This is a genomic window from Aquimarina discodermiae (assembly GCF_040786235.1).
GTDB lineage: Bacteria > Bacteroidota > Bacteroidia > Flavobacteriales > Flavobacteriaceae > Aquimarina.
In genome coordinates, this window is record NZ_JBFMKP010000040.1 from 1 (window position 1) to 43,122 (window position 43,122).

Annotated in this window: 39 protein-coding genes and 1 pseudogene; 28 read left to right on the plus strand and 12 right to left on the minus strand. The window is 33.9% G+C overall.

Going from position 1 to position 43,122, the window contains the following annotated elements; all coding sequences use genetic code 11:
• Positions 1-198 precede the first annotated feature (198 nt).
• Positions 199-3,009 carry a T9SS type A sorting domain-containing protein gene (locus ABW636_RS20165; protein ID WP_367591893.1) on the plus strand — a complete coding sequence of 937 codons (2,811 nt, stop codon included), beginning with the start codon at positions 199-201 and terminating at the stop codon, positions 3,007-3,009.
• 79 nt (positions 3,010-3,088) lie between these two features.
• Here the strand turns inward: ABW636_RS20165 and ABW636_RS20170 are convergent, their stop codons facing one another.
• Positions 3,089-5,824, minus strand: coding sequence for a TonB-dependent receptor (locus ABW636_RS20170; RefSeq protein WP_367591894.1), 2,736 nt, complete (start codon positions 5,822-5,824; stop codon positions 3,089-3,091).
• Positions 5,825-6,131: 307 nt separating this feature from the next.
• Here ABW636_RS20170 and aspS point away from each other — a divergent pair, with 307 nt between their 5' ends.
• The 4 genes from aspS (at position 6,132) to ABW636_RS20190 (ending at position 10,534) form a co-directional block, all read left to right on the plus strand.
• Positions 6,132-7,880: an aspartate--tRNA ligase gene (aspS, locus tag ABW636_RS20175; RefSeq protein ID WP_367591895.1), complete on the plus strand. Its 1,749-nt coding sequence runs from the start codon at positions 6,132-6,134 to the stop codon at positions 7,878-7,880.
• Between the two features lie 179 nt (positions 7,881-8,059).
• Positions 8,060-9,844, plus strand: coding sequence for a chloride channel protein (locus ABW636_RS20180; RefSeq protein ID WP_367591896.1), 1,785 nt, complete (start codon positions 8,060-8,062; stop codon positions 9,842-9,844).
• Positions 9,845-9,998: 154 nt separating this feature from the next.
• Positions 9,999-10,256: a hypothetical protein gene (locus tag ABW636_RS20185; RefSeq protein WP_367591897.1), complete on the plus strand. Its 258-nt coding sequence runs from the start codon at positions 9,999-10,001 to the stop codon at positions 10,254-10,256.
• An 83-nt stretch (positions 10,257-10,339) separates the two neighbouring features.
• Positions 10,340-10,534 (plus strand): cold-shock protein, encoded by a 195-nt coding sequence (locus tag ABW636_RS20190; protein WP_367591898.1) that lies wholly within the window; start codon positions 10,340-10,342, stop codon positions 10,532-10,534.
• Positions 10,535-10,618: 84 nt separating this feature from the next.
• Here ABW636_RS20190 and ABW636_RS20195 read toward each other — a convergent pair whose 3' ends face one another.
• Positions 10,619-11,104 carry a GyrI-like domain-containing protein gene (locus tag ABW636_RS20195; protein WP_367591899.1) on the minus strand — a complete coding sequence of 162 codons (486 nt, stop codon included), beginning with the start codon at positions 11,102-11,104 and terminating at the stop codon, positions 10,619-10,621.
• A 68-nt stretch (positions 11,105-11,172) separates the two neighbouring features.
• Positions 11,173-11,622: a nucleoside deaminase gene (locus ABW636_RS20200; protein WP_367591900.1), complete on the minus strand. Its 450-nt coding sequence runs from the start codon at positions 11,620-11,622 to the stop codon at positions 11,173-11,175.
• Between the two features lie 86 nt (positions 11,623-11,708).
• On the opposite strand from ABW636_RS20200, the gene ABW636_RS20205 reads away from it, so the two are divergent.
• The 4 genes from ABW636_RS20205 to ABW636_RS20220 all read left to right on the plus strand — a co-directional run bounded on the left by ABW636_RS20205 (position 11,709) and on the right by ABW636_RS20220 (position 15,764).
• Positions 11,709-13,475, plus strand: a complete 1,767-nt coding sequence (locus tag ABW636_RS20205) for a 1-deoxy-D-xylulose-5-phosphate synthase (RefSeq protein WP_367591901.1) — start codon at positions 11,709-11,711, stop codon at positions 13,473-13,475.
• 116 nt (positions 13,476-13,591) lie between these two features.
• Entirely contained in the window at positions 13,592-14,506 is a 915-nt protein-coding gene (locus ABW636_RS20210; RefSeq protein WP_367591902.1) for a lipocalin-like domain-containing protein, read from the plus strand.
• A gap of 87 nt (positions 14,507-14,593) precedes the next feature.
• Entirely contained in the window at positions 14,594-14,995 is a 402-nt protein-coding gene (locus tag ABW636_RS20215) for a lipocalin-like domain-containing protein (protein WP_367591903.1), read from the plus strand.
• Positions 14,996-15,281: 286 nt separating this feature from the next.
• Complete coding sequence (locus tag ABW636_RS20220) at positions 15,282-15,764, plus strand: lipocalin-like domain-containing protein (RefSeq protein WP_367591904.1); 483 nt, start codon at positions 15,282-15,284, stop codon at positions 15,762-15,764.
• Between the two features lie 46 nt (positions 15,765-15,810).
• Here ABW636_RS20220 and dgt read toward each other — a convergent pair whose 3' ends face one another.
• The 4 genes from dgt to ABW636_RS20240 form a co-directional block, all read right to left on the minus strand.
• Positions 15,811-17,154, minus strand: a complete 1,344-nt coding sequence (gene dgt, locus ABW636_RS20225; protein WP_367591931.1) for a dGTP triphosphohydrolase — start codon at positions 17,152-17,154, stop codon at positions 15,811-15,813.
• Positions 17,155-17,480: 326 nt separating this feature from the next.
• On the minus strand, positions 17,481-19,949 hold the full coding sequence (locus ABW636_RS20230) for a ribonucleoside-diphosphate reductase subunit alpha (protein WP_367591905.1): 2,469 nt from the start codon (positions 19,947-19,949) through the stop codon (positions 17,481-17,483).
• A gap of 385 nt (positions 19,950-20,334) precedes the next feature.
• Positions 20,335-21,312 carry a ribonucleotide-diphosphate reductase subunit beta gene (locus tag ABW636_RS20235; RefSeq protein WP_367591906.1) on the minus strand — a complete coding sequence of 326 codons (978 nt, stop codon included), beginning with the start codon at positions 21,310-21,312 and terminating at the stop codon, positions 20,335-20,337.
• 855 nt (positions 21,313-22,167) lie between these two features.
• Positions 22,168-22,737, minus strand: coding sequence for a DUF3109 family protein (locus tag ABW636_RS20240; protein WP_367591907.1), 570 nt, complete (start codon positions 22,735-22,737; stop codon positions 22,168-22,170).
• A gap of 113 nt (positions 22,738-22,850) precedes the next feature.
• Between ABW636_RS20240 and ABW636_RS20245 the strand changes: the two genes are divergently transcribed.
• Positions 22,851-23,423 carry a MarC family protein gene (locus ABW636_RS20245; protein WP_367591908.1) on the plus strand — a complete coding sequence of 191 codons (573 nt, stop codon included), beginning with the start codon at positions 22,851-22,853 and terminating at the stop codon, positions 23,421-23,423.
• Between the two features lie 257 nt (positions 23,424-23,680).
• Here ABW636_RS20245 and ABW636_RS20250 read toward each other — a convergent pair whose 3' ends face one another.
• The 4 genes from ABW636_RS20250 to ABW636_RS20265 all read right to left on the minus strand — a co-directional run bounded on the left by ABW636_RS20250 (position 23,681) and on the right by ABW636_RS20265 (position 26,694).
• A complete protein-coding gene (locus ABW636_RS20250; RefSeq protein ID WP_367591909.1) occupies positions 23,681-23,986 on the minus strand; it encodes a hypothetical protein in 306 nt (101 codons plus the stop codon).
• Positions 23,987-24,007: 21 nt separating this feature from the next.
• Positions 24,008-25,594: a S41 family peptidase gene (locus ABW636_RS20255; protein WP_367591910.1), complete on the minus strand. Its 1,587-nt coding sequence runs from the start codon at positions 25,592-25,594 to the stop codon at positions 24,008-24,010.
• Entirely contained in the window at positions 25,595-26,026 is a 432-nt protein-coding gene (locus ABW636_RS20260; protein ID WP_367591911.1) for a deoxycytidylate deaminase, read from the minus strand.
• A gap of 89 nt (positions 26,027-26,115) precedes the next feature.
• A complete protein-coding gene (locus tag ABW636_RS20265) occupies positions 26,116-26,694 on the minus strand; it encodes a HupE/UreJ family protein (protein ID WP_367591912.1) in 579 nt (192 codons plus the stop codon).
• Between the two features lie 223 nt (positions 26,695-26,917).
• On the opposite strand from ABW636_RS20265, the gene ABW636_RS20270 reads away from it, so the two are divergent.
• The 18 genes from ABW636_RS20270 (at position 26,918) to ABW636_RS20355 (ending at position 43,043) form a co-directional block, all read left to right on the plus strand.
• Positions 26,918-27,304, plus strand: coding sequence for a coiled-coil domain-containing protein (locus ABW636_RS20270; RefSeq protein ID WP_367591913.1), 387 nt, complete (start codon positions 26,918-26,920; stop codon positions 27,302-27,304).
• Between the two features lie 58 nt (positions 27,305-27,362).
• Positions 27,363-27,905 carry a hypothetical protein gene (locus ABW636_RS20275; RefSeq protein ID WP_367591914.1) on the plus strand — a complete coding sequence of 181 codons (543 nt, stop codon included), beginning with the start codon at positions 27,363-27,365 and terminating at the stop codon, positions 27,903-27,905.
• Between the two features lie 659 nt (positions 27,906-28,564).
• Positions 28,565-29,020, plus strand: a complete 456-nt coding sequence (locus ABW636_RS20280; protein WP_367591915.1) for a prepilin-type N-terminal cleavage/methylation domain-containing protein — start codon at positions 28,565-28,567, stop codon at positions 29,018-29,020.
• 3 nt (positions 29,021-29,023) lie between these two features.
• Positions 29,024-29,509: a hypothetical protein gene (locus ABW636_RS20285; RefSeq protein WP_367591916.1), complete on the plus strand. Its 486-nt coding sequence runs from the start codon at positions 29,024-29,026 to the stop codon at positions 29,507-29,509.
• Positions 29,506-30,924 (plus strand): GspE/PulE family protein, encoded by a 1,419-nt coding sequence (locus tag ABW636_RS20290; RefSeq protein WP_367591917.1) that lies wholly within the window; start codon positions 29,506-29,508, stop codon positions 30,922-30,924. Before ABW636_RS20285 ends, ABW636_RS20290 begins: the two co-directional genes overlap by 4 nt.
• Before the next feature lie 108 nt (positions 30,925-31,032).
• A complete protein-coding gene (locus ABW636_RS20295) occupies positions 31,033-33,228 on the plus strand; it encodes a type II secretion system protein GspD (protein ID WP_367591918.1) in 2,196 nt (731 codons plus the stop codon).
• Positions 33,228-34,439 (plus strand): PilN domain-containing protein, encoded by a 1,212-nt coding sequence (locus ABW636_RS20300; RefSeq protein WP_367591919.1) that lies wholly within the window; start codon positions 33,228-33,230, stop codon positions 34,437-34,439. The genes ABW636_RS20295 and ABW636_RS20300 overlap by 1 nt, the downstream gene beginning before the upstream one ends.
• Positions 34,423-34,941, plus strand: coding sequence for a hypothetical protein (locus tag ABW636_RS20305; protein WP_367591920.1), 519 nt, complete (start codon positions 34,423-34,425; stop codon positions 34,939-34,941). Before ABW636_RS20300 ends, ABW636_RS20305 begins: the two co-directional genes overlap by 17 nt.
• Before the next feature lie 15 nt (positions 34,942-34,956).
• Entirely contained in the window at positions 34,957-35,715 is a 759-nt protein-coding gene (locus tag ABW636_RS20310; protein ID WP_367591921.1) for a hypothetical protein, read from the plus strand.
• A 2-nt stretch (positions 35,716-35,717) separates the two neighbouring features.
• Positions 35,718-36,650, plus strand: a complete 933-nt coding sequence (locus tag ABW636_RS20315) for a hypothetical protein (protein WP_367591922.1) — start codon at positions 35,718-35,720, stop codon at positions 36,648-36,650.
• A gap of 2 nt (positions 36,651-36,652) precedes the next feature.
• Positions 36,653-37,129 (plus strand): hypothetical protein, encoded by a 477-nt coding sequence (locus ABW636_RS20320; RefSeq protein ID WP_367591923.1) that lies wholly within the window; start codon positions 36,653-36,655, stop codon positions 37,127-37,129.
• Positions 37,126-38,394 carry a hypothetical protein gene (locus tag ABW636_RS20325; protein WP_367591924.1) on the plus strand — a complete coding sequence of 423 codons (1,269 nt, stop codon included), beginning with the start codon at positions 37,126-37,128 and terminating at the stop codon, positions 38,392-38,394. The genes ABW636_RS20320 and ABW636_RS20325 overlap by 4 nt, the downstream gene beginning before the upstream one ends.
• The gene (locus ABW636_RS20330; protein ID WP_367591925.1) at positions 38,382-38,696 is read left to right on the plus strand and encodes a hypothetical protein; all 315 of its coding nucleotides are present in this window, start codon (positions 38,382-38,384) and stop codon (positions 38,694-38,696) included. Before ABW636_RS20325 ends, ABW636_RS20330 begins: the two co-directional genes overlap by 13 nt.
• Complete coding sequence (locus ABW636_RS20335; protein ID WP_367591926.1) at positions 38,693-39,157, plus strand: PulJ/GspJ family protein; 465 nt, start codon at positions 38,693-38,695, stop codon at positions 39,155-39,157. Before ABW636_RS20330 ends, ABW636_RS20335 begins: the two co-directional genes overlap by 4 nt.
• A 5-nt stretch (positions 39,158-39,162) precedes the next feature.
• The gene (locus ABW636_RS20340) at positions 39,163-40,293 is read left to right on the plus strand and encodes a type II secretion system F family protein (protein WP_367591927.1); all 1,131 of its coding nucleotides are present in this window, start codon (positions 39,163-39,165) and stop codon (positions 40,291-40,293) included.
• 572 nt (positions 40,294-40,865) lie between these two features.
• Positions 40,866-41,306, plus strand: a complete 441-nt coding sequence (locus ABW636_RS20345) for a hypothetical protein (RefSeq protein ID WP_367591928.1) — start codon at positions 40,866-40,868, stop codon at positions 41,304-41,306.
• Between the two features lie 258 nt (positions 41,307-41,564).
• Positions 41,565-42,404 (plus strand): class D beta-lactamase, encoded by an 840-nt coding sequence (blaOXA, locus tag ABW636_RS20350; RefSeq protein WP_367591929.1) that lies wholly within the window; start codon positions 41,565-41,567, stop codon positions 42,402-42,404.
• A 216-nt stretch (positions 42,405-42,620) separates the two neighbouring features.
• Positions 42,621-43,043 (plus strand): type 1 glutamine amidotransferase family protein, encoded by a 423-nt coding sequence (locus tag ABW636_RS20355; protein ID WP_367591930.1) that lies wholly within the window; start codon positions 42,621-42,623, stop codon positions 43,041-43,043.
• Here the strand turns inward: ABW636_RS20355 and ABW636_RS22595 are convergent.
• A pseudogene (locus tag ABW636_RS22595) lies at positions 43,021-43,122 on the minus strand (IS982 family transposase); the annotation flags it as partial. The gene ABW636_RS20355 and the pseudogene ABW636_RS22595 sit on opposite strands and share 23 nt — an antisense overlap.

Genomic DNA, 43,122 nt, shown 5'->3' on the forward strand with positions numbered 1-43,122 from the left:
AAAAAATCAAAAATGATACAAATAGAATGGCTACAGTGGCTACTATTGCTTTTGCTTCCAATACAGTATGGAACGAATTTAAAAATATAGCGCTAAATCATATCCTTTTTAGAACTTAGCCTAAAATAATTAACATATATTTGCTAATTAACTCTTAATCAAATCATAAGGCAAAAAACAAAAAAGTAGCGCATGAGAATGAAGAAGATTTTAATTTTATTATGTTTTTTTAGTTTAGCATCATTTGTCGCCAATGGTCAGTATCAATATATTTTAGATTCTGATCGTTCTACAATAAGTTGTCCTGGAGGGAATGGAGTAGGCTCAACAACAATATCAATAACATTAACGGATAATTCAGTACATTCATTAACAACTTCTCCTATTCAAGAGTTTCCAAAGAAAATTTCTAAAGTAACTGTTAGGCAAAGGTATATTTCATTTATTAATTGTGTTATTCCTAATTGTGATAAAACTATAGAGACAATTATAGATGATAATAATTGCCTGACAAAAATTCAAACTCCGGGATGCTCTGGTTTCATTGTCTCTAAACTTGATCTTTATAAAGTAGAAAATTTATTAAGTTTAAATCCTATACCAAGAGAAATATGTGATGACAAAGAAGTAACGTTAAATGTTTTTTCTTGTTCCAATCCTTACCCATATTCTATCGAATATATGTACAATGGGATTGGATGGACTCCTTTAGTTGGATTAGGGAACCATGGAAGAAAATATATTATAAAGTACCAAGATATTCCTAATTTATCAGGAAAACCTAATGTAAACTTTAGAATCAAGTACCATACTGGTGCCTCTTCGAAATCTATAACATATGAAGTTTTAAACTGTTCTCCAGAATTAGACGGTCCTATTGTAGATATTCAGCCTTCTTGTACCAATAGCCTCAATGTTGCAGATAACGATAACGGGAGTTTTACCGTTACTTTTGATCGAGAACTGGATGATACCCGACAAGAAAAAATGAAAATCGAAGTATGGGATCTCGTAAACGGAGTTTGGGATGGTTTTGAACCTAAAGTGATCGAAAAAATTGATTTTAACGGTCGTTCGTATACCTGGAATCCCAGAAATTTACCCGGCGGAACTTATAAGCTATTCTGGCAAACCAAAAGCAACAATGATCCTTTTGATAATGCAAACAGTACTCCTGATAAATTTGGTGAAAGTCCCTCGTTTGTATTAACCACTCCTCCCGTATTGTCTGTGAACGGTATCCCTACCGATGTACAATGTGTTGGAGGAAACGATGGAAGTATAACGGTAACCGGTAACGGTGGAACTCCAGGAAATTCTCCTACCTATGAATATTCTATTGACAATGGGGTAAATTGGCAAACTTCTACACTTTTTGATGGACTCACAAAAGGAGATTATTTGGTTATCATACGTGATGGAAATAGTTGTGAAGTAGTAAGTTCGACTATTACTGTTAATGAACGTTTCCCTAATTTACCCGACATTAATGGTTTAATAATAACAGATCCCACATTAATTGATGGCAATAATGGTAGTATACTCATTACTGTATCGAGTGGATCTGGTAACTATACGAATTATGTGTGGACCAAAGATGGTAACCCTTTTACTCCTCCTGCAGGGTCTACCAACACCAGTATCGTTGATCTATACGAAGGAGTATATACGGTTATAGTAACTGATTCTAATGGGTGTAATTCTGAGATCGAAACCTTTACATTGACCGATCCAGAGCCGATAGACATTACCATCAATATGACACCAGATACACTAGATTGTTCAGACACCTTAGTCAATTTGATTGCTGTTGCTACAGGAGGACATCTCGATCCTGATGGAGAATATTCATATCTATGGAACGAGGGGACAACAAATCCTTCATTAAATAATGTGGGAATAGGCACCTACCAGGTAACAGTTACCGATAATGGAGGAAATAGCCAAGTGCAAGAAATTAACGTTGAAGGACCTAACCTAATCACTGTAACTCCTATTGATAAAAACGAACTATCCTGTAGAGATGGTAGTGATGCAGGTATACAACTCGATATACAAGGAGGAACAGGAGATTATGTGATCACCTGGGAAAAGATAGCAGCACCTGATTTTAGTGCGTTTGGTACTACCCTACAAAATATAGGTCATGGAGCGTATATATACCGGGTAGTCGATGAAAATGGATGTATGGTGACCAATGCCAGTCAGCCTATAGAATTTACAAACCCTCCTTTGTTCACTATTGACCTGGGTGAAGATCCTTTCTTTTGTGAAGGGCAAACAGTCACTATTTCTGCTGCGATATCAGATCCACAAGCAACCTATAACTGGACATCTACTACTGGATTTACCAGTACCAATCCCGAAATTACTGTAGATCAAGAAGGAGCCTATACTGCTATAGTAACCAGTGGGAAAGGGTGTATTGCAGAAGACACCATCAATGTTATAGAAAACATCAAAGAAATTACAGCAGAGTTTTTATACACCAGCCAGGTATTTACCAATGAGAAAATGGTAATGATCGACGTAACCTATCCTGTACCCACTGAAGTCGAATGGATCATACCCGATGCTGCAGAAGTTATATCACAAAATCAAGATCTTGCAGAACTATCTTTTGACACTCCCGGAGAATATGAAATCACATTAATTTCTAAACTGGGAGATTGCCAGGATACTTATACCCAAAAAGTATTGGTATTACAAGGAGAAGCTATAGAAGAAACTATCGATACGCAAATACAGCAGCTAGGAAATATACAGGAGTTTAAAGCATATCCTAACCCATCAGATGGGCAATTTGCTATAAAAGTAATGCTGAAAGAAGAAAAAGAAATTAGTATTAAGGTATTTAACCTAACAGACAATACACTTTTAAAACACATTTCAACAACAGGAAAAAAAGAATACGATATCCCATTTACCCTACAGATAGCCACTGGAGTATATGCAATTGTACTCGAAACACCTTATGGAAATGCTATTAGAAAATTGATTATTAAGTAATACCTCATCGTCAATTTGATAACAAAATTAACCACTATAAACGTTACAGGCCTTGAAACGTTTATAGGGTATTTTATTTTTAAAATTTAAAATCTAACCCTGCCTGAAGAATAGTTCCCGTAAATCCAAATTGATTTACCTCCCAGGGATATTGAAACCTTCCTCCTAAATCCGTTCCGAAATCTCCAAAAGTTTCAATTTCATCAGGGTATACATTTAGTACATTATTGGCTGTAGCTTTTGCCGTTACCCAATCGGCAAATCTATAAGAAACAGAGATATCGGTAAGTACTTTACCTGCAAATGTCTGATCAAAAGCAGGGTTTGCCGGATGCTGCCAGGTCACGTCTCCAAAATAAGTATTATTAAGAACAAATGTAAACTTATTAAGGTCATAACTTAACCCTAACACTCCCTTTAGATTAGGTCGTGCAGTTGTTATCCTGGATTGCTCTTCTCTATTAAATAAATCTGTATATCCTGCCTCTAAAATCTTTTGTGGGACACTAATCGTACCATCGATATCGGTTTCGTTCCAGTTAAAAGCAGCATTGATATCTAATTTTCCGTCTCCCAGCTCGAATCCTTTATAGTCAACAACAATATCAAGACCTTGTGTCTTTGTATCCACCGCATTTACAAAAAACACAATATTACCTACACCATTATCTAACAAAATTTGTTCTACAGCATTTACAGTAGTATCATCTCCATCGGCTCCTAATCTATTTGTAAATAACACTCTATTATCGACTTTTATATTATAGTAATCTAGTGCTACAGAAAAATTAGGAGCAAACCTATACGTAACTCCTCCTGCAATATTAAACGACTCTTCTACGTCTAAAGGAGGAACTCCAAGTCCATTTACAGGATCTGCTATTACAGGATCATTATTAGTTAATGTTCCTTGATTACCTATTTCTCCATTTTCAAGTTGTAACGTTTGCGTAGTACTTAAAAAAAACTGATGTAAAGATGGTGCCCTAAAACCGGTGTTAACAGAAGCCCGTATAGCTCCCTTATTATCTTCCAAAAGATATCTTGCAGCTACTTTCCAGGAAACATTTTCTCCAAAATCACTATACTCCTCATATCGTCCTGCACTACTAATTAAAAAAGCTTCGGTAATATCCCAATCTATTCCACCATAAACACCGATATTAGAACGTGTTTCTTTCAAAGCATTCTGTGGTCGTAATCCGGGAAAAGATTGCACCCCTGATCCAGCATAAGAAGCCGCTTCTCCTTCTTTGGTAACAAAACGTTCTTCTCTCCATTCTGATCCTAAAGAAATAGTAACCGAACCAAAACTTTTTGCGATATCCAAATTTCCTATGTGATTACTAAAACTATATCCTCCAGGCCTAAAACTAGTAGGGCTACTTGCCCCTAAATCCAAATTTATAGAATTATTTACTTCATAATCTACTGCGCTTCTCCCAAAAGTATAGCTTATATCAAAATTCCAATCCGTAAATAGTTGCCATTTATTACCCAGTGTAAAACTATTATCTCTAATATCTGTTTCGAATGTAGGTTGAAATCCTTGATATGTTGTACCTGGTTCATGTAATAAATTGAATTCATCTGGAATCCAATAAGGTGCTCTATATACCGCAAAACTTTTTCCTACCCGCTTCTGAAAATTTCCAAAAGTATATAGCTCTGCGGTATCATCGGCATATGGAAACCCTGCATTAACTGCAATTCCTAATCGATCATATTTTGGTTGTCCTATATTCATTCCTAAGTCTGGGTTATCCTGAATCCATGGGTGAGATCCATCCAATAATGTATTTGCAAACGCCTGTTGCTCATCAAACTGGGCCTGTGTAATTTCTCCATTATCCACATCTTCTTGGTTGGGTTGAAATACATTTCCAAAAAGCAAATCCCTTCCTGGCGATGCTGCTCTATTGGTTTCTTCCTGATGATAAAAATCGGTTGTGAAATTTATGTATCCTCCAAAATCTGGGGTAATTGAAGTATTTAAGCTTCCACTATAGGTAAAACCATCACCCTCTGTGGTAACGCCAGTTGCTAAACTCACCGAGGTTTTTTCTACATTTTCTTTTAAGATAATATTAATCACCCCTGCTATTGCATCAGAACCATATTGCGCAGAAGCTCCATCTCTTAATACCTCTACTCTTTCTATAGCCGCAGCCGGAATACTCTTCATATCTACTCCAACTTCTCCCCTCCCGGCAGTTTCCTGGACGTATACCAAGGCGCTTTGATTTTTTCGTTTTCCATTCACCAAGACCAATGTTCTACTGGGCCCCAAATTTCTAAGTTCTGAAGGATCGAAATGCGCAGTTGCATCAGAAATTGTCTGTTGTGTAGAATTGTATGAAGGCACTCTAAAAGCAATCATTTTATCTAATTCTGGCTGAGCACTTACTGCTAATTCTTTGGATGAGATATTATCAATAGCCACCGGGGACTCTAAAATTGTTCTTGGTTTGGCCCTGTTACCTACAATTACAATTTCATCTAACGTCGCCCCTTCCTGAAGATTAACAGTGATAGCAGTATTGTTAGATACTTCGAGTTCTTGTGTAGTAAACCCTACTACAGAAAAAATCAGTGTTGTGGGTAACGATGCCACTTGTATCGAAAAATTACCGTCAAAATCTGTGGTAGTACCGTTCGATGTTCCTTTTTCGAGAACATTTACAATAGGAATTGCCTGATTAGTTGATTGATTCAATACTTTTCCTGTAAGCGTTTCTTGAGAAAACACAGTAGTCTGAGTAAAAATTAAACACAGAAAAAGCATCATTTTAACAAAATGAGTTGTTTTTTTCATAATGATTTGTTTAGAAGTTATTCTAAATATATCAAATTATCTTCCTAAAAAAATGTTAAGCAAACCCATATCAGATGTTAAGCGATTTCACCTTGTTTTATATTTCATCCATATTATTTCTAAAAAATTAACAATCTAATGCAACCTATCTTTTCTCTAACTTAGTTGTTGTATTCAAAAAACACTCATTGATACAGTCAAACTTTCCTCTACAATCTCATTCTACATTAACCGACAAACAAACCCTGCTGATTCATCAACTAATCCATAAATCTTCTTATTTTTGCAGCCATAATATAAACTAACTATGTACAGAAGTCATTCTTGTGGTGAGTTACGCACCTCAGATATCAATTCAAAAGTCACCTTATCAGGATGGGTGCAAAAGACAAGAGATAAAGGATTTATGATATGGGTAGACCTTAGAGATCGCTATGGGATTACTCAATTGATCTTTGATGAAGAGCGTACCCCTTCAGATGTGATAGAAAAAGCTAAAACGCTAGGTAGAGAATTTGTAATTCAAATTAAGGGTACTGTTATAGAACGTGAGTCTAAAAATAAGAACATTGCAACAGGAGATATTGAAATTCTAGTAAATGAACTTAACATACTTAACGAAGCTATAGTTCCTCCTTTTACTATAGAGGATCAAACAGATGGAGGTGAAGATATTCGAATGAAATATCGCTATTTAGATATTCGACGTAATCCTGTAAAAAATAGTTTGATGTTTCGCCATCAAGTAGGGATGTTGGTAAGAAACTACCTTTCTAAAGAGAATTTTATAGAAGTAGAAACCCCATACTTAATCAAATCTACTCCAGAAGGAGCTCGTGATTTTGTAGTACCTTCACGTATGAACGAAGGGCAATTTTATGCCTTACCGCAATCGCCACAAACATTTAAGCAATTGTTGATGGTAGGTGGCATGGACAAATATTTTCAGATTGTAAAGTGTTTTAGAGATGAAGATTTAAGAGCCGACAGGCAACCCGAATTTACACAGATAGATTGTGAAATGGCTTTCGTAGAGCAAGAAGATATTTTAAATATTTTTGAAGGGTTAACACGTCATCTAATTTCTGAAGTCAAAGGAATTGATATCGAAAATTTCCCCAGAATGACCTATGATGAGGCAATGCGTACTTATGGTAACGATAAGCCTGATGTTCGATTTGGGATGAAGTTTGGAGAGCTTAATAATGTTGCTCAACATAAAGAATTTAAAGTTTTTAATGATGCTGAATTAGTAGTAGGTATCGCTGTTCCTGGTGGCGCTTCATATACCCGTAAAGAGATTGACAAATTAATCGATTGGGTAAAACGTCCACAGGTAGGAGCTTTTGGAATGGTTTATGTAAAATGTAACGAAGACGGAACCTATAAGTCTTCTGTAGATAAATTTTATGACCAAGAAGACCTGGCCAAATGGGCAGAAGTTACTGGTGCAAAAGCAGGAGATTTGATTTGTGTACTTTCTGGGCAAACAAATAAAGTTAGAGGTCAGTTAAGTGCCTTGCGTATGGAATTGGCAGAAAGACTTGGACTACGAAACCCAGAAGAATTTGCACCGTTATGGGTTGTAGATTTTCCATTACTTGAGTGGGATGAAGAAACCGAACGTTACCATGCGATGCACCATCCTTTTACTTCTCCTAAGCCTGAAGACATCGCACTGTTAGACACAAAACCGGGAGAGGTTCGTGCCAATGCATACGACTTGGTCCTAAACGGAAATGAAATAGGAGGTGGTTCTATTCGTATACACGATAAAGAAACACAAGCTTTAATGTTTGATCATCTTGGATTTACACCAGAAGAAGCCAAAGCACAGTTTGGATTTCTGATGGATGCTTTTCAATACGGAGCTCCACCACACGGAGGGATTGCTTTTGGTTTTGATCGATTGGTTGCTATCCTTGGTGGTCAAGAGACTATTCGTGACTTTATTGCTTTCCCAAAAAACAATAGTGGTCGCGATATTATGATCGATGCACCTTCTAATATTGATCAGGAACAATTAAAAGAACTAAACATACAACTTGATTTATAACACAAAACCCCACAAAAGTGGGGTTTCTTTTTAATTTATCCCTTGAATTTATTACCCTAAGCTTTATTGAGTTTTTAATATAGTATTGGCACTCTATTCTAAAAAATTGTTGTACATATCAGTACACTTAAAGAAGTTATAGAAAACACTTAATTTTAGGTTATTAATTTTTCATTTACATGTCTCCCAAAAAAAAGACAATACTACATCGATTTTTGATATGGCGATATCGTCATATTTCTAATAAGAATTTTATTCTTATCCTAAGTGTATTGGTTGGTTTTCTGGCAGGAATTGTATCTGTTCTACTAAAAAACATTACGCACCTTATTCAGCTTTTTATAGAAAGTGGTATTATTTCATGGCAAACCTCTTTTTACTTTATTCTTCCTGTAATAGGTCTTTTGGTGGTGTATATATTTACAAAATTTATCTTTAAGAAAGCTCCGCAATCTGCAATCCCGATGATCTTATATTCTTTATCAAAAAGAAATGGAATCATCAAAAATTTACAAGCATACATCCCTTTACTCCTAGCTCCCATAACTGTTGGATTTGGTGGTTCTGTCGGTCTTTTAGGACCTGCTGTAGGTTCGGGGTCAGCATTAAGTTCTTCTATAAGCACACTTTTTCATGTTCCTAATAAAACCAGAATTTTACTTATAGGTTGTGCCGCAGCCGGAGCTATTTCTGCAGTATTCAAATCTCCTCTTGCAGGCCTTGTCTTTGCCGTAGAGATTTTTAGTCTTGACCTTACTATCGTATCCTTATTGCCATTATTATTGGCTTCGGTTTCATCTATTATTACCTCTTATTTGTTTTTGGGAGATGAAGTCCTTTTTAGATTCGAAGTGTCTGAAAAATTCAATATCAATGACATCCCATTTTTTATTATACTTGGTATCGGCACAGCATTTGCATCTATCTACTTTACCAAAATGTATTTTGTTATTCTTAAATTCTTCGGTCAATTCTCTAAAAGGATTTATAAATTGTTGTTTGGTGGTTTGACAATAGGAGTTATGCTTTATTTTATTCCGCCTCTATATGGTGAAGGATTGGGTTTTATAAATGATTTATTAAATGGAGACCATTTAAAGGCATTAGGTAAAACACCATTCGATGATTTAACTCATAATATATGGGTAGTGATTGCTCTATTAGTAGGTATTACCATTTTTAAAGCGATTGCAATGACCGCTACTTTTGGTGCAGGAGGTTCTGGCGGAGTATTTATCCCCACCATGGTAATGGGTAGTGCGTTGGGAAATGTTGTTGCAAAAGTGATTAATAATCTGGGAGTTGGTTTTAACGTATCTGAAGCTAATTTTACCTTATTAGGAATGGCTGGACTAATTGCAGGGGTGCTTCATGCACCACTTACCTCTATATTTTTAATTGCAGAAATTACAGCCAGTTATGAATTATTTATCCCTTTGATGATTACAACCTCTATATCATTTATTATTTCAAAAAATCGATTAGAGCATAATATATATACCCGTGAACTGGCCAAACAAGGGCATTTACTTACACATGATAAAGATCAAACCGTACTTACACTACTTAATTTAGAGAATTGTATAGAAACCAAATTTATTACCGTAAAGCCTACAGATAGTCTAAAACAATTGTTAAGTGAAGCCGTTGCTAAATCAAATAGAAATTTGTTTCCGGTCATCGACGATACAAATACGCTTGTTGGAGTTGTATCACTTGATAATATTAGAGACATTATGTTTGATAACACTTTGTATCATACTACTACGGTAGCAATGTTAATGTCTCCTGTAACTACTGCGATCCTCTATGAGAAAGATAATGCAAAAACTGCCATGCGAAAATTTCAAGACTCCGGTGCCTGGAATCTTCCTGTGACAAAAGAAGGAAAATACCTTGGCTTTATATCAAAATCAAAACTTCTTACTGCATATAGAAGAAAGTTGATTAATTTTACTCGTTAATTAGTCTTACTTTGTCATCTTTAGTCCATAGAGTTAAATTCAATACTTATTAAATGAACTACAATTTACATCCCTCTAAATCTCCCTTCAAAGGGAGACTTAAAACCCCTTCCTTTGAAGGAAGGTTGGGATGGATGTTTTAAAAAACCAACCTATGAAACATTTCATCAAGATACTTTTTATGATAGTCGTTGTTTTAATATCTATTGGATATTATTTCAAAAATACTGGTGATCATTCTCTGGGGGATAAACTGGTAGGAATCGGAATTTTGACTGCATCCTTTATTTTAATGCCATTTTTCATCTATTATCGATGGAAAAACAAAAATGTAAAAGACTATATGCTTACAGAAGAGAACCTTAGTAAAATGAGGGATTATGAAAAGAGTAAAGAAAAAAATAACGTTTAAATTAAAAATATTCACATCTAAATGATGATTGGTATTAAATTTAAAATTACCTTTAGTACTCAAATATTTATTTTTTTATTACAATGGAAGGAACAGTTAAATTTTTTAATGAATCAAAAGGTTACGGATTTATTACCAACGACGAAACAGGAAAAGACATTTTTGTACACGCTTCGGGAATCGACGGCGAAGCATTAAACGAAGGTGACAAAGTAGAGTATCAAGAAGAAGAAGGAAGAAAGGGGCTTACAGCTGCCAAAGTGCGCTTAATCCACTAATACGGTATATATTCTAAGTTTCAAAAGCACTGCAATTGCAGTGCTTTTTTAGTATATACTATATCTTTTAATTTGTGAATATCTTCAACCTGCTTTTTTCTTTACAGGTATCCAAATTTGTTCTTCAGAATCAGGGTGATTATTTTTATACTTTTCTCCTAATATTTCAAAATGTGGTCTATTATCCAGCTCATACTCAGAATTGGGAAGCCACTTTGTGAAGATATAATAAAAGATACCTGGGTCATTACCAGCACCTTTATAATCAAAAACAGCATATTCTCCACTTATTAAGATAAAAGATTCTAATTCTTTGGGTACGTTCTCTAAATCAGCTACTTCTACAACTGCCCATTTTTCGAAAATGGTATTTGGATTAAAATTTTGGTAATACATTGGGTCATAGACTTGCATCGAGATCTTGTCATCGTTAAGTCTATTGATTATTTTCTTAATCTTTGGCACAAAACCACCCCAAAGTTCTTGGGTTCTATTATTTGCCACACTCATTTTTAATCGGGCACCAACAAGCTTTCTTTCTTTGGCAATTTCAATTCTTGGTTGTAACATGTGTATTTTATCGTCTATAACTTTAAGTTTTTTTAACTTCTTTTAAAAACAAAAACACCACTATCAAATTAATTCAGATTACGTTTTTCTATAAAAAAACGAGTAAGCAACTCACTACATTCTTGTTCTAAAACACCGCCCTTAATTTTTGTTTTTGGATGTAACTTAGTTCCCATTGCGGCACATCCTCGTTTTTCATCTATTGCTCCATACACTATTTTTCCTATTTGACTCCAGTATAATGCCCCTGCACACATTTGGCAAGGCTCGAGAGTTACGTACAATGTACATTCGTGTAAATACTTCCCTCCCAGAAAATTTGCTGCTGCGGTTATCGCTTGCATTTCGGCATGAGCAGTCACATCATTAAGCAATTCGGTAAGATTATGTGCTCTTGCAATAATTTTATCTTCTATGACAATAACAGCTCCTACTGGCACCTCATCTTTTTCATAAGCCAACATAGCTTCCTGAAGCGCTTTTTTCATAAAGTAAGAATCATCAAGTGGATCTAACATATCCCATTTTTTGAGGTAAAACTAACCAAAAATATCTTCACTTGTATGGTAATACCAATTCAACCACAAAATAGTACTTTTGCATCATGCAAGAGCCACTACTATCAAATATCAAATACCCTTCGGATATACGTAAGTTATCTCCTGATCAATTACCGCAATTAGCACAAGAATTACGAGAGTTTGTCATTGATATTGTGGCTACCAAAGAAGGGCATCTTGGAGCAAGTCTTGGTGTTATCGAACTCACTATTGCTTTACATTACATTTATAACACACCAGATGATCTTTTGGTATGGGACGTGGGACATCAGGCATATCCACATAAAATCCTAACAGGAAGAAAAGATAATTTTCATACCAATCGACAGTTAGGAGGTATTAGCGGCTTTCCTAAACGCAATGAAAGTGAGTATGATACTTTTGGTGTGGGGCACTCCTCTACTTCTATCTCTGCTACATTAGGAATGGCTATCGCCTCTAAATTAAAAGGTGATACTCATAAACATCATATTGCAGTAATAGGAGATGCATCTATTGCAAGCGGAATGGCTTTTGAAGGACTTAATCATGCAGGAGTAACCGATGCTAATATGTTGGTGATACTTAATGATAACGCCATTGGGATTGACCCTAGTGTTGGGGCACTAAAAGAATACCTTACCAAAGCAAAAGTGGGCGTAAAACCCAGGACTAACAATATTATTGAGGCTTTAAATTTTAATTATTTTGGCCCTATCGACGGGCATGATATGGATTCATTATTAGACACATTAGAAGAACTTAAAAAAACAAAAGGTCCTAAGCTGTTGCATATCATCACTACCAAAGGAAAAGGGTTAAGGCAAGCAGAAGAAGATCAGGTAAAATATCATGCTCCAGGAAAATTTAACGCTTCTACCGGAGATCTAATTCCCAAAAAAAGTGAAGGATTACCTCCTAAATTTCAAGATGTATTTGGTTATACCATTTTAGAACTTGCAAGAGCCAATAAAAAAATCATTGGTATTACCCCTGCTATGCCCACGGGCAGCTCTTTAAAATATATGATGGAAGAAATTCCTGATCGAGCGTTTGATGTAGGGATTGCAGAACAACATGCCGTAACATTAGCTGCCGGAATGGCAACACAAGGGTTAGTTCCTTTTTGCACTGTTTATTCTACCTTTTTACAACGTGCCTATGATCAAGTAATTCATGATGTTGCTTTGCAAAACTTACCTGTGATTTTTTGTGTCGATCGTGCAGGTATTGTGGGTAATGACGGCGCTACTCACCATGGTGTTTTTGATATTGCTTATTTAAATTGCATTCCTAATCTCATTATTGCAGCACCGGCAAATGAAATTGAATTACGTCATTTGCTTTATACAGCTTCTTTAGGGCTACCTCATCCTATTGCCATACGTTATCCAAGAGGAAGAGGTTATGTAACTGATTGGCGAGTTCCTATGCAATCGTTAGAAATAGGCAAAGGTACTTGCTACCAGGAAGGAGACAAAATTGCAATTATTTCTACAGGTACTATTGCCAATAATGTTATACAAGCTTTACAGCATATTACACAACAAGTTGGTCATTATCATTTCTGCTTTATAAAACCTCTTGATACTTCTTTATTAAAACAAATTTTGCAAAAGTATGATACTGTTATTACCATAGAAGATGGTGTAATAAAAGGCGGATTCGGTAGTACTATCATTGATTTTGAAAACCAGCATCGTTTTAATAAGAAAATCATCACACTAGGAATCCCAGATCAATTTATTGACCATGGTACGGTAAACGAACTACATGATATTGCGGGAATTTCATCAGATAAAATTACGCAAGTAGTCCAGGAAAATTTATAATCTTATACTTGCAAGGCAAAAAAAGATGTCCTGTATCTTCAACTTCTTGAAGATACAGGACTTTATACAGTATTATTTCACATATTTTTGGCGTTTTAAAAATTGAAATATTACTTATGAAAAAAGCTATATCAAATCTTATGTTGTGTTTCTTTATTTTGGGAATTACATTTTCTTGTCAGGACGAAGAAAACCTACCAAATACTGAGCCCGAAGAGGAAGTCTCTGATGACATCATAGACAATGAGGATAATTCGGACGACACAGATACCACTGCAGTTACATATCCCGAATCCAACTTTATTGGTAAATGGGAATTAATCGATGTTAATGAAGATGGTACTAGTTACCCCGTTGAAACATGCGATGAACAGTATATTATGAATTTATCATTTAAAAGTGATGATAGCCATTTAGCAAAATTTACAGAATATATTGAAGAATCTCAAGAATGTAAAAGTTCAATCAGTTGGGATTACACATGGGAGATATCCGAAGATCAATTCACCACATATACCACAACCGATTGGACTGAAAGATATGATGAAGACACCTATACAATTCTAGAGTTAAGTGACACCATGCTAAAACTTAAATCCACAGAAACGTATACTCAAAATGGAGTTGAAAAGACTTCTGTTTATATAGAAACTTTTAGTTACTCAGGAGAGCCTGATGTAGTCGAAGTTGATACATCTTCATACGCAAATGACATTCTTGGTAAATGGCAATTCTCTTCTCTTTACTTTGATGGTGGGTTAACTAACCTCGAAGAATGTGAAAAAATGCTTACAATCGAATATTCCATCAAAAATACAGATGAAAAACTGGCTCAAAAAAAACATGTGTGTAATCCTGAAGATAGCGCTGACTATGTTTGGGAATTATCAGGAAATAAGTTATCAATGAGTACTCCAGAAAAAAATGAAAATTATGAAATTATTGAACTTAAAGACGGTATCATGAAACTGCAATACAAGACTGATGGCTTAATATCCCATGTTATAGTTGAAGTTTACACCAAAATATAAGTCAATTTTCAAGTCATTACTATCTTAAAAAATACGTGTTAAATAAAAAATTGACTTTCAAATTAATTAACACAAAATCAAAACGCTATGAAAAAACTAAGCTTATTAATTTTAGCTATCACAACATTAGCTATCACTTCTTGCAAAAATGATGACGATAATTCGGTACCAATATCAGAATCAAAATTAATTGGTAAGTGGGGATTAATCTCTGAATCAGGAATCATAGAGCTTACAGATTGCGAAAAAAAATCAACCCTTGTATTTGAAAATGAAACCTATACAGATACCTATTATGCTCCTGTAAACACAGACTGCCAAGCAGATGGAGAAGATAAGGGTACCTGGAAAGAAAACGGCAGTACTTTGACTTTTTCTTACACTCTGGATGGAGAAGCCACTACAGATATAGCAACTTTTACAATTGTCGAAAACATTTTGACCATAACTCATGACAATGAAAAAGTTTACGTCTATAAAAAGTTATAACAACTAACATCAAAAATACATTCATGCACTACTCAAACTCCTATGTTTGAGTAGTGTTTTTTATAATGATATCTCTCATGTTTTATAAAACCTTAATAAGTCATTCCTATTATAAATTCATACAGATACTACAATACATATTATCCATTACCTAAATAAACTTGTATGACTAAGTAATAACCTAAACATAACGCTTCGTTTAGAAAAATAAAAGCTAGATATAATATTTTCGATAAATAAGAATATAACCATATCATAAACTTTTAAAACCGAAACTTAAACACTCATGAAAAGAACTTTCACGTTTATAACATCTGTAATTTTACTTTTCTTTTCTTGCAAAAAAGATGACGATAATACTCCTGAAACCCTGCCTATAACTGAAGACAACCTTATTGGGAAATGGGAACTTAAAAGCCAGGAAGAAGATGGAGTATTTTTTGAAATAGAAAAATGTGATGATAAATATATCATGACACTTTCTACCAATCAAAATAACACCTATTTAGCAAAATTCACAGAATATATTGAAGAGGAAGGGCAATGTGATCCTACCACAAGTATTGATTATAACTGGGAGTTAGAAAATGAAACATTCACCACCTATATTACTAATGAAATACTTGGAGATATTAAACTCGAAGCAGATTCCTTTACCATCATCGAGCTTACTGCTTCTTCTCTGAAAATAAAATCGGAAGAAACTTTTACCAATCTAGAAGGGAATCAACAAACGGAAGTTTCTATTGACACCTATACCAAAATATAAAGCAATTATAAAGGCCTGTCTTTCTTTATGAGTAGACAGGTTTTTTCTACAATTGCAGCCCTCGTATCTTTTGAAATTTCAGTAAAGCATTACCATCTGTTAAACTGGCTACATAATTACCTATACTAATTAATCTAGTATACAAATCTTCATTTTTATAGTCAAAATTAGTTCCTTCTGCTCTTAAGATAAGCTTATCATAATTAGAATCAACTCCTTGGTGATAATGATCGGTTGCTACGCAATATCGATCTAAAAGTGTTGCCATAATCTCATATCCTGCTATTTCTTTTTCTGTAACCTCTTGGCTTTGGTATATCTTATCAACACTAATCTTGATAATATCTCCTATCTGTGCTTCATATTTACTCTTATCTACCAATGCCATATCAAAAGTACCTGATAATATCGCTTCTTCATTATCCACAAAAATAGTAGCCGCTTCTTGTATAAGTGTATTAATCGCCAGTGATCTTAAATAGCTTAAGCGATCTGCGGTAGTGACCAATCCATGATATTTTGAAGTGTTGATAGTATCTTTCACCAACTTAAGCAGGTATTCTAATGCATATTCTTCTTCTATTAATCCCAGATTAATTCCATCTTCAAAATCAATAATTGTATAACAAATATCGTCTGCCGCTTCTACCAGAAATGTTAGTGGGTGTCTACTATAGGTTACTTCATTATTGATCTTATGTTGTAACAATCCTACCTCTTCTGCCACTTCTTTAAAAAAAGAAACTTCATTCTGAAAATATCCGAATTTTTTATGAGCAATATGTGGGGTTGGTTTTTTGGGAAGTGATTCTTTAGGATACTTCATAAATGCTCCCAATGTAGCATAAGATAAACGAAGTCCCCCTTCTATTCCTTCTCTGGATTCTGTAAGGATTTTAAAACCATTAGCATTTCCTTCGAAGTCAGTTAAATCTTGGTATTGTTTTTCGGTTAATTGGTTTTTATATCGTACTCCTGCCCCTGTTTTAAAGTATTCGCCTATTGCTTTTTCTCCAGAGTGACCAAAGGGTGGATTACCAATATCATGTGCCAGTGCTGCCGCTGCTACAATCGCTCCAAAATCATTAAATTGATATCCATGAACTGTTGTAAGATGAGGGTATTTCTCCAGTATTTTTTTCCCCACTACTCTTCCTAATGAACGGCCTACCACCGATACTTCTAAACTATGTGTTAATCGGGTATGCACAAAACTGGTTTTTGACAAGGGGATGACTTGTGTTTTATCCTGTAAACTTCTAAAGGCAGAAGAAAAGATAATACGATCATAATCTACTTCAAAGCCTAAGCGCGTTTCATCTTGTTCTTTACGTAATCTTTTATTTCTATCTCCTTGCCTTTTTAACGACAGGAGCTGTTCCCAATTCATCATAAATATCTACTATGGTTTATCAAAAGAATCCTAAATGGTACTTTTCAAGGTATGTATACCAAATAAACATAAAAACAAGCCTTATACTTTGTTTCTATCGCGCCCATATTTCACAATAAAATAAAACCGTAGCTAGAGCTATGCTTGAATTTTCTTGTTTATCTGATCACGATATAATTCAAATTCTTTAGGTTTATTTTTAAATTCATTTGATATAAGGCCCTACTTCTCTAACTATACTGTATGCAAGAGCTTGCCAAAAATAATAAAAAAGGGAAGCATCTGTTAAGAAAACTTCCCTTTTACCCTATATAAATCCAGGTCTAAGACCCACACATTAAACAATCATCTCCTTCAGACTCTTTTGATTGTGCGATAATGGCACGAAGCTCTTCTGGAGTGAGTGCTGTACTTTCTGGCACTACTGCCTCTTGTTGTTTTACTGATTTGACGGTTGCAGCTTGTGCTTCCATTACTTGCGCAGCTGCGGCTGCCACTTTTTCTGGCTGTACTTCTTCTTTTTTCTCTGTTTTTAAAGTAAACTTAATAGCATCTACAGCAGATTTAGTTCTTAGGTAATACATTCCTGTTTTTAATCCGCTTTTCCAAGCATAAAAATGCATCGAGGTTAGTTTTGCCATGGTTGCTCCTTCCATAAACAGGTTAAGCGACTGTGATTGATCAATGAAGTACCCTCTGTGACGAGACATATCAATAATATCTTTCATACTCATCTCCCAAACGGTTCTGTACAGTTCTTTTAAATCTTGCGGAATGATATCGATATTTTGTATTGATCCATTAGCACGCATAATTGCATCTTTCAATTCATCTGTCCACAGTCCTAATTTCACCAAATCTTCTAACAAATGTTTATTAACAACAATAAACTCTCCCGACAATACTCTTCTGGTATAAATATTACTTGTATAAGGTTCGAAAGCTTCATTATTACCCAAGATCTGAGAAGTAGATGCGGTTGGCATAGGCGCTACTAACAATGAGTTTCTTACTCCGTTTTTAAGCACTTGTTTTCTTAGTTTTGCCCAATCCCATCGGCCACTTAATTCTTCATCTTTGATACCCCATAGGTTATATTGAAATTCTCCTTTGGATATTGGTGATCCTTCATAGGTTTTATATGGCCCATCTTTTTTAGCTTCTTCCATAGATGCCGTCACCGCTGCAAAGTAAAGTGTTTCAAAAATTTCTTGATTCAATTTCTTAGCTTCATCACTGGTAAAAGGCAATCGTAACTGGATAAAAGCATCTGCCAATCCTTGTACTCCTAGACCAATAGGTCTGTGACGTACGTTAGAGTTCTCTGCTTCTTTTACCGGATAGTAATTACGGTCAATAACTTTATTCAGGTTTTTGGTTACTCGCTTGGTAATTCTAAACAATTCTTTGTGATCGAATGCTCCATTTTTCACAAACATTGGTAATGCAATAGAAGCTAGGTTACACACAGCTATTTCATCTGGACTTGTGTATTCTAATATCTCTGTACATAAGTTAGAAGAACGAATCGTACCAAGGTTTTGCTGGTTTGATTTACGGTTCGCCGCATCCTTATACAGCATATACGGTGTTCCTGTTTCTATTTGAGATTCTAGAATTTTTTCCCAAAGCTCCCTTGCCTTTATTGTTTTTCTTCCTTTTCCTTCGGCTTCATAACGAGTATACGCTGCTTCAAATTCATCACTATGCAAATCAAACAGTCCAGGGCATTCATTTGGACACATAAGGGTCCATTCTGCATTATCTTGTACTCGTTTCATAAACAAGTCTGGTATCCACATTGCATAGAACAAATCACGCGCTCTCATTTCTTCTTTACCGTGATTCTTTTTAAGATCAAGGAAATCAAAAATATCAGCATGCCATGGTTCTACATATATCGCAAAAGAACCTTTACGTTTTCCCCCTCCTTGATCTACATAACGAGCTGTATCATTATAGACTCTAAGCATGGGTACAATCCCATTTGATGTACCATTGGTTCCTGCAATATAAGATCCTGTGGCACGAACATTATGAATAGATAATCCGATACCTCCTGCAGATTGTGAGATTTTAGCTGTTTGCTTTAATGTATCGTATATTCCGTCGATGCTATCATCTTTCATCGTTAACAAGAAACATGATGACATTTGAGGTTTTGGTGTACCCGAATTAAACAAGGTTGGTGTAGCGTGCGTAAAGTATTTTTTAGACATCAACTCATATGTTTCTATGGCTGCATCCAGATCGTTAAGATGAATCCCTATAGAAACCCTCATAAGCATATGTTGTGGGCGCTCTGCTATTTTTCCATTTATTTTCAATAGATATGAACGTTCTAATGTTTTAAAACCAAAATAATCATATCCAAAATCACGATTATAAATAATTGTAGAATCTAATTTTTCTTTGTTGGCAACAATAACCTCATAAACATCATCTGCGATTAAAGGTGCTTTTTTTCCTGTTCTTGGGTTTACATATTCATAAAGATCTGTAACTACCTCAGAAAACGTTTTCTTAGTGTTTTTATGTAAATTAGAGACCGATATACGCGCTGCCAGTTTTGCATAATCTGGATGTGTTATGGTCATTGTTGCAGCTATTTCTGCAGCCAAATTATCTAATTCGCTTGTAGTTACCCCGTCATACAATCCTTCTATCACCCGCATTGCTACTTTTACAGGATCCACTAATGAATTAAGTCCATAACATAATTTTCTTACCCTTGCGGTAATCTTGTCGAACATGATTGGTTCTTTGCGCCCGTCTCTTTTAATTACATACATACGATCTTTGTGATTTTAATTTTTCTTCCTTGTGAAGAAATTGATGTTAATTCGTGTTGTTTTATTTATATAAATTCAAAAGTCAAAAAGTATCCTCTCTTTATGGTTAAAGACAGTTACTTGAAGATACCACTATAAAATACAGCGTTATCTTGTAGGTCTATACGGTTAAATATGACTTTCGTCCCCTTTTCTTTTTTGTAATGCTTATAAAGCTGTATCAAACTGAGCTAATCTGAATAAACAGAAGAAATGTTTTTGATTAGCTCAGAATGAATATATTGTTATTGTTTTAATGTTCTTTTTAAAATTGCTATAGTTCACAATGTCTTGTTATTAAAACATCATTGACAAAGGCAGTTTGATCTATTAGCTACGGTTTTATCTAAAAATCTGCATCAAAACTTATTTTATTATCGTCGGTATCTTTATTAAGTACTCCAGCTTTCTGGTATTCTGAAACTCGTTTCTCGAAAAAGTTTGTTTTTCCTTGTAATGAAATCATATCCATAAAATCAAATGGATTAACTGTTCCATATTCTTTTTCACATCCTAATTCTGCCAGTAACCTATCAGTAACAAACTCTAGGTACTGTGTCATTAACTTCGAATTCATTCCGATTAAGCTTACAGGAAGTGATTCTGTAATAAATTCTCTTTCAATATTTAAAGCATCTACTATAATAGCACGTATTCTTTCTTTCGGCACTTTATTAACCAAATGATTATTATGTAGATGAACTGCAAAATCACAGTGTACTCCTTCATCTCTAGATATTAATTCGTTTGAAAAAGTAAGTCCTGGCATTAATCCACGTTTTTTCAACCAAAATATAGAGCAAAAGGCTCCTGAAAAGAAAATTCCTTCTACTGCTGCAAAAGCAATTAATCGTTCTGCAAACGAATCTGATTCGATCCATTTTAATGCCCAATCTGCTTTTTTTCTAATGGCAGGAAAGTTATCAATTGCGTTAAACAACAAATCCTTTTCTTTTTCATCTTTTACATAAGTATCAATAAGCAGCGAATAGGTTTCAGAATGAATATTTTCCATCATGATCTGAAATCCATAAAAGAATTTTGCTTCACTATACTGTACTTCATTCACAAAATTCTCGGCAAGGTTCTCATTTACAATACCATCAGATGCAGCAAAAAATGCTAAAATATGCTTTATGAAATATCGTTCATCGTTGGTTAGCTTTGTAGACCAATCGGTAATATCCTGATGTAAATCGATTTCTTCTGCTGTCCAAAAACTTGCTTCAGATTTTTTGTACCATTCCCAAATATCATGATGTTGAATTGGAAAAATTACAAATCGATCTTTATTTTCCTGTAAAATAGGTTCTACAAAACTCATTATATCTTTTTTTGCTGTTTTTTTTAAGAATTTTCTTCTTTTCTAAAGAGTTATACAAAGATCAAAAATTAGGTTAAAAGTCTTACCTAAAGTTGGCAAACGTTTTCAACAAAGTTTTCAACACGAAGTTTTTTTTTCACAAAAATGACCTTTTACAAAACTATTTTCAAACAACTAAAAACCAATTAATTAGACTTCAAACCCGAATCAATAACAATCTAAACACGATCTCTGCAAACCTGCTATTCCTCACTTGTTAAGAGCATTTTTAAGCACAAAAAACAAAATGTTAAAAAAAGCTGAATTTACGGCAAAACCGTAATGTTGACAACCTCGTTTTTTAACATTTAAAAATCTATATTTTGTAAAATTCACCTCTCAAAAACTCTTTAAAACATTGCATAGTTTACAATCAAACTTTTATTTTTAGAATTGTTAAAAGCCAAACAAGACGTTATTTAAATATTCTTTAAAAAAGGAAAAAAATACGCTCTTATTCTTATAATTAACGTACTCTATTCTCCCCAAACCCTTTACAGCTCTCTAACTATCAAAAAAACGCTTTACACAAAAAGCTATACCGTTCCTACATTAAAACCAACACTTCATACATTTTAACACATCAAAACGAATATACATCTATTATTTTTACAACTATAAACAAATACAATAGATGTAAAAATTACAATAAAAACAAATTATTATATATGGCGGCAAGAATAACCACTACACTATTATCGCAAAAAATTCATAAAGCAATAACATCTTATAACAACCAACTTATTTCTAATGTTATGCATTTAATGCAAAAGAGGCCACAAACATATGGCCTCTTTTTGTTTATATCTTATAAATTTATTTCTTAAAGTTCTCGGCTACTTTCTCGAGCTCTATATACCAATCTTCTCCAAATTTTCTAACCAAAGCTTCTTTTACAAACTTATACACAGGCACTTGCAACTCTTTCCCTAACGAACAAGCATCATCACAAATCTCCCAATGATGATAATTTACAGCCGAAAACTCTGTGTACTCCTGAACTCGAACGGGATACAAATGACAAGAAATAGGTTTTTTCCAATCTATTTCTCCTTGATTATAAGCCTCTTCAATCGCGCACATTGCGGTACCTTTTTTATCAAAAATTACATACGCACAATCTGCCCCATCGATAAGTGGAGTTTCTAATTCACCATTTTCGGTTTCTATATGAGTACCTTGATTTTCTATTGCCTTAATTCCTTCTTCCCTTAAATAAGGTTTCACTACAGGATATACCTCTTTTAGTTTATCTATTTCTGATTTTTCTAAAGGAGCACCTGCTTCTCCATCAATACAACAAGCGCCTTTACAGGCAGACAGATTACATAAAAAATCTTTCTCGATTATATCCTCTGATATTATTGTTTTTCCTAACTGAAACATGCTGTAAAGATACTTCTTAGACAATTATTTTTACAATTTATTTATCTTTTTATAATACCTTTACTTTATAGCGCCTAATTACATTTGCGTTAATTTTTAAAATCAACTCGATTATGCACTTTAATCTCAAAGAAATATTGACAGCAAGTATGATCCTATTTGCTGTAATAGATATTATAGGAAGCATTCCTATCATTATTGATCTTCGAAAAAAAGTAGGGCACATACAAAGTGAAAAAGCCTCTATTGTAGCAGCAATTTTGATGATTCTATTCCTTTTTGTAGGAAAAGAAATCTTAAATCTCATAGGAATTGACGTGAATTCTTTTGCGGTTGCAGGAGCCTTTATCATATTTTTTATTGCACTCGAAATGATTTTGGGAATACAATTATATAAGGATGATGCTCCAGAGACCGCAGCTGTTGTGCCTTTGGCATTTCCTCTTATTGCAGGAGCAGGTACCATGACATCTATTCTCTCTTTACGAGCAGAATATCAACCTGTAAATATTGTGGTTGCTATACTTATAAATATTATTTTTGTATACATTATTTTAAAATCCTCTGGTAGAATAGAAAAGGTACTTGGTAAACAAGGAATTAATGTAATTCGTAAAATTTTTGGAGTTATTTTATTAGCAATAGCTGTTAAATTATTTGCCACCAATATCAAAGGACTTTTTTAACAAACAAAAACACTATTATCTTGAAATATTTTATCTATTTATTATTAGCAATTGCCATTGGCCTTATTATTTACAATACGACTCATGTTGACTTTGATAACTTATTAATTGGAAACAGTAAAACTGCAGTTATAAGTATTGTAGCCTCTGCATGTGTAGTAGTACTTTTGCTAATATTAATCACATCTAGAAGTATTCAAGAGAAAAAGAATAAAAAAAGATAACACGTATCTTTTGTAGAATTGATTCTTTATTATTTAAAACACAAAAAAGCACGCTATAATTACAGGCGGAATTGAAACCACCATCAAGATCATAAATAAATTATGTAATCGTCTAAACAACAATGCTCTTGAAAGTGTTTTTTTGAGTCTTATATCCTTAGAGTTATTCATATGTTCACGTATTATTTCTCCAGATACATAAGAGGTATCCACCAAAATATCGTGTTTCAGAAAAATAGATGCACTATTATCTAACAATCTAAACGCTACGGCAATAATAAAGAAAAACAATGGCGAACAAATTGCAATAGCTAATAAATACTCTTCAAATACAGTCATATAATTTTAATAGATATAGTATTATTCTTGTTGTTCAGACATTGAAATCACTTTATTTATCATTGCATCATCCCTGTTAATAATCTTTTCGAAAGCAGCGGTTCCGAACAATTGCTGAGCCATTGTAGCTTTCAAATACTCTTTTAATTGATCTTTATAATTCTTTAATTCAATCTCAATCCCTCGGCTTCTTGAGTATTTTAAAAAGTCCTCTACAAAAGGATCATCAATAATCACCTTTTCATTAAATTCTTCTTCAGACAGTCCATTATAATATGTCCTATCTTTATCCAATGCTTCAAAAATATATCCTCCCATTCTACCCGATCTCAACATATATCCTAATGTTTCGCTAACTCGAGTCGTATCTCTCCCTACAAAGATATCAGGTATGATACCACCTCCTCCAAATACAATTTTTCCTCCTGGGGTTTTAAACTTTAATGAATCTGCTACCTGTATACTATCTGCATTCTGTAATTCTCCATTTTTATATCGCTCGAGATATTCATTAAAGTATTCTTTATTACCATTTTCATATGGTTTTTGAATAGAACGCCCCGTTGGTGTATAGTAACGTGAAATAGTCAACCGTATTGCACTACCATCTCCTAATGCCATTTCTCTTTGCACCAAACCTTTGCCATATGAGCGTCTGCCAACGATAGTTCCTCTATCATTATCCTGGATAGCACCTGCAAAGATCTCGCTTGCAGAAGCAGAATTTTCATTAAGCAACACATATACTTTTCCTTGCTCAAAGCTTCCTCTATTGGTTGCATAATTATTTTCTATAGCCCCATTTTTGTTTTTGGTAAACATAATAAGCACATCATCCTTAAGAAATTCATCTGCCATTTTTAAAGCCGGAGCAATAAACCCTCCACCATTATCACGAAGATCCACCACAAGATGCTTCACTTTTTTATCCAATAACTTATCGATTGCACTTTTAAATTCTTTATAAGTAGTTTCTGCAAATCGATTAATTTTAACATATCCCAAATCATCTGTAAGCATATAAGCGGCATCGACACTTTCTAAAGGAACTCTTCCTCTTTTAACTACTACATCAAATACCCCAGACCCTTTTCTATAAACTTTAAGTAATACTTTGCTATTTAACTCTCCTTTTAATTTACTTGCCAGATTTTCTCGTATTAACTTATCTCCATAAAGAGTATCATTATTTGCCATCAAAATTCTATCTCCTGCTTTGATACCAGATTTTTCGCTTGGCCCTCCTTTTATCGTATTGATTACAGAAATAGTATCTCTAAAAGAATAATAACTCACACCAATGCCTATAAAATCTCCCTGCATACTTTCGGTAACTTCTTTAAGTTCTTCTGGTGGGATGTAGATTGAATGCGGATCTAAGTTTTCTAATATTCTATTTACAGTAACTTCGACAATACTGTCGGTATTAATCTCATCTACATATTCATAATCTATATAATCTATAAGCCTATTAAGCTTCTCTTTCTTAGGGTTGTAAGAAAATAATTTTGCCGATGGGTTGCTAAAATTAAGCTTACTACCTATAAGTACTCCAACTCCTAAAGCCAGTCCTATAAAAAAAGGTACATATATTTTTGAATATTTCATTTAATCTTCTAAATCAGAAATCTGCTCTATTTCTACTCCTGCTTTTATTAAAAATTTTAAGCCAGAGTCATCTTTATATGCTGTTTGATAGACAATTCTTTTTATCCCTGCCTGATGGATTAACTTACTGCACTCTTTGCAAGGCGACAATGTAATATACAAAGTTGCTCCTTTACACGATTGTGTCGATGAAGCTACTTTTGATATGGCATTTGCCTCTGCATGTAGCACATACCATTTTGTATATCCTTCTTCATCTTCACATGGGTTTTCGAAACCGGTTGGAGTTCCATTAAATCCATCAGAAATAATCATCCTATCTTTAACAATAACCGCACCAACTTTTTTACGATGGCAATGTGATAGTTTCCCCCATTCTCTTGCGATTCTCAGATAAGCTTTATCATACTTCAGTTGTTTTATTTTGGACATAGAATAGAAAATAATAATAAATTGATAACAATCAAAATACGAATATATTATTACCCTGTGGCAAATACAACCTTAATGCAATATATTCTTTACCAAATTTTGTTAGCCAAAAGCATTGGAATTACTATCCCTATAACAATAGAAGAAATAACCATAATCCAATCCCGCTTAGAAAATCTAAAAAATGTTTGCGCCAAAAAGCTTATAAAAAGCACTATAAAAACAATAACAATTTGTGCAAACTCTATTCCTAAAGCAAATTCTAACAATGGCAAAACTTTTGTCCCCCCGCTAATATGATTAAAATAAATTGAAAATCCCAAACCATGTATTAACCCAAAAAACACTGTGGCAATATATTGCACACCCATTTTCCCGTTTTTAAACGTATTCTTTGCCGTAAATACATTAAACAACCCTGTTGCAAATATAGTTACTGGTATTAAAAACTCTATAAGTCTTGAGTTAACCGAGATAATATCATAAGCTGCCAGAAATAATGACAGTGTATGTCCCAACGTAAACAAAGTTACCAATAGCAACATTCTTTTCCAATTATCAAACGTATATCCCACGGTAAGTACAATTAAAAACAGTACATGATCATAGGCATTCCAATCCAACACATGGCTAAAACCAAGCTTTATATAAAGCCAAAAATCCGACATAATTACAAGTTTTGAGGTATGGGACTAATGTACAATTAAATACAAGAAAAGCGAAACTCAACAAAAACTCTTATCACAACTTTAGGAAACTTATATCCAAAATCATCTTTTAAAAAAAGAAAAAGTCTTGGGATTTTTGAGGGGTTTTCCCCATGTTTGTGAAGAATAAAATACTTATTTTTACCTTTAAATCGGCTTAAAAAGTTCTTTAACAGAAAAACTCATGAAAAATATTAACGCAAATACAATCCTTCAAATAGTAGCATTACTATTTCTTGTAGTGATTGGGTATATGATTTTTAATTCGGGATCTAATTGGAAAATCATTAAATCAGAATTAGATAATGCAAGACAAGAGTTGAAAGTTTCTAGAGATACACTTGCGGTAACAAAATCAAATCTTCAAAACTCTGTAAAAGAGCTTAAAAAACTTCAGTTACAAAAAGACATTATATCACGACAACGTGATTCTCTTTTATTCGATTTCAAAAGAAAAAATGCAAAAGATTGGAACGAGTTAGAAGCAATTAAAGATACTATATCTAAAAACAATAAAAAATTAACAGAACACAAAGTGTTACTAGACAAGCTTTTTGGTATTCATCAATAATCTCTTATTTATTGTTAAATACAATTCACAAAACCAATGCACACACAATCGCTACATTATGAAAAACATACTCTTCTTCTTTATATTTCTATTTATCTCTACCTCTTATAGTCAAATAGACTCTCTAAAAACTATTGAAATCCCAGCTTCTTATGCCAATAGACAAGGACCTCCTTTATTGGTAAAGAAGGATAGCTTATATACCTTTCGTACTTCTGACATTTACCTGGTGAATAAAAAATCATTTCTAGCTTTAAAAAGTTTCTATGAAAATGTTGGAAAACAAAACAACATGACCCATGCGCTTTTAGAAAACTATACAAAAACCTTAAAAAGGAATATTGAACTAGAAAGTAAATTAAAAGTCAACTTTGATGAAAGCGATGCATTAGATAAAGAAATTTATCAAAGAACGCAGGCAACCTTAACCAATACACAAAAAGCTCTGGATTACACCATAAATAGTTTGGAGAAGGCCACAAACAGTCTTGATATTGTAGAAAAGAATGTAAAGAGACAAAAAACTAAAAGTATTTTTGATAAAATACTCATCGCGATAGGAGGAATAGGAATAGGTGTTCTGGTTGGTGTTTCTATTTAATACTATTTCTCAAATAAATTACTACTAAAATAAAAAAGCGAGATTAAAAATGATCTCGCTTTTTATGTTCCGTTTATACATCTGCATACAGATGTCTTTTTATCATACTTTCTCATCGCTTACCTGTGAATCGCATAACTAGAAGAAGCAGGAAGATCTCTTAAAAAATTAATAAACGGTTTAAAATCCAATCGTAACGTAAAAGTGTATACTGTTTTCATATTCTATGGTTTTAAATTAATATTACATTGTTTGTCTAGAATATAAACAATTGCTGTGCCAAAAATTAAAAACAAACATAACACCCTTATTTTCAATTAATTATAATTAACTCAGAAAACATTTCCACACTTATAGGGTAACAGAAATCTAAGGAATAGAACTAACCTATATAAAAGACTAATCTAAATCAGTATTAAAGAAAAAGCATATTTTTTTCTAAAAAAAGTCTCAGTCTCAAAAATTGAAACTCTGATGTTGTATCATTGCAAAATAGTTTTCACATTAGGTTATAAACTTAGCTGAATTGTTTTGCAACAAACAACTATATAAAAAGTAATAATAAAAGATATAGATAGAAACAAGTATCAAGGAAGGGAAAAATAGCAATATTGTTATGTAATATCATTTTTGAATCATTTAAACATAACACAATATTTATGGAAAAACCTTACTTTTGCCACCATTTTGATTATAAGACATTTATGAAAAATTCTTTATTAAAAAAAGTTAAAGCTTTCAACCTTCAAGAAATGCTTTTGGTTTTAGCAATTATAGGTATTTTACTTTTAATAGCCTTACCTAATTTCTTGCCTTTGATTGCGCAAACCAAAGCTCAGGAAGCTAAGATACAACTTAAAACAATTGGTAACATGCAAACACAATATCGTTACCTAAATTCTAAGTATTCTATAGATTTTACAGAGCTTAATTATGAAGCCCCTAAAACTGTAAAAAATGGAGGGACTGCAAATTACAGCTATGAAATACTAGAAGCTTCTGTATCTAATTTTAAGGCAAGAGCAACTGCTGTGGTTGATTTTGATGGAGATGGAGTATATAATGTATGGGAAATTGACGAAAGTGGTAGTCCAAAACAAATAGTAAAAGATTAAAGTTTGATTGTAGTTCTAAAAATATTTTTGGCATCTGCTCTAGGTATCATTACCTATCAAGATATTAAGGATAGAGAGGTGTACGGTATCCTATTTTTTATTCTGATGGGATTATTAGGGTATTTACACTATCAAAGTGTACTCCCTATACATTTCTTTTATGCGATAGGAATCAATTTTGGTATTGTCTCCTTTTGTATTTTATCTGTATTTATTTATGCTACTTTTAAGTTAAAACGATCTTTTTTTAAAGAAGCATTCGGGATTGGGGACCTTCTTTTTTTTATTGCTCTGGCTACGGGTTTCCCAACGGTTACCTTTGTGATTTTATTAGTGTTTTCTTTGATATTTTCTCTTATAATATCACTTTTTATAACCAATAAGACAAATCATAAAACGGTACCCCTTGCTGGGTACATGTCCCTTTTTATAGGAGTCGTTTTTATTACACAATGGATTACTAACGCTTTAACACTGTACCTCATATGAGCATGTCTAAGACTTATGAAATTCCAGTACGGATAAAGCAGTTAATCACTTCAAATCAGGCTTTTCATTACAGAATTGTCCCTATTTCAAAAGAAGGAGATGTGTTGCATCTTAAAACGGACAGTACTGACTCTCAAAATTTGCAAAAAGAGCTAACCGTTATTTTGGGAGGCCCCATAGTTCTGGTTTCAGATACATCTGAAAATATTCAGTCTTATCTAACTTTCAACTATAGAAAAACAACTACTTCTTCTAGTGAGAAGCTTCAATATGAAGATCAGTTCTTACAAAAACTAATAACTACTGCCAAAGACTTTGGGAGTAGTGATATCCATATGGAACCTTATGAAAAGGTATGTAGAGTACGTTTTAGACTAGACGGTAAACTAAAAGAACAATATACGATTGCCAGCTCAGAATATCCGCAATTAGTCAATCAGATTAAAATACAATCGGGATTAGACATTTCTCAAAAACGATTGGCACAAGATGGTCGTATCACATTTAAAGAAGGAGCAGATGAGTTTGATATTCGTGTTTCCACAATGCCCACTTTATATGGAGAAAAAATAGTACTTCGATTATTAAATCGAAACACACAGGAAGTATCTTTAAACGATCTTGGTTTTACAAAAGAAGAAATCTCGATATATCGCGAGACCATTAAAAAACCTCAAGGGATTATCCTAATATCGGGTCCTACAGGTTCGGGTAAAACAACCACGCTCTATGCAACACTAAAAGAACTAAATAAAGAAACTACCAATATCTTAACCATAGAAGATCCTATAGAATACACGCTACAGGGAATCAATCAGGTACAGCTAAGAGAAGATATCGAATTCGATTTTCCTGCGGCCCTTAGAGCATTTCTTCGTCAGGATCCAGATATAATTATGGTAGGAGAAATTAGAGATGATCGCACCGCTGCAATGGCAATCAAAGCAGCACTAACTGGGCATCTAGTATTATCAACTATACATACCAACTCTGCATGGGCAACAATTTCGAGATTAATCGATATGAAAGTACCTGCATTTTTATTGGCAAATACTATCTCGATGAGTATTGCCCAACGTTTAGTAAGAAAGCTTTGTCCACATTGTAAAACGCAAAAAAAAGCAACTGTAAAGGATTTCCCAGAAGGGTTTGAAATTCCTGAAAAAATGGAAACACACTACGTTGCGACAGGTTGCAATAAATGTTACCACACCGGATATATGGGAAGAAAGGCTATTTACGAAATTTTACCTATAACCAAAGAGCTTGAAACCGCTATTAGACACAACGAGTTACAAATAGATACTTATATAGAAGAACAAAATATAAACACTTTAAAGTCGAATGCAATACGTATGGTAAGCAACGGAGAAACTTCTGTAGAAGAAGTATACTCATTATTATCTGACAATTAGACACAAAGAAACATAAACTAATCGAAACGATTCAAAATTGTAAAGGGAACAAATCTGATCGATACTATAAAATACAATTCCAACTTACAACTGGAAAACAAAAAACAAATGAAAAGAAAGATCTTATTTTTTGCACTAGCTATCAGCTTACAAGTTTTTGCTCAAGACGGCTTGCAAAATCAGGCACAGGATAACACCAGAGTTTCTGTTATAGAAAACAAACTACAGTTGCTTACTATGGATATTCCTGGTTTATCAGAAAAAGTAAACGTAAATATTTCAAATACTTCTTTACTCAATTTTTTGAGAGCAGTATCGCAGGTTCATAAAATTAATATTAATCTTGATGAGGCGCTTAACAATACTACTATCGTAAATGGATTTAACGATGTAAGTGTACAAGATTTATTAGTGTTTTTGGTAAAAGAATACCAACTAGACATATCGTTTACTGGTAATATTCTATCTATAAAACCTTATACACCTCCCACAGTACAACCCGTAGAAAAAGTAATAGTCGCACAATACGACGCGCTTGCTGCTACCTTAACCACAGATCTTTCTAATGACCCGTTACCAAAAGTTTTTAGAAAAATTACCGAAATCTCTGGTAAAAATCTATTGTTTACTCCAGAACTGAATTCTAAAACCTTAAACCTTTTCATAAGCAATGTCCCTTTTGATACAGCCATGAAAAAATTGGCAGAAGCTAATAATTTGGATTTTAATAAAACCAAGGATGGATTTTATGAATTTTCTGCATTTCCGCAATCTGGGAGCTCTGGCAATGGCTCAACAGCATACCGATCAAGGCGCTCTAACTTTACTTACAAAGTTATCGATACATTGGCGCGAACCGTTTCTGTTGATTTAAGAGACACCCCTGTGGCAGATGTGATCTACACTATTTCAGAAGATTTGAAATTGAATATTTTTACAGCTTCTCCTTTAGAAAGTGCTGGAAAGGTGACCGTAAAAACCGAATCTATAACTTTTGATGCATTACTGGTTAAGATTTTTGAAAGCGCCATCAATACAGCACCAACTAGCCCTTCTAATCAAAATTCTTCTAACAACTATAATAACAATCAACAAAATAATACAACGACCAACAGTACGGTTTCAAAGGCTTTTACCTTCAAAAGAGAAGGTAATGTGTATTATTTTGGCACAGAAGACCAATTAGCTTTAAAGAAAATCGAACTAGTACAAATGATGCATCGATCGATTGCGATGTTAGGAGATGCAAACCCATCGGGAGGTGGTGGTTTTGGTAATTCTGGATTTGTAACAGGAGGGACTAATTTTTTCACTGGAAACAATACGCAACGAACAAATCAAAGTGGTTTTAACAATAGAAGTCAAGGAACTTCTTCTTTTAGAAACACCCCTTCTTCATCTGGAAATACACAAACCAAGTCTATTTCAGACATCTTTCCTGCTTCGATTACACAAGGTCTAGATATCAAAATAGATACCGAATTAAATAGTTTTGTAGTTAGTGGCCCAGGAACCAGAGTCGAAAAGTTTAAGAGTTTTGTGACTTACATCGATAAGCCTGTTCCCTTAATCTTGATAGAAGTGATGATTTTAGAAGTTAATCGTACTGCGACCGTAGAAGCTGGGATAGAATATGGAATTGGTAAAGAGCCTGTTACTACAGAAGGGGGCATTTATCCAAATACCAGCATTAGATTGGGGGCACAAACCATTAATCGTGTAATTGGTGGATTTGATGGGTTTGGATCTTTAAACCTGGGGAATGTAGTTCCTAATTTTTATATGGATATCAAAGCCATGGAAACCAATGGTAATGTAAAGATACTGTCTACTCCAAAATTAAGTACTCTTAATGGACACAAAGCTTACTTATCTAGTGGACAAACTACGTATTATGCTGTTACCAATCAAAGTTTCTTTGGTTCTCAGATACCGCAAACATCAGAGGTAGTAAATTATCAGCCTATCGATGCAGAATTGGCATTAGAATTTAAACCTTTTGTTTCTGGTGACGGACAAATTACATTAGATATACAGGTTGTACAATCCAGTTTTAGCGGAGAACGAATTGCAGAAAACGCTCCACCAGATATTAGTAGTAGAAGATTTTCATCTATTATGAGAATGAGGGCAAACGATGTAGCCATTCTTGGTGGTATCGAGCAAAAAGTTAAAAACGATTCTGGGTCGGGTGTACCTTTTTTATCTCGTATTCCTATCCTAAAATGGTTGTTTAGTAAACGTGTAAGAGAAGATTCTAAGAAAAAATTGAATGTAATTATCAAACCCACTGTTTTCTATTAATGACAGCACTATCCACATATATTCCTTTTAGTACCTCTATTCTATCTTTAGAGTATAGTACCTATGATGGTGCTTCATCTTATATTGGGTTAGATGTACAGCAAAGAAAAGGAGAACTTGATGTTAACCAAATCTTTACCGCTCAAACAACTAAAGAGTTAACCAATTTTATCCCTAGTCAAAAATCAATTCATCTGGTGATTACCGATGATCAGGTATTATCCAAAGAAGTACAACACACGGGTACTGATAACGAAATTGTTTCTGAAGCTTTTCCTAATTTAAACCTTACAGACTTTTATTTTCAAATCCTCAGAACCGAAGACAAATCTTTTATTGCGGTATGCCGAAAAGCGCATATCGAAGATATGATCGACACTTTAAAAAAGGATAATATCATGACCACTTCTGTATCTTTGGGAGGACTCAAATCTATTGCATTGGTACCATATGTAGCAGGAGAGCGATTGCTGAGTTATACCGAAGAAATACATTTTGGGACCAATACAATACATACCATATTACCCAAAAAAGAAAATATAAACGAAGAATACGCTATAGAAGGGTTAACTTTTCCAGCTACACATACATTGCCGCTTGCAGTAGCTTTAGATACGTTTTCTGTATCTGATGCTATTTCTGGAAATATATCATCTTTAAACGAAGAGCTTACACGAAAACACAAAGAGTCACGATTTTTTAAAAATGCACTGCAAATAGGTATAGGCACAATCCTGATCACTTTGCTTATTAATTTTTTTGTCTTCAATAGCAACTACAAAAAATGGCAGGGATTACAAGAAGAATTACAGGTATATACAACTCAAAAAGAACAAATCACAAAAAAGCAGTCTGAAGTAGCAACCAAAGAAGCTCTGGTACAAAGTATCTTGACTACGGGGTTTTCTAAAAGTTCTCTATATATTGATCAAATCATCAATATACTACCTACTTCTATACGCCTTACTTCTTTGGATTATCAACCTTTACTAAAACCGGTACGAAAAAATAAGTTTATTGAACTTCAAAAAAATTACATTTCTATTACTGGCAAATCAATAGATAAGGAAAGTTTTACCATCTGGTTAAGAACCATTGAAAATTTATCATTTATAGATGTCGTAACTATTACAAAATATGGATTAGATAAACAAAATACTTCAGATTTTGAACTAACACTTACAATCAAATCAGATGGAACAAAAAACTAAAAACATACTATTGATTGTAGGTCTATTGTGCCTATTATATATTGCCTATCTTTTTGGTTTTTCCAAAACTTTTACGCTTTCCAGCGAAGTTCAAAAACTAGAAGAAGAAAAGAAAAAATATCTTTCTGCACCTATACAATTGGCTACCTTGACCAAGAAAGAACAGCAACTTAATACTATTCTTGCAAAAAACAACGTAGAAGGAAGTTCTTTACAACACAATTTATTAAAAACATTACATACGCTATCTGATTCGTTGAGCTTTAAAATCATCAATTTTGAAGAACCACATTCATTTGTCAATGAAACTTCAAAAGAGAGTACCACTACCTATGATTTTGTTATTCAGGGAGATTACAAAGCACTAATTACCGTTATATATACACTAGAACAAAAATATAGCTTTGGTAATCTTGCCAAGGTGCATTTCGAAAAAAAGAAAAATTTCAGGACCAGAGCAACCTATCTGCAATGCAGAATATTGCTACAACGCCTCAATTAATATTATACAATGAAGATGAAAATAAATAGGATAACATATAGAACATACCAGTATACCATAGGGTTCCTTTTACTATGTAGTTTGACGATAGGATGTCATACCGTTAAAATTGATAAAACTTCGATGCAAACGGCCACAAAAACTCCTATTGCGCCAGGGATCATAGGCGTTCACAAAGATGGGATATTGCATTCAGAATTTCAGGCTGCTGCGATCCCTTCTTACAAAAAAAATATTCTGGTAAACGTTCGTTCTAATGATTTTAATCAAAATACATTTAACTCCTATCTTAAAGTTTCTAAAGAAAACTTACTCGGTCTTAATTATGTAGATTCTTTAGAAAGTAAACCTCAATTCATAACGGTAGATGTATTAGATCGTGTAGCTATCATTGCAGAATTAGAAGCAACGTATAATAGTCAAACTCTGGCTTACTTAAAAGGGCAGAAAAAAGCTGCAATTGTAACTTCAGTATCCTTAACTCTTGAGGCACAGCTTATCGAAGAAATTAAAAATGCCGAAGCCGTTTTTTTAAGCAACGCCCCATACAAACAATATCAATTATCGTTGGTAAATAAAGGGAAAACATATAAAACTATTGATTTTTCGAAAGCTCATATTTTTGCATATGAATTGTCTTTTTTCTGTTGGGGAGAAAACAGCAGAAAACAAATCGCTTTGGCTGGCATTATAGACAAAAAAACTTCTTGTCCAAAAAGTACGTATCGAAGTGCAGAAAAAGCCACAGAAAAAATGAATTATTTTAAATTATAGTCATGAGAAAAATATCGCTATATATATTGACATTTCTTTGCTTCTTTTACAGCTGTGAAGAAGTGTTGTTTGAAGAAGATTTATCAGACAAAAAAACAGTATTGATCGCTCCTTCGAATGATACTACGGTAGAAACCACTGCTGTAACTTTTAGTTGGGAGGCTGTTGATCAAGCTACCGAATATCACTTGCAACTGGCTTTACCAGATTTCGAAAACACCAATCAGATTGTTATTGATACCGTGGTCACTACTACCAATTATAATGCTACATTAACCAAGAATAGCTACCAGTGGAAAGTGAGAGGCCAAAACGCAGGATCTGCCACTCCCTATACTACGGCAAGTTTTAAAGTGATCGAAAGTGAAGATTTCTCTTCTCGAGAAGTCATCTTAATTGCTCCAGAAAATAATAACATTACAAACACTACTACTCCAAATCTGCAATGGCAAGTCGTAACAGACGCTACCCTTTATCGAGTGCAATTGCTTAATGAGAGTAACGAAATCATTAATGAAGAGACCACATCTACAGCCTCTGTATCTCCTACTTTTCCAGAAGGAGTTACCAAGTGGCAAGTACGTGCAGAGAACAATACACAAAGTACTCTTTATGCCACCCGAACTGTAACAGTAGATAGTAAAAACCCAAAGCAACCTATGGTAACTGCCCCTGCAAATGATGCCACTCTATCGGGTACTACAGTAACGTTTAGCTGGACCAGAGAAGCGGTAGCAGGAACAACAGAATTTGATAAGATCTATATCTATACCGACGAAGATCTTACACAATTAGTTACCGAGCAAGAAGCTACGTCTCCTGCCGATATTGACCTTACTGCAGGAGCTACTTACTACTGGATTGTTAGAGCTTTTGATCAGGCAGGAAATCAAAGTGAAACCAGTACCAAATCAAAGTTTACGATAAACCCATAAAAATGTTAAAAGGCAAAAAAGGACTTTATATTTTATTACCTGTAGTTGCTTTAATTTGGGGGGCTATTATCTTTCAGGTAGTTGGTGCTTTTTCTGATGAAGATCAAGTCGTTGCAGAAACTTCAGAGGTATCGCTAGCACCCATCGAAGGAAACGAAAGAGAAAAATTCGAATTAAGCACCGTGCTTAGAGATCCTTTTTTAGGCACTATATACAAACCAAAAAAGGAAGTTACAAAACCCAAAGCAACCACACTCAAAGTCAAAAAACCAGCACTGGTATGGCCATCAATTACCTATAAAGGAGTTGTTTCTGGTCAAAATGCGAGCAATGCTATTTATTTGATAGAAATTAACGGATCAGATCAACTTTTACAATTAAAACAAACTTTTGAAGAAGTAACACTTATAAAAGCACGGAGCAGTTCGGTTAAGCTGCGTTATAAAGGAAAAATAAAAGAATTTAAAATTGCGAATTGAAACTATTAGCAAAAATAAAAGCACAGGCAATGCAATTTGCCATACTCATCTCGGTACTGGTTGCCTTGATACTAAGTGCTTTTTTATTGCTTACACATGTACACTCTTTTTTTAAAATCAAATCCAAAGAGGTTATTTTTGCTTTTGAACAATCTAACAAACAATTGTTCGAATCTTTAGAAACTACTACAACGACTACAGATACTATCACAATTACCGAAGAAAATCATACGGTAAAACAATCTGTCGATTACCACGGCAGTTGGTTAAAACGATATGTAGGAATAGATATACACAATCAAGCCGTATCAAGAATTGCATATACGGGGGCTGCTTTAACAGACAAAACTCCCAATTTGTATATCGAAGATACCAACTCTCCTATTGTAGTAGTAGGTAATACTCGTCTCGAAGGGAATAGTTACCTTCCAAAACAAGGGATTAAAGCAGGTACTATTTCAGGAACGTATTACCAGGGCACCAATTTATATTATGGGCGTGCAATAGAAAGTAATGCAAAACTTCCTGATTTTTCTCCAGAATGGTTACAGTATCTTGAAAATAGTACCCAAGGAGCTTTATTAGAAAATGGAAATTTAATCCCTATCAAAAAAGAGCTCACCAATTCTTTTCAGAACACCATACAAATCCTTTATGATACGAGTGCTATCTTTTTGGGAGATGAAAAGATCACTGGTAATATCGTGGTGCAATCAGATACCAAGATCACTATCGGTGCTGCCACTCAATTAACAGATGTATTGCTTATCGCGCCAGAGATCATTATTCACGATCGCGTAAAAGGACGTTTTCAATGCATTGCTACCAAAAAAATAAAAGTCGGAGCATATAGCCAATTATACTATCCTTCCTCATTAATTCTTTTGGATCAAAAAAAACCGACAGAAAATACCCAAAATAACACATTACAACAACCCGATTTCGAAATTGACACGGGAACCATGATACAAGGGTCTATTGCTTATCTCATCAAAAAACAGGAAACCAATAGAAACCGTATCAAAACAAATATGGCCATCGCACCCAATGTACGTATTACAGGAGAAGTGTATTGCCGGGGAAATATCGATTTCCAGGGAATCATCATGGGTTCTTTATATGCAAAACAATGTATCGCCAGACAATCTGGTTCTATTTACCTTAACCATATCTTTAATGGCAAAGTGTTGATCAATCCTATAGATGATTATGCCGGGTTACCGTTTAAGAATACCAAACACACTGTTGCAAAATGGTTATACTAAAAAAAATAAAAGCCGCCACCTTACTAGAGGTATTGACTGCTTCTGTGCTTATAATTATTGTATTTATGATTGCCAGTTTAAGTTTTAACACGGTTTTCAGTAATCAAATAAAACGAGATCAAAGTGCTATAGAAAATCGTATCAAAGAAATAGAATACCTCTTTATCCATAAACAAATACAAGTCCCCTATACCGAGGATTTTGACGGTTGGGAAATCATTATCACACAAGATAAAAACAAAACCACTGTGTCTTATAGTAAAGCTGAACTAACACGCCAAAAACAGCTAGTTATAGAATGAAGTTTGTCACGAAAAAAATAAAAGCCTTTACCCTAACAGAGATGATGATTGTAATCGTTATTTCTGCCATTGTCGCTACATTGGCATTTTCTGTATTAAATATTGTGCAAAACAATATGCGTAGCATTGAGGTAAATTACAGTTACAAAGAACAAATCCAATCGTTGGAAACTGCACTAACCATCGATTTTAATAAATACACCGATGCAGTCTGGGACCCAGTAGAAAATACATTAACTGTCTCCTCGCCTATCCAAGAACAACAATATCGATTCTTAACAGATAGTATTGTAAATACAATAAACACTTACCAACTTTCTATAAAAGAAAAACAGTTTTATTTTGAGGGAAAGTCGGTAAACGAGGGAACGATTGACGCCATAAAACTAACATTTCATAATACGAGAGCATCGCATCGTTTATTTGTTTATAAACATAACGATCCAACAGTACACTTCTAAAAAGTATGGGCTTAAAAATTTCAAATACCAGTAATCGACAAAAAAAAGAAGCTTCTTTTGATGTCTCATCAATATTGACCAAGGAAATTACTTTATTTGGTGGTTCGTTTGGTGCCAAAAAGAAAGAGCAGTGGTATGCAGAGCTTAGTGTACTTTTAAAATCGGGGATTGACCTTAGAAGCGGTTTGGAATTACTAGCAGAGACACAAAAAAAAGAAAAGGATCAGAACCTTATGAAGTCTATGCTATTTCAATTGGTAAGTGGCGCTCCTTTTTCTGAAATTTTGAATAAAGACAATAACTTTACAGATTATGAATATTATGCCATTAAAATCGGAGAACAAACCGGTGAATTAGCAAAAATCACCTTAGAGCTTAGCGATTTTTACAGGCGTAAAAATGAGCTGAAACGAGAAATCATTGCAGCTCTTACATACCCTATTATTGTGATGTGCACGGCTCTGATAGTTATCTTTTTTATGCTAAAATATGTAGTGCCTATGTTTGTCGATATCTTTGAACAAAACAATGTCGAGCTACCTGGTATTACCAAAGCGATTATTAGTTTTTCTGATTTTATGAGTAACAATGGTTTGCTATTAACCTTACTCTTTATAGCTGGTATTGGAACAATTGTACTGGTTTCTAAAAAACAATGGTATCGAAAAGCGTTAGGTAAACTACAATTGAAGCTTCCCATTTTGGGCAACTACTTTAGAAAAATATACCTGGCTCAGTTTACACAGGCTATTTCTTTACTTACCTCTTCAAAAGTACCTATGGTAGAAAGTATTGATTTGGTAAAAAACATGATTAACTTTTACCCTTTACAAGAAGGATTACATAACACCAAACGCCAGGTATTGGCTGGTGGTACTTTGAGCAATTCTTTTTCTAAAAGTTCCATTTTTGATAAAAAGATGATTGCCATGATACGAGTAGCAGAAGAAACCAATCAAACCGAGTTTATTTTCGAAAAGCTTAACGAACAATACAACCAACAGGTAAAATACCAATCACAAGTAATCTCGAATGTATTAAACCCATTACTTACTATCATTGTAGGGATTATCGTAGGTGCAATTCTTATCGCGATGTACCTGCCGATGTTCAGACTAAGTAGTGTGATTGGGTAATATATAAACATATGGAAGCATTCTTTATAAAAACCCTCTAGATTCTTCTAAACCCTAATCCCTACGGTGTTATTATTTCTCGAATTGGATAAGGATTCTACAATCGATGTAAATATTCATGATACTTTATTTTGTAATCTCTTATTTTCATTTAGGAAGGCTAATAACTATATTCTTTTAGAATTATAGGATTTATAGACTCCTCGATAAGTTAGCTTCCTAATTCTAATAACCTGAGTTCGATTAATCTGAAATGCGTCAGTTTGAGTGAAATTCTGTTAAGAATTTTGTATCGAAAACAAGCATTTCAGTACTAAAAAGCTATTCTAGATACAATTTTTCTCCATTTTACTACAAAAAACCACCCGAATTGACGCTTTTTATAGAATACTAGGTATTAATCGAACTCAGGTTAATATAATCAGAATCAGGATCGAATAAGAGCATCGTACATGGTGCACAACGATCTCAAACAATAACCATAGTACATTACGGTTATCCTATCATAACTTAATTTAGTTTTGACACAACCATCCTATGACTTTAGCATCTTATTATAAAAACCAGAAATCATGATCCAATTACAAAAATCATTTCTCGTAGTACTATTATTGTTGTTAGCATTTTCACAGACATCCTGTATGAATGATGATGACGATACTCCCGTTAATTCTGAATGCGAGAAGGCAGTTTGCACCTTAGTACTTATCACCATAGAAGTATCCATAACAGATCAAGATCAAAAACCGGTTGCTTTAGACTCTTTTATTGTGATTAATAAGGACAACGGAGATGATATGACACTGACACTTTCTCCTACTGCACTTAATGACGCAAAAGAACTTGGACGGTATCCATTGATACAGGATGGTGTTCTTGATATAAACCAAAAACGAAACCTTCAATTTAAAGGCTACATTAATAACCAAGAAGTTGTTACAAGTGATTACACCGTAAGTACCGATTGTTGCCATGTAGGCTTAGATACAGGGAATTTAGAACTTACACTTTAAAGAGTTGATCACAATACAAAACCGACCAAAAAGATGCAATCTCACTCATTATTTTAGACATATTTTATGACATCTTACTAAGTGATTATTAGATAAGGGTTGTATTTTCGTATACTAGGCACCTATATTTTACAAGCATTGAGTATAGTTATAGGTACCTATAGTAATTATATATCGTTGTTGTATGTAATTAAAACAAACAGGAGAACATAAATGAAAAACTTATCAATAATTGTAAGTAAACACCAATAGAGTCAAATGAAAAAAATCTATTTAGTATCAACATTAATTCTATTCATTTCTTGCTCGGGAAAGAAAACCAAATCAGAAGAAAATGTAAAAAAAGCTAGCAAGCAAGAAGTTATAGTCCCAGCACTTCAAACAATTATTGACTCGGCAGGTGTTAAAGGTGCTATTTTACTTTATGATTTAAAAGATGATCAATTCTATTCTAATAATTTTCAATGGTCTAACAAAGGAAATTTACCCGCTTCAACATTCAAAATTACTAATTCGATGATAGCTCTCGAAACTGGAGCAGTCAAAAATGACAGTACTCTTTTCAAATGGAACGGAGAGAAAAGAAGACTCAAAAACTGGGAACAAGATTTAGTATTTAAAGATGCTTTTCACTATTCGTGCGTCCCATGTTATCAAGAGGTAGCAAGAAAGATTGGTGCAAAAAGAATGACTGAATATCTAAAGAAACTCGAATATGGAAATATGGAAGTTGACTCGACCAATATCGATGTATTCTGGCTCGAAGGAGAATCCCAAATTAGTCAATTTCAACAAATAGATTTTCTAAAGAGATTATACCTATCTAAACTACCTATTTCTAAACGCACAGAGACGATCATAAAAAGAATGATTGTAATAGAAGATACTATTAACTACAAGCTTAGCGGAAAAACCGGATGGTCCATCAGAAATGGAAATAATAACGGTTGGTTTGTTGGATATGTAGAAACTAAAAACAAAACATATTTTTTCGCATCAAACGTTGAGCCTAAGGAACAATTTAATATGGATATGTTTCCAATGATTAGAAAGGACGTAACTATTAAGGCTCTTAAACAAATGAATATACTACAATAAACATGTAGTCTGCCTATTTTTTAGGCATATTTTATGATTTCTTAATGCACAACTTTAATGAAGGATTGTATTTTCGTATGCTAATGGTTACTTATGCTCTATAAATAATTCGGGTATAGTAGGTATTGTATTAACTATCTATTATTGTTGGGCATACTACGAATAATGATAAACTCTAAGAATAGAATGAAAAATTTAAGAATCTTGATGTTCATCATGAGTTCAGCTATAGTAAGCTGCAGTTCTGAAAAACCAAAGGTAAATGCTGAAAACTCCAAAATCGCAGAAATTGAAAAGAAATCAGACACAACAACCAAACATATAAAACCTTTTAACATAGACTTACCAACTATAGGGTTATTAATGTACGATGGAGTACTTCAAGGTGAAGTAGTTGCAACATCAGATGTCTTTGCTAAACCAACTAAGGAGGGGAAATACATTTTTAATGTGATCACAATTGCAGAAACCGAAGATCCTATTACAACAGAAGAAGGATTAAGACTAATTCCCGACTATACTTTTGATAATTGCCCTAAATTAAATGCTCTTTTTATACCAAGTGCTTATGATATGTCGACTCAAGTCCAAAACACTAGTAACCTGAGTTCGATTCTTAAAATAGGCAAATTTGGTTAGAAATTCGGTTTTGAAATTTGATTTGTGGTTTTTTAGGTAAGAAACTATAAGCAATAAGTCCAGATATTATATTGCTAAG

Coding starts and splice junctions, on each gene's coding strand:
- ABW636_RS20165 (WP_367591893.1), top strand. CDS start 199: ATGAAGAAGATTTTAATTTTATTATGTTTTTTTAGTTTAGCATCATTT.
- ABW636_RS20170 (WP_367591894.1), bottom strand. CDS start 5,824: ATGAAAAAAACAACTCATTTTGTTAAAATGATGCTTTTTCTGTGTTTA.
- aspS (WP_367591895.1), top strand. CDS start 6,132: ATGTACAGAAGTCATTCTTGTGGTGAGTTACGCACCTCAGATATCAAT.
- ABW636_RS20180 (WP_367591896.1), top strand. CDS start 8,060: ATGTCTCCCAAAAAAAAGACAATACTACATCGATTTTTGATATGGCGA.
- ABW636_RS20185 (WP_367591897.1), top strand. CDS start 9,999: ATGAAACATTTCATCAAGATACTTTTTATGATAGTCGTTGTTTTAATA.
- ABW636_RS20190 (WP_367591898.1), top strand. CDS start 10,340: ATGGAAGGAACAGTTAAATTTTTTAATGAATCAAAAGGTTACGGATTT.
- ABW636_RS20195 (WP_367591899.1), bottom strand. CDS start 11,104: ATGTTACAACCAAGAATTGAAATTGCCAAAGAAAGAAAGCTTGTTGGT.
- ABW636_RS20200 (WP_367591900.1), bottom strand. CDS start 11,622: ATGTTAGATCCACTTGATGATTCTTACTTTATGAAAAAAGCGCTTCAG.
- ABW636_RS20205 (WP_367591901.1), top strand. CDS start 11,709: ATGCAAGAGCCACTACTATCAAATATCAAATACCCTTCGGATATACGT.
- ABW636_RS20210 (WP_367591902.1), top strand. CDS start 13,592: ATGAAAAAAGCTATATCAAATCTTATGTTGTGTTTCTTTATTTTGGGA.
- ABW636_RS20215 (WP_367591903.1), top strand. CDS start 14,594: ATGAAAAAACTAAGCTTATTAATTTTAGCTATCACAACATTAGCTATC.
- ABW636_RS20220 (WP_367591904.1), top strand. CDS start 15,282: ATGAAAAGAACTTTCACGTTTATAACATCTGTAATTTTACTTTTCTTT.
- dgt (WP_367591931.1), bottom strand. CDS start 17,154: ATGAATTGGGAACAGCTCCTGTCGTTAAAAAGGCAAGGAGATAGAAAT.
- ABW636_RS20230 (WP_367591905.1), bottom strand. CDS start 19,949: ATGTATGTAATTAAAAGAGACGGGCGCAAAGAACCAATCATGTTCGAC.
- ABW636_RS20235 (WP_367591906.1), bottom strand. CDS start 21,312: ATGAGTTTTGTAGAACCTATTTTACAGGAAAATAAAGATCGATTTGTA.
- ABW636_RS20240 (WP_367591907.1), bottom strand. CDS start 22,737: ATGTTTCAGTTAGGAAAAACAATAATATCAGAGGATATAATCGAGAAA.
- ABW636_RS20245 (WP_367591908.1), top strand. CDS start 22,851: ATGCACTTTAATCTCAAAGAAATATTGACAGCAAGTATGATCCTATTT.
- ABW636_RS20250 (WP_367591909.1), bottom strand. CDS start 23,986: ATGACTGTATTTGAAGAGTATTTATTAGCTATTGCAATTTGTTCGCCA.
- ABW636_RS20255 (WP_367591910.1), bottom strand. CDS start 25,594: ATGAAATATTCAAAAATATATGTACCTTTTTTTATAGGACTGGCTTTA.
- ABW636_RS20260 (WP_367591911.1), bottom strand. CDS start 26,026: ATGTCCAAAATAAAACAACTGAAGTATGATAAAGCTTATCTGAGAATC.
- ABW636_RS20265 (WP_367591912.1), bottom strand. CDS start 26,694: ATGTCGGATTTTTGGCTTTATATAAAGCTTGGTTTTAGCCATGTGTTG.
- ABW636_RS20270 (WP_367591913.1), top strand. CDS start 26,918: ATGAAAAATATTAACGCAAATACAATCCTTCAAATAGTAGCATTACTA.
- ABW636_RS20275 (WP_367591914.1), top strand. CDS start 27,363: ATGAAAAACATACTCTTCTTCTTTATATTTCTATTTATCTCTACCTCT.
- ABW636_RS20280 (WP_367591915.1), top strand. CDS start 28,565: ATGGAAAAACCTTACTTTTGCCACCATTTTGATTATAAGACATTTATG.
- ABW636_RS20290 (WP_367591917.1), top strand. CDS start 29,506: ATGAGCATGTCTAAGACTTATGAAATTCCAGTACGGATAAAGCAGTTA.
- ABW636_RS20295 (WP_367591918.1), top strand. CDS start 31,033: ATGAAAAGAAAGATCTTATTTTTTGCACTAGCTATCAGCTTACAAGTT.
- ABW636_RS20300 (WP_367591919.1), top strand. CDS start 33,228: ATGACAGCACTATCCACATATATTCCTTTTAGTACCTCTATTCTATCT.
- ABW636_RS20305 (WP_367591920.1), top strand. CDS start 34,423: ATGGAACAAAAAACTAAAAACATACTATTGATTGTAGGTCTATTGTGC.
- ABW636_RS20310 (WP_367591921.1), top strand. CDS start 34,957: ATGAAAATAAATAGGATAACATATAGAACATACCAGTATACCATAGGG.
- ABW636_RS20315 (WP_367591922.1), top strand. CDS start 35,718: ATGAGAAAAATATCGCTATATATATTGACATTTCTTTGCTTCTTTTAC.
- ABW636_RS20320 (WP_367591923.1), top strand. CDS start 36,653: ATGTTAAAAGGCAAAAAAGGACTTTATATTTTATTACCTGTAGTTGCT.
- ABW636_RS20330 (WP_367591925.1), top strand. CDS start 38,382: ATGGTTATACTAAAAAAAATAAAAGCCGCCACCTTACTAGAGGTATTG.
- ABW636_RS20335 (WP_367591926.1), top strand. CDS start 38,693: ATGAAGTTTGTCACGAAAAAAATAAAAGCCTTTACCCTAACAGAGATG.
- ABW636_RS20340 (WP_367591927.1), top strand. CDS start 39,163: ATGGGCTTAAAAATTTCAAATACCAGTAATCGACAAAAAAAAGAAGCT.
- ABW636_RS20345 (WP_367591928.1), top strand. CDS start 40,866: ATGATCCAATTACAAAAATCATTTCTCGTAGTACTATTATTGTTGTTA.
- blaOXA (WP_367591929.1), top strand. CDS start 41,565: ATGAAAAAAATCTATTTAGTATCAACATTAATTCTATTCATTTCTTGC.
- ABW636_RS20355 (WP_367591930.1), top strand. CDS start 42,621: ATGAGTTCAGCTATAGTAAGCTGCAGTTCTGAAAAACCAAAGGTAAAT.